The organism is Kitasatospora sp. NPDC051702 (genome assembly GCF_040681575.1).
Taxonomy (GTDB): Bacteria; Actinomycetota; Actinomycetes; order Streptomycetales; family Streptomycetaceae; genus Kitasatospora.
In genome coordinates this window covers 201200-257446 of the sequence record NZ_JBFAZB010000001.1, presented here as the reverse complement: position 1 = coordinate 257446, position 56247 = coordinate 201200, and the positions used below count along the sequence as shown (strand labels likewise).

Annotated in this window: 52 protein-coding genes (2 of these 52 only partly in view); 23 read left to right on the top strand and 29 right to left on the bottom strand. The window is 74.7% G+C overall.

The annotated features are described in order from the left end of the window. The 8 genes from paaE to AB0N04_RS01045 all read right to left on the bottom strand — a co-directional run. Positions 1-345: the 5' end (the start) of a 1,2-phenylacetyl-CoA epoxidase subunit PaaE gene (gene paaE / locus AB0N04_RS01080; RefSeq protein ID WP_360205357.1), read on the bottom strand. The gene continues 819 nt to the left of window position 1, outside the view; only the first 345 of its 1164 coding nucleotides appear in the window; the start codon lies at positions 343-345; the stop codon falls past the left edge of the window. Continuing rightward, positions 346-843 carry a 1,2-phenylacetyl-CoA epoxidase subunit PaaD gene (gene paaD, locus AB0N04_RS01075; protein ID WP_360205470.1) on the bottom strand — a complete coding sequence of 166 codons (498 nt, stop codon included), beginning with the start codon at positions 841-843 and terminating at the stop codon, positions 346-348. It abuts the gene before it with no gap. A gap of 71 nt (positions 844-914) precedes the next feature. Next, on the bottom strand, positions 915-1829 hold the full coding sequence (gene paaC, locus AB0N04_RS01070) for a 1,2-phenylacetyl-CoA epoxidase subunit PaaC (RefSeq protein WP_360205354.1): 915 nt from the start codon (positions 1827-1829) through the stop codon (positions 915-917). Positions 1830-1842: 13 nt separating this feature from the next. Further along, positions 1843-2148: a 1,2-phenylacetyl-CoA epoxidase subunit PaaB gene (gene paaB / locus AB0N04_RS01065; RefSeq protein WP_360205351.1), complete on the bottom strand. Its 306-nt coding sequence runs from the start codon at positions 2146-2148 to the stop codon at positions 1843-1845. Continuing rightward, entirely contained in the window at positions 2145-3182 is a 1038-nt protein-coding gene (gene paaA, locus AB0N04_RS01060) for a 1,2-phenylacetyl-CoA epoxidase subunit PaaA (protein ID WP_360205348.1), read from the bottom strand. The genes paaB and paaA overlap by 4 nt, the downstream gene beginning before the upstream one ends. 426 nt (positions 3183-3608) lie before the next feature. Beyond that, positions 3609-5051, bottom strand: coding sequence for a M20/M25/M40 family metallo-hydrolase (locus AB0N04_RS01055; protein ID WP_360205345.1), 1443 nt, complete (start codon positions 5049-5051; stop codon positions 3609-3611). 952 nt (positions 5052-6003) lie between these two features. Beyond that, positions 6004-6663: a response regulator transcription factor gene (locus AB0N04_RS01050; RefSeq protein ID WP_360205342.1), complete on the bottom strand. Its 660-nt coding sequence runs from the start codon at positions 6661-6663 to the stop codon at positions 6004-6006. Further along, positions 6660-8003 (bottom strand): histidine kinase, encoded by a 1344-nt coding sequence (locus AB0N04_RS01045; protein ID WP_360205339.1) that lies wholly within the window; start codon positions 8001-8003, stop codon positions 6660-6662. Before AB0N04_RS01045 ends, AB0N04_RS01050 begins: the two co-directional genes overlap by 4 nt. Before the next feature lie 254 nt (positions 8004-8257). Here AB0N04_RS01045 and AB0N04_RS01040 point away from each other — a divergent pair, with 254 nt between their 5' ends. The 4 genes from AB0N04_RS01040 (at position 8258) to AB0N04_RS01025 (ending at position 12016) form a co-directional block, all read left to right on the top strand. Then, the gene (locus AB0N04_RS01040) at positions 8258-9178 is read left to right on the top strand and encodes a translation initiation factor IF-2 (protein ID WP_360205336.1); all 921 of its coding nucleotides are present in this window, start codon (positions 8258-8260) and stop codon (positions 9176-9178) included. A 116-nt stretch (positions 9179-9294) separates the two neighbouring features. Then, positions 9295-10308: an aldo/keto reductase gene (locus tag AB0N04_RS01035; RefSeq protein ID WP_360205334.1), complete on the top strand. Its 1014-nt coding sequence runs from the start codon at positions 9295-9297 to the stop codon at positions 10306-10308. A gap of 97 nt (positions 10309-10405) precedes the next feature. Then, positions 10406-10993: a TetR family transcriptional regulator gene (locus tag AB0N04_RS01030; RefSeq protein WP_360205331.1), complete on the top strand. Its 588-nt coding sequence runs from the start codon at positions 10406-10408 to the stop codon at positions 10991-10993. A 105-nt stretch (positions 10994-11098) separates the two neighbouring features. Next, positions 11099-12016, top strand: coding sequence for an ADP-ribosylglycohydrolase family protein (locus AB0N04_RS01025; protein ID WP_360205328.1), 918 nt, complete (start codon positions 11099-11101; stop codon positions 12014-12016). A gap of 175 nt (positions 12017-12191) precedes the next feature. Here AB0N04_RS01025 and AB0N04_RS01020 read toward each other — a convergent pair whose 3' ends face one another. Beyond that, positions 12192-12458: a GlsB/YeaQ/YmgE family stress response membrane protein gene (locus AB0N04_RS01020; protein ID WP_360205325.1), complete on the bottom strand. Its 267-nt coding sequence runs from the start codon at positions 12456-12458 to the stop codon at positions 12192-12194. 309 nt (positions 12459-12767) lie between these two features. Here AB0N04_RS01020 and AB0N04_RS01015 point away from each other — a divergent pair, with 309 nt between their 5' ends. Then, positions 12768-14012 (top strand): glycosyltransferase, encoded by a 1245-nt coding sequence (locus AB0N04_RS01015; RefSeq protein ID WP_360205322.1) that lies wholly within the window; start codon positions 12768-12770, stop codon positions 14010-14012. A gap of 92 nt (positions 14013-14104) precedes the next feature. On the opposite strand, the gene AB0N04_RS01010 is transcribed toward AB0N04_RS01015, so the two are convergent. The 5 genes from AB0N04_RS01010 to AB0N04_RS00990 form a co-directional block, all read right to left on the bottom strand. After that, positions 14105-14482, bottom strand: coding sequence for a hypothetical protein (locus AB0N04_RS01010; RefSeq protein ID WP_360205319.1), 378 nt, complete (start codon positions 14480-14482; stop codon positions 14105-14107). Between the two features lie 482 nt (positions 14483-14964). Continuing rightward, a complete protein-coding gene (locus AB0N04_RS01005) occupies positions 14965-16509 on the bottom strand; it encodes an NCS1 family nucleobase:cation symporter-1 (protein ID WP_360205317.1) in 1545 nt (514 codons plus the stop codon). Between the two features lie 36 nt (positions 16510-16545). Then, positions 16546-17568, bottom strand: a complete 1023-nt coding sequence (locus AB0N04_RS01000) for a TIGR03842 family LLM class F420-dependent oxidoreductase (RefSeq protein ID WP_360205315.1) — start codon at positions 17566-17568, stop codon at positions 16546-16548. A 148-nt stretch (positions 17569-17716) separates the two neighbouring features. Then, positions 17717-19147 carry a dihydropyrimidinase gene (hydA, locus tag AB0N04_RS00995; protein WP_360205313.1) on the bottom strand — a complete coding sequence of 477 codons (1431 nt, stop codon included), beginning with the start codon at positions 19145-19147 and terminating at the stop codon, positions 17717-17719. An 11-nt stretch (positions 19148-19158) separates the two neighbouring features. Continuing rightward, positions 19159-20001 carry a nitrilase-related carbon-nitrogen hydrolase gene (locus tag AB0N04_RS00990; protein ID WP_360205310.1) on the bottom strand — a complete coding sequence of 281 codons (843 nt, stop codon included), beginning with the start codon at positions 19999-20001 and terminating at the stop codon, positions 19159-19161. A gap of 485 nt (positions 20002-20486) precedes the next feature. On the opposite strand from AB0N04_RS00990, the gene AB0N04_RS00985 reads away from it, so the two are divergent. The 10 genes from AB0N04_RS00985 (at position 20487) to AB0N04_RS00940 (ending at position 32431) form a co-directional block, all read left to right on the top strand. Then, positions 20487-23837 carry a hypothetical protein gene (locus AB0N04_RS00985; protein ID WP_360205308.1) on the top strand — a complete coding sequence of 1117 codons (3351 nt, stop codon included), beginning with the start codon at positions 20487-20489 and terminating at the stop codon, positions 23835-23837. A gap of 146 nt (positions 23838-23983) precedes the next feature. Next, positions 23984-24061: a putative leader peptide gene (locus tag AB0N04_RS00980; RefSeq protein WP_107086570.1), complete on the top strand. Its 78-nt coding sequence runs from the start codon at positions 23984-23986 to the stop codon at positions 24059-24061. A gap of 195 nt (positions 24062-24256) precedes the next feature. After that, a complete protein-coding gene (locus AB0N04_RS00975) occupies positions 24257-24910 on the top strand; it encodes a cysteine dioxygenase family protein (protein WP_360205306.1) in 654 nt (217 codons plus the stop codon). Next, complete coding sequence (locus AB0N04_RS00970) at positions 24904-25302, top strand: rhodanese-like domain-containing protein (protein WP_360205304.1); 399 nt, start codon at positions 24904-24906, stop codon at positions 25300-25302. The genes AB0N04_RS00975 and AB0N04_RS00970 overlap by 7 nt, the downstream gene beginning before the upstream one ends. A 303-nt stretch (positions 25303-25605) precedes the next feature. Then, positions 25606-26862, top strand: a complete 1257-nt coding sequence (locus tag AB0N04_RS00965; protein WP_360205302.1) for an ATP-binding cassette domain-containing protein — start codon at positions 25606-25608, stop codon at positions 26860-26862. Continuing rightward, positions 26852-27520 carry an ABC transporter permease gene (locus AB0N04_RS00960; protein ID WP_360205299.1) on the top strand — a complete coding sequence of 223 codons (669 nt, stop codon included), beginning with the start codon at positions 26852-26854 and terminating at the stop codon, positions 27518-27520. The genes AB0N04_RS00965 and AB0N04_RS00960 overlap by 11 nt, the downstream gene beginning before the upstream one ends. Further along, positions 27517-28194, top strand: a complete 678-nt coding sequence (locus AB0N04_RS00955) for an ABC transporter permease (protein ID WP_360205297.1) — start codon at positions 27517-27519, stop codon at positions 28192-28194. The genes AB0N04_RS00960 and AB0N04_RS00955 overlap by 4 nt, the downstream gene beginning before the upstream one ends. A gap of 37 nt (positions 28195-28231) precedes the next feature. Beyond that, positions 28232-29197, top strand: a complete 966-nt coding sequence (locus AB0N04_RS00950; RefSeq protein WP_360205295.1) for an ABC transporter substrate-binding protein — start codon at positions 28232-28234, stop codon at positions 29195-29197. A 132-nt stretch (positions 29198-29329) separates the two neighbouring features. Beyond that, positions 29330-29941, top strand: a complete 612-nt coding sequence (locus AB0N04_RS00945; RefSeq protein ID WP_360205293.1) for a hypothetical protein — start codon at positions 29330-29332, stop codon at positions 29939-29941. Positions 29942-30688: 747 nt separating this feature from the next. Continuing rightward, positions 30689-32431, top strand: a complete 1743-nt coding sequence (locus tag AB0N04_RS00940; RefSeq protein WP_360205290.1) for a glycosyl hydrolase family 18 protein — start codon at positions 30689-30691, stop codon at positions 32429-32431. Between the two features lie 69 nt (positions 32432-32500). Here the strand turns inward: AB0N04_RS00940 and AB0N04_RS00935 are convergent, their stop codons facing one another. The 6 genes from AB0N04_RS00935 to AB0N04_RS00910 form a co-directional block, all read right to left on the bottom strand. After that, positions 32501-33775 (bottom strand): multidrug effflux MFS transporter, encoded by a 1275-nt coding sequence (locus AB0N04_RS00935; protein WP_360205288.1) that lies wholly within the window; start codon positions 33773-33775, stop codon positions 32501-32503. Positions 33776-34103: 328 nt separating this feature from the next. Then, on the bottom strand, positions 34104-34586 hold the full coding sequence (locus tag AB0N04_RS00930) for a hypothetical protein (RefSeq protein ID WP_360205285.1): 483 nt from the start codon (positions 34584-34586) through the stop codon (positions 34104-34106). Between the two features lie 423 nt (positions 34587-35009). Beyond that, on the bottom strand, positions 35010-35933 hold the full coding sequence (locus AB0N04_RS00925; RefSeq protein WP_360205283.1) for an alkaline phosphatase family protein: 924 nt from the start codon (positions 35931-35933) through the stop codon (positions 35010-35012). 127 nt (positions 35934-36060) lie between these two features. Continuing rightward, positions 36061-36765, bottom strand: coding sequence for an ATP-grasp domain-containing protein (locus AB0N04_RS00920; protein WP_360205467.1), 705 nt, complete (start codon positions 36763-36765; stop codon positions 36061-36063). 167 nt (positions 36766-36932) lie between these two features. Next, positions 36933-37313 carry an ADP-ribosylation/crystallin J1 gene (locus tag AB0N04_RS00915; protein WP_360205280.1) on the bottom strand — a complete coding sequence of 127 codons (381 nt, stop codon included), beginning with the start codon at positions 37311-37313 and terminating at the stop codon, positions 36933-36935. A 181-nt stretch (positions 37314-37494) separates the two neighbouring features. Continuing rightward, positions 37495-38673: an acyl-CoA dehydrogenase family protein gene (locus AB0N04_RS00910; protein ID WP_360205278.1), complete on the bottom strand. Its 1179-nt coding sequence runs from the start codon at positions 38671-38673 to the stop codon at positions 37495-37497. A gap of 89 nt (positions 38674-38762) precedes the next feature. Between AB0N04_RS00910 and AB0N04_RS00905 the strand changes: the two genes are divergently transcribed. After that, positions 38763-39413: a GNAT family N-acetyltransferase gene (locus AB0N04_RS00905; RefSeq protein ID WP_360205276.1), complete on the top strand. Its 651-nt coding sequence runs from the start codon at positions 38763-38765 to the stop codon at positions 39411-39413. Between the two features lie 163 nt (positions 39414-39576). Here the strand turns inward: AB0N04_RS00905 and AB0N04_RS00900 are convergent, their stop codons facing one another. Next, positions 39577-39888 (bottom strand): AzlD domain-containing protein, encoded by a 312-nt coding sequence (locus tag AB0N04_RS00900; RefSeq protein WP_360205273.1) that lies wholly within the window; start codon positions 39886-39888, stop codon positions 39577-39579. Beyond that, positions 39885-40715, bottom strand: coding sequence for an AzlC family ABC transporter permease (locus AB0N04_RS00895; RefSeq protein ID WP_360205270.1), 831 nt, complete (start codon positions 40713-40715; stop codon positions 39885-39887). The genes AB0N04_RS00900 and AB0N04_RS00895 overlap by 4 nt, the downstream gene beginning before the upstream one ends. Before the next feature lie 160 nt (positions 40716-40875). Between AB0N04_RS00895 and AB0N04_RS00890 the strand changes: the two genes are divergently transcribed. After that, on the top strand, positions 40876-41457 hold the full coding sequence (locus AB0N04_RS00890; protein ID WP_360205464.1) for an XRE family transcriptional regulator: 582 nt from the start codon (positions 40876-40878) through the stop codon (positions 41455-41457). A gap of 106 nt (positions 41458-41563) precedes the next feature. On the opposite strand, the gene AB0N04_RS00885 is transcribed toward AB0N04_RS00890, so the two are convergent. Next, entirely contained in the window at positions 41564-43561 is a 1998-nt protein-coding gene (locus AB0N04_RS00885) for a cholesterol oxidase substrate-binding domain-containing protein (RefSeq protein ID WP_360205268.1), read from the bottom strand. 452 nt (positions 43562-44013) lie between these two features. On the opposite strand from AB0N04_RS00885, the gene AB0N04_RS00880 reads away from it, so the two are divergent. Then, entirely contained in the window at positions 44014-45444 is a 1431-nt protein-coding gene (locus AB0N04_RS00880; protein ID WP_360205266.1) for a class II fumarate hydratase, read from the top strand. Between the two features lie 105 nt (positions 45445-45549). On the opposite strand, the gene AB0N04_RS00875 is transcribed toward AB0N04_RS00880, so the two are convergent. Then, entirely contained in the window at positions 45550-46020 is a 471-nt protein-coding gene (locus AB0N04_RS00875) for an SPW repeat protein (protein WP_360205264.1), read from the bottom strand. A gap of 185 nt (positions 46021-46205) precedes the next feature. On the opposite strand from AB0N04_RS00875, the gene AB0N04_RS00870 reads away from it, so the two are divergent. Next, on the top strand, positions 46206-46760 hold the full coding sequence (locus tag AB0N04_RS00870) for a PadR family transcriptional regulator (protein ID WP_360205261.1): 555 nt from the start codon (positions 46206-46208) through the stop codon (positions 46758-46760). A 299-nt stretch (positions 46761-47059) separates the two neighbouring features. Continuing rightward, positions 47060-48760, top strand: coding sequence for an acyl-CoA dehydrogenase family protein (locus AB0N04_RS00865; RefSeq protein WP_360205258.1), 1701 nt, complete (start codon positions 47060-47062; stop codon positions 48758-48760). Positions 48761-48887: 127 nt separating this feature from the next. Here the strand turns inward: AB0N04_RS00865 and AB0N04_RS00860 are convergent, their stop codons facing one another. Next, positions 48888-49583 (bottom strand): response regulator transcription factor, encoded by a 696-nt coding sequence (locus AB0N04_RS00860; RefSeq protein WP_360205255.1) that lies wholly within the window; start codon positions 49581-49583, stop codon positions 48888-48890. A gap of 259 nt (positions 49584-49842) precedes the next feature. On the opposite strand from AB0N04_RS00860, the gene AB0N04_RS00855 reads away from it, so the two are divergent. Then, entirely contained in the window at positions 49843-52125 is a 2283-nt protein-coding gene (locus AB0N04_RS00855) for an ATP-binding protein (protein ID WP_360205252.1), read from the top strand. 158 nt (positions 52126-52283) lie between these two features. Here AB0N04_RS00855 and AB0N04_RS00850 read toward each other — a convergent pair whose 3' ends face one another. The 4 genes from AB0N04_RS00850 to AB0N04_RS00835 form a co-directional block, all read right to left on the bottom strand. Next, positions 52284-52469, bottom strand: coding sequence for a hypothetical protein (locus tag AB0N04_RS00850; RefSeq protein ID WP_360205249.1), 186 nt, complete (start codon positions 52467-52469; stop codon positions 52284-52286). A 206-nt stretch (positions 52470-52675) separates the two neighbouring features. Continuing rightward, positions 52676-53326, bottom strand: coding sequence for a hypothetical protein (locus AB0N04_RS00845; RefSeq protein WP_360205247.1), 651 nt, complete (start codon positions 53324-53326; stop codon positions 52676-52678). Positions 53327-53349: 23 nt separating this feature from the next. After that, complete coding sequence (locus AB0N04_RS00840; RefSeq protein ID WP_360205245.1) at positions 53350-53760, bottom strand: hypothetical protein; 411 nt, start codon at positions 53758-53760, stop codon at positions 53350-53352. Beyond that, entirely contained in the window at positions 53757-54263 is a 507-nt protein-coding gene (locus tag AB0N04_RS00835; protein ID WP_360205243.1) for a hypothetical protein, read from the bottom strand. Before AB0N04_RS00835 ends, AB0N04_RS00840 begins: the two co-directional genes overlap by 4 nt. Before the next feature lie 411 nt (positions 54264-54674). Between AB0N04_RS00835 and AB0N04_RS00830 the strand changes: the two genes are divergently transcribed. Both AB0N04_RS00830 and hppD read left to right on the top strand, forming a co-directional pair. Continuing rightward, the gene (locus tag AB0N04_RS00830) at positions 54675-56018 is read left to right on the top strand and encodes a phosphoribosyltransferase family protein (RefSeq protein WP_360205240.1); all 1344 of its coding nucleotides are present in this window, start codon (positions 54675-54677) and stop codon (positions 56016-56018) included. A gap of 208 nt (positions 56019-56226) precedes the next feature. Then, on the top strand, positions 56227-56247 hold the start of the coding sequence (hppD, locus tag AB0N04_RS00825) for a 4-hydroxyphenylpyruvate dioxygenase (protein WP_360205237.1). The gene runs 1194 nt beyond the window's last position; the window shows 21 of its 1215 coding nt (coding positions 1-21); its start codon is at positions 56227-56229; its stop codon lies off the right edge, out of view.

The following is a 56247-nucleotide window of genomic DNA, read 5'->3' as shown; positions in this document are numbered from 1 at the left end:
CAGCCACCGGGAGAACAGCCCGCCGGGCACCTCCCGGACGGCGATCCGCAGCGGGCCCCCGGCCGGGGCGCAGATCGAGTACGAGCGGCGCTCGTCGCCGCCGTCCACCACCTTGCGCAGGGTCAGGGTCTGGCCCGGCCGGAACGCGAACTCCTCCACGAGCCCGTCCGGCACCGCGAAGGTCACCGCCACGGCGTCCTCGCAGAGCCGCTCGATCCGGTCGATCCGCAGCCGGTGGAAGGCCGGGCGACGGGCCGGGCGGGCGGCCGGGCCGAGGTCCTCGACGGGCGTGGCCGCGGTGAGCGAGGCCTCGGCGGAGGAGGCTGCGGGCGAGGCGGCGGGCATTCAGATCTCCTTGACGCGTTCGAAGGGCTCCCGGCAGGCGCGGCAGCGCCAGAGCGCCTTGCAGGCGGTGGAGCCGAAGCGGGACAGCTCCTCCGTGTCCGCGCCGCCGCAGCGCGGGCAGGGCACGGGGAGGGCGGCGGCGGTGCGGGTGGGGCCGAGGGTCAGCGCGACGGGCCCGGGCCCGGCCGCGCCTGCGGCGGCCGCGCTCGGGTGCGGCGGGGCGATCCCCGCCTCGGCGAGCTTGCGGCGGCCCTCGGCGGTGATCAGGTCGGTGGACCACGGCGGGTCCAGCCGCAGCCGGACCCGGACGGCCCGGTACCCGGCCGCGCGCAGCCGGCGGTCCACGTCGGCGGCCATCTCGGCGACGGCCGGGCAGCCGGAGTAGGTCGGCGTCAGCCAGGCCGTCACCTCGGCGCCGTCCGTCTCGACCTCGGCCAGCACGCCCAGATCGGCCAGGGTGAGCATGGGCAGCTCCGGGTCCGGGACGGCCGCGGCGATCTCCCAGGCCGCCCCGGGGACCGCCCTGCCGGCCGCTCCCGGGAGCGCCGCGCCAGCCGCCGTCGTCGCGCTCACCACGTCGCCCCCGGGTGGGCGCGGGCCAGCACCTGGAGTTCGGCGAGCAGCAGGCCCAGCGCCTCGGTGTGCACGCCGTCGCGACCGGCCCGGCCGAGCACGGTGGCCAGCGGCGGCACCTGCGGCACGGTCAGTCCGGCCTCGGCGAGGACGGCGCCGAGCTCGCGCAGCACCGGATCGCGCAGTGCGGCCGGGTCCACGCCCACCCGGAGCTCCACCGGATGGGCGGTGAACAGCTCCTCCAGCAACGGCCAGACCGCGTCCAGACCGGCCTGCATCCGCGCCGACGAGTACGGCGTGCCGTCGCCCAGCCGCAGCGTCCAGGCGGTGGCGTACTCGCGGTGGTACGCCAGCTCCTTGGCGCCCCGGTTGGCGACCGCGGCCAGCACCGGGTCCGGGTGGGTGGCGAGCGCCTCGTAGAGCGCGCCGCGGGCAGTCGCGAACAGCAGCAGCCGGGCGATCGAGTGGGCGAAGTCGCCGTTGGGGAGCTCGACCAGGCGGACGTTGCGGAACTCGTGCTCCTCCCGCCAGTACGCCAGGTCGTCCTCGGTGCGGCCGGAGCCGTCCGCCTGGCCGGCGCGGGTGAGCAGCAGCCTGGCCTGGCCGAGCAGGTCCAGGCCCAGGTTGGCGAGCGCGACCTCCTCCTCCAGCTCGGGCGCCCGGGTGCACCACTCGATCAGCCGCTGGGAGAGGACCAGGGCGTCGTCGCCGAGCATCAGGCAGCAGGCGGCGAGGTCGGCGCCGTCCAGGCCGGCCGGCAGAGTGGTGTCCACACCCAGCAGCGGGTCGGCGAAGCCCGTCCCGTACGCCCAGCGGCCCTCGCCCTCGGGGCCGGGGGCGGCCTCGGTGAGGCTCAGGTACACGTGGTCGTCGACGTCGTGCGCGTCGGTGTGCGTGGTGTGATCCTGCATTGCGGTTCCCCCGTCAGATGTGCGGGACATCCTCGGGGATGTCGTAGAAGGTCGGGTGGCGGTAGACCTTGTCGCCGCTCGGCTCGAAGAACGGGTCCCGCTCGTCCGGGGTGGAGGCGGTGATCGCGTCCGAGCGGACCACCCAGAGGCTGACCCCCTCGTTGCGGCGGGTGTAGAGGTCGCGGGCGGCGAGCAGCGCCATCCGGTCGTCGGCCGCGTGCAGCGAGCCGACGTGGACGTGGTTCAGGCCGCGCCGGGGGCGCACGAACACCTCGTACAGCGGCCAGCCGGCCTTGGACTCGGCCTTGGACTCGGTCACTTTCCGTTCTCCTGTTCGGTATGCGCGTGCTCTCCGGCGGGCCGCGGGCTCTCCGACGGCTCCGCGGCGGCCGGTGCGGACTGCTCGGCCCTGCGCTTGGCCGCGTAGGCGACGGCCGCCTCGCGGACCCAGGCGCCGTCCTCGTGCGCGGCCCGGCGGCGGTCGATCCGCTGGGTGTTGCACGGCCCCTGGCCCTGGATGACCCTGGTCAGCTCGGACCAGTCCGGCTCGCCGAAGTCCCAGCCGCCGCGCTCCTCGTTCCAGCGCAGCTCCGGGTCCGGGAGCGTGACGCCCAGGTGCTCGGCCTGGGGGACGGACATGTCGACGAAGCGCTGGCGCAGGTCGTCGTTGGTGTGGCGCTTGATCCGCCAAGCCATCGAGCGGGCGGTGTTCGGCGAGTCGGCGTCCGAGGGGCCGAACATCATCAGCGACGGCCACCACCAGCGGTCCACCGCGTCCTGGACCATCCGGCGCTGGGCCTCGGTGCCGCGCATCAGCGTCATCAGCAGCTCGTAGCCCTGGCGCTGGTGGAAGGACTCCTCCTTGCAGATCCGCACCATCGCGCGGGCGTAGGGGCCGTAGCTGCAGCGGCAGAGCGGGACCTGGTTGCAGATCGCGGCGCCGTCCACCAGCCAGCCGATCACGCCGACGTCGGCGAAGGTGAGGGTGGGGTAGTTGAAGATCGAGGAGTACTTCTGGCGCCCGGAGATCAGCTTCTCGGTGAGCTCGGCGCGGTCGACGCCGAGCGTCTCGGCGGCGGCGTAGAGGTAGAGGCCGTGGCCGGCCTCGTCCTGGGCCTTGGCGAGCAGGATGGCCTTGCGGCGCAGGGAGGGGGCACGGGTGAGCCAGTTCCCCTCGGGCTGCATGCCGATGATCTCGGAGTGGGCGTGCTGGGCGATCTGGCGGATGAGCGTGGCCCGGTAGGCCTCGGGCATCCAGTCCCTGGGCTCGATCCGCTGCTCGGCGGCGACGACCGCCTCGAACCGGTCTTCCGGCGTCTGCGCCGGGACCGCCTCGGCCACCTCTGCTGTCACCACGGTCCCCTCTCGTGTCCTGCTCCGGCGCCCCCTGGGGCGCCAACCGACTGACCGTTCGGTCGGTACCATTCTGCGCGGCGGGACGGAGGGATGGCAAGGGACACGGGAGGAGCGAAGGGGCGAGGGGCGGCGACGAACAGATCACAGATGACAGCTGACAGATTCTGAAATCTGTCAGCTGTCATCTGTTCGCCGTCACCGGTCACCCGTCAGCCGGCACCGGCCGGTCGTCGGCCGGTCGCGGGCCGGTCGTCGGCCGGTCGCGGGCCGGTCGTCGGCCGACCACCGGAGTACGGGCGGGCGGAGGCGCTGGCGAGCGGCACGCCGGCGGGCGGCACGCGGACGGCCGGGCAGGCCGCGGGCGGACGAGTGGCGGGCGAGCGCCGGCCGACCCAAGCCCTCAGCGGCGGCCGGGCAGGCCCGTCACCCCTCCGTACGGTCCCGCAGCCTCGGCAGCGGAACGGCGAGGAGCGCGGCCAGCAGGGCGATCCGGGGCGCCAGCTGGTCGAGGCGGATGTGCTCGTGCCGGGCGTGGGCACCAGCGCCGACCGCGCCGAAGCCGTCCAGCGTCGGCAACCCGCGCGAACCCGGCAGGTTGGTGTCCCCCGCGCCGCCCGCCGGACCGCCGTCCAGCTGCTGACCGAGCACTGCGGCGAGCGAACGGACGTGCCGCAGCAGCGGGTTGGCCGACCGCTCCGGCCAGGCCGGCCGGCTCGACAGCACCTCCGTCCGTACCCTCGCGCCCGGGCGCAGCGCGGTGAGTCTGGCGAGGTTGTCGAGCGTACGGCGCTGCGCCTCGGCGGTGGCGAACCGCAGACCGAGCTCCGCCTCGGCCCGGCCGGCGATCACGTTGGCACGCGAACCACCACTGATCCGACCGGCGTTGAGCTCGGTGCCGGGCTGGCCGGCGAGGCCCCGGACGACGACGAGCTGGTCGACGAGCTCGTCTACGGCCGACACCCCGTCGCGGGCGTCGTTGCCCGCGTGCGCCTCGCGCCCGGTGACGGTGAGCCGGACCCGGGTGCTGCCGCGCCGGGCGGTCTTCAGCCGGCCGTCGGGATGCGGCGGTTCGAGGCCCAGGACCGCTGCCGCGCCCCGGAGTTGGCGCTCGACAAGCCTCCTGCCGTCCGGGCTGCCGACCTCCTCGTCCGAGACGACGACCAGCCGGACCGTCCGGTGCGGGCGCTGCCCCAGGTCCGCGAGCAGGGCGAACGCGCCCTCCAGGATGGCGAGTCCGCCCTTCATGTCGACGACGCCGGGCCCGCTGAGCCTGCCGTCCTGCTCGGTGACGGGCCAGTCCGCAAGGGTGCCGACCGGCCAGACGGTGTCGTGGTGCCCGACGATCAGCAGGTGCGGAAGGGTCTCGTCCTGCCCTTCCCACTCCAGGACGAGGTGGTCTCCGGCCGGCCCCGGTTCGCGGCGGGCGGTGGCGCCGGTCGCACCGAAACCGGTGGCCAACTCCTCGGCGAGGCCGTCGAGTCGGGGGGCGTCCCCACTCGGAGACTCTATCCGGGCCAGATCGGCGCAGCGGCGCCGGACGGCGCCGGCGAGGGTGCGCGCTCTTGTGCTGAGGGCCTGCGGCAGGCCGGGGAGCGCGGCGGCGGCCGCGGCGGTCGCCAGCGCGGCGGTGGTGGTCGCGGCCATGACGGCGGCCGGGGCACCGGCGGCGGGGGCCTCGCCCTCGGCGGCGGCCTGGGCCGCGGGGACCACCGCGGTGCGAGCGGGCGCGGCAGGGGCGGGCGTGGCAGGGGCGGGCGCGACGGGATCGGCGGGGACGGGCGCGCCCGCTGGGGCGGGGCCGCGGTCCGGGTCGGGTTCGGCGGCGGCACTCGGTGCGGCGGGCGACCCGACGATCTGGGGACTCAACGCTCGCCTCCGCGGCCGCCGCCGGTATTCAGCGGCCGCACCGGCCGACCGCCCCAACCCGGCTGCCGGGCCCGGCCCGACCGTGCCGATCGACCGGGATGGTGCGCGGTCCTTCGGGACGGCCCGTCTGGCCCGGGTGCGGTGGAACGGCTGGTCGGCGTGCTTGGCATTGCGTCCTCCTCGCTCGATCCGGTGGCCCCGGTGCGCCCGGGGCCCCGTGGACGGCGGCCTCCTGGTGACGGGCGCAGTGGCCGGACCGTCGCAGGGAAGCCGAGATGTGAGCCTAGAAGAACCCTTCGACTTCCTGCGAGGTGGCCCTGCTCCCAGCGCGCCGGGACCGGGCCTCAGCCACGGGCACCCGTCGGAGAACGGCGGCGGGCGCTCGGCGCGCGGGCCTGGATCGGCGCGCGGACGCGGTCGCCGGATCGCGCCCATCTCCACCATGGACCCGCCGCCCGCGTTCGGCAGCGCAAACCGCCAAGGCGCGGGATTTCCACGCCGGATGGGTGACAACGGCTCAGCGCGCGGTACCAACCGGGGTCACAGCACCGGCTCAGGGGGAGCCCGGTCCGAAGCGTGGGGAACACCCACGTGAACACCGCCCGACGTAACGCCCCTCGCGGCTTCGGTGGCACCATCGGAGTGCGGAGCCAGCGGGGCCCCGACAGCTTCACCGGGCACCACCGGCCCCGGCGCCCCGCCCTCCCCTGGGCGCAACGTCCGGTCGGTGGATGGGTCGGTGGATGGGTTGGTGGATGGGTTGGTGGATGGTTGGTGGACGGCCGGTTGGCGGCGTCCTCGGTTCCACGCGGCGAGCGGCACGCACCGGACGATGCCCGGCGCGGACCGCACGCGGCTCCCGCCCCACGCGGTTCCCGCGCATCCGCCCACTGCCCCCGCCCGGCCACCGGGCGGGCCGTCGAGGTCGGCCGGCCCGGCCCCGCGGTCGGGTTCAGCCGCCGTCCTCCACCATCCCGGCGTCCCGGGCGAGCAGCGCCGCCTGGACCCGGTTTCCGACCCCGAGCGCGGTCAGGATCCGGCTGACGTGCGCCTTGACGGTGCTCTCCCGCATGCCGAGGGCACCGGCGATCTCCGCGTTGGAGAGCCCGTCGGCGAGTTCGCGCAGCACGTCCGTCTCGCGCGGGGTCAGCCCGGCGATCCGGTTGCGGGCGGCCACGGACCGGGGCGCGCCCGTGCGGTGGTAGCGGTCGATGAGGCGGCGGGCCGCTGCCGGGTGCAGCATCCCCTGGCCGGCGGCGACGACGTGGACGGCCCGGGCGATCTCGGCGGGTTCGGTGTCCTTGAGCAGGAAGCCGTCGGCACCGGCGGCGAGCGCCTGGTAGACGTACTCGTCGAGGTCGAAGGTGGTGAGCGCGATCACCCGCGGGGGCTCCGGCAGTTCGCGCAGCCGCCGGGTGGCGGCGATGCCGTCGAGCCGGGGCATCCGGATGTCCATGAGGGCGACGTCGATCCGCCGGCGGCGGGCGAGTTCGACGGCCTGCAGCCCGTCGGCCGCCTCGGCGACGACGGTCAGGGCCGGGTCCTGGGCCAGGAGGTCGACGAGGCCGAGCCGCACCAGTGCGTCGTCGTCCACGACCATCGTGCGGATCATGAGGCGTCCTCCGGCTTCGGGGCGGGGGGCTGGGCGGGGATCGGAGAGGGGATCGGGGAGGGCCCGCCGACCACGGGCCGTACGGGGGCCGGGGCCAAGGCCGAGGCCGGCGCCGAGACCGAGACTGCGGCCGGAGCCGGGTCGGGCGGACGCTCGGGAGCGGGCAACCGGGCGGAGAGCCGGAAGCCGCCCCCGCCGTCAGGGCCCGCGTCGAGCCGTCCGCCGAGTGCGCCGACCCGTTCGGTGAGCCCGACCAGGCCGTACCCGCCACCGGTGACCGGACCGTTCGCCGAGGCCGCGCCCGGCCCGTTGCGGACCTCGACGGTGGTGGCCGGGGCCCCGTAGCGGACCAGCACGGTGACGGCCGCGGCCGGCGCGTACTTGCGGGCGTTGGTCAACGCCTCCTGCACCAGCCGGTGCACGGCCAGGCGGTGCGTGGTGGGCACCGCCTCCGGATCCCCGGCGAGGGCCAGTTCCACCTGCTGCCCGGCCGAGACCGCCTCGCCGACGAGTTCGGTGAGGTCGCGCAGGGCGGGTGCCGGGACGCGGTCCGATCCGGTGAACTCCGGCGGTCCCTGACCGGCGACCGGTGGCGGCGCGGGGTCGGCGCGCAGGGCGCCGAGCACGTCGCGCAGGTCGTCGAGCGACCGGGCCGCGGTGGTGCGGAGCAGTTCGAGGCGGTGGGCGAGCCGGTCCGGGTCGTCGGCGACGGTACCGGCGAGGGCCTGATCGCGCAGCACCCCGGCGTGCAGCACCAGCAGGCTGAGGCGGTGGGCGAGCACGTCGTGCATCTCCCGTGCGATCCGGGCGCGTTCGGCGGACCGGGCCTGCTCGGCACGCAGTTCGCGCTCGCGGCGCAGCACGTCCACCTGCTCGTGCAGGGTGCGGATCAGCACCCGACGGCCGTGCAGCCACAGCCCGACGGACAAGGTGGCCGACTCGACGAGGAGTTGGGAGCCGGTGGTGCCGGCCCAGCCGATCAGCGAATCGGCACGGGCGGCGCTGACCAGGGCGATGACGGCGCCGCCGGCCGCGGCCGGGCCGGTCCGGCCGAGGGAGGCGAGGTGGTAGACGCTGAACAGGCCGGGGAAGGCGCGGTTGAACAGGCCGCCGGTGAGCACCGGCAGGACGGCGGAGGCCACCGGGTGGCGCCGGGCGAACACCAGGGAGAGCGCGGCGAGCGCGGCCAGTACGGTACGGGCAAGGCGCAACGGTCCTTCGGCGTGGGTCCATTGGAAGAGGGACTCCTCGACGGCGAGGCCGAGGATGCCGAGCAGCAGCACCGTGTCGGCCGACGGCCGACGACCCGGGCCGTACCAGCCCAGCCGGGCTGTGTGCATCGGGCTCCTCCCGTCCTCCGGCTCACGCTCCTGCCCTCCCGCCCCACCCGTGCGTTCCCCGCGTCCTCCCCGGTCCTCTCCCCGCTCTCCCCTGCCCTCCCGCACCCGCTCCGCGGACGTCCGGCTCGATGCTAAGGGCGGGCGACGGCCGCGCGCCCCCTCCTCCCGGGCACCCGCACCCTCGACTTTCGTCGGAGGCCGGCGCGGCTGCCCGGCCGATCCCCGCCCCGGCTCCGCTCCCTAGCGTCGTCGACATGACGACCGATCAGCTCCGCACCCGCCCCGGCTCCTCCGCCCCCTCCGCCCCCTCCGGCTCGCCCGGATCTCCCGGCTCGCCCGACGGATCCGAGGCCGGTGGCTCCGGCATCCCGTCGCACGGTTCACCGTCCGGCGGCGACCGTCTGCTGTTCCTCGTCGAGGCACTGCGCACCTTCCACGACACGGGAGCGCTGGCGCCGAGCGGCGCGGACCTCGTGAACGCCCTGGTGGTGCCGGCCACCAGTCGCCCGGACCGGCCCATCTCGGTCCTGGAGGTCGGTGCCGGGACGGGTGTGGTGACGCGACGCCTGGCCCAGGTGCTGCGCCCGGGCGACCGGCTGCACGTCGTCGAGGCCAACCCCCGGTTCGCCGCCCGGCTGCGGGCGGACCCGGACCTGGCCGAGCCCCGTACAGGGGTCTCGGTGCGACTGTCAGCCTGCCGGGTGGAGGAGCTGGCGCGGTGGCGCCCGTCCGCACCGGAACGACCGGACGGCACGCGCGGGGCGGTCGGCAACGGCACCGCGGACGGCGCCGGGGGCGGAACCGCGGGCGACGGCCGGGCCCCGGCGGCGGCCGAGGGCGAGCGGTACGACGTGATCGTGTCCGGCCTGCCGTTCACCAACTTCGAGCCGGCTCAGGTGCGCCACCTCCTCGACCTCTACCTGCGCCTGTTGCTGCCCGGCGGCGAGCTGACGTACTTCGGGTACCTCGGCACGACCGCGGCCCGGACGCTGGTGGCGGGGCCCCGCCGGGGTGCCCGTCACCGTGCGGTGGTGCGGCTGCTGCGGCAGTTCGAGGAGGCGTACGGGCTGGGCGGGCGGACCGCGTGGCGCAACCTGCCGCCGGCCCGCGCCCACCTGCTGCGCTCGCCCGGCGGGCGGGAGGCCGGGACGGTGCCGACGGGCGCCCCCGGGTGACAGATGACAGACGACAGCGAACAGATTTTGAAATCTGTTCGCCGTCGTGCCATAGTGGGACGCGGGTCACCTCGCCCTCGCCCGCCCCGGCGCCGCACCCACCCCTGGAGCCCCCCGTGTCCACCACCTCCCGCCCCGCACAGCGCACCCTCGGCACCTCCGGCCCCGTCACCTCCGCCCTCGGCCTCGGCTGCATGGGCATGTCCGACCTGTACGGGCCGGCTGACGAGGCCGAGAGCATCGCCACCATCCACGCCGCACTCGACGCCGGGATCACCCTCCTCGACACCGGCGACTTCTACGGCATGGGCCACAACGAGCTGCTGATCCACGAGGCCCTGCGCGGCCGGGACCGCGACAGCGTGCAGATCAGCGTGAAGTTCGGCGCCCAGCGCAGCCCGGACGGCCAGTGGCTCGGCTACGACGCGAGCCCCGCCGCCACCAAGACGGCGCTCGCCTACACGCTCCGCCGCCTGCGCACCGACCACATCGACGTCTACCGCCCGGCCCGGCTGGATCCGAGCGTCCCGGTCGAGGAGACCATCGGCGCCATCGCGGACCTGGTGAAGGCCGGCCACGTCCGTCACATCGGCCTGTCCGAGGTCGGCGCGGACACCCTTCGCCGCGCCGCCGCCGTCCACCCGATCAGCGACCTGCAGATCGAGTACTCGCTGATCTCCCGCTCGATCGAGGCGGCCGTCCTCCCCACCGCCCGCGAGCTCGGCATCGGTGTCACCGCCTACGGCGTCCTCTCCCGCGGTCTGCTCAGCGGCCACTGGAACCAGGACCGCCCGCTGGCCGGCACCGACTTCCGCGGCCACAGCCCGCGCTTCCAGGGCGACAACCTGACCCACAACCTCGCCCTCGTCGAGGCGCTGCGCGGGGTGGCCACCGCGAAGGGGGCGAGCGTCGCACAGGTCGCCATCGCCTGGGTCGCCTCGCGCGGCGAGGACGTCGTCCCGCTGGTCGGCGCGCGGCGCCGCGACCGCCTCACCGAGGCGCTCGGCGCGCTGGACGTCACGCTCACCGCCGCGGACCTGGCCGCCATCGAGGCGGCCGTGCCGGCGGGTGCGGCGGCGGGCGACCGCTACGCTGCCGCCCAGATGGCGCACCTGGACAGCGAACGCTGACCGGTGCTCCCATCGGAGCACACCCGGCCGGACCGGTCCGACCCCGGGCCCGGCACCGCACCGCCCCTGAACGCACGACCCTAAGGACGGCCTCCCCGTGACCACGGACACCACACTCACCGCCGAGCAGATCCTGATCGCGGCGGAGGACGTCCTCCGGCGGTTCGGCCCGGCCAAGGCCACCGTCGTGGACGTCGCCCGGATCCTCGGTGTCAGCCACAGCAGCGTCTACCGCCACTTCCCGAGCAAGGCCGCGCTGCGCGAGGCGGTCACCCAGCGCTGGCTCGACCAGGCGCACCACGAGCTCGCCTTCATCTCGACCGAGCCGGGCCCGGCCGCCGAGCGGCTGCACCGGTGGCTGGTGACGCTCTTCGCGGCCAAGCGGAAGAAGGCGCTGGACGACCCGGAGCTGTTCGCGACGTACATGGTGCTGGTCGAGGAGAACAGCCGCACGGTCGACGCGCACATCGAGACCCTGGTCGGCCAGATCGCCCAGATCGTCCAGGACGGCATGGAGGGCAAGGAGTTCAAGCTCGCCCACATCCTCTCCACGGCCCGCGCCGTCTTCGACGCCACCGCCCCGTTCCACGACCCGGCGTACGCGACCACGTGGTCGGAGCCGACCGTCGAGGACCGTTTCGAGGCGCTCTGGAAGCTCATCCTCGGCGGGCTGCTCGCCAAGTAGGACGCGTCACGGCCCGGTGGGCCGGGCGCCGGAGGGAATCCGGTGGCCGACAAACCGGGCCGTCCGGCAGACTGCCGCGCAGGTTGATCTCACTTGGAGGATGACATGCGCGCGGCCCGGCCGGTTCTGGACAGTCTGGAGGGGCTGGCCCTCGGCGACGCCTTCGGCGACCGGTGGTTCTCCGTCCCGCCCGACGAGGCACCCTCGGCGCTGGCCGCCCGCCGGATCCGGCCCGCCCCCTGGCACTGGACCGACGACACCGCGATGGCCCTGGTGCTCGTGCGACACCTGGTCGACCACGGCGAGGTCCGGCAGGACGCACTGGCGCGGGAGTTCGCGCAGGAGTACGCCCGCGAGTACGGCCGCAAGTACGGCCCGTCGATGCACCGGGTGCTGCGCGGGATCGGCGCCGGCGAGGACTGGCGCACCGTCACCTCCGGCCAGTTCGAGGGCCAGGGCTCGTACGGTAACGGCGCCGCGATGCGGGTCGCCCCGCTGGGCGCCTGGTTCGCCGACGACCTCGACGAGGCCGCCCGGCAGGCCGAACGGCAGGCGCTCACCACGCACTTCCATCCGGAGGCCGTCGCCGGCGCCGTCGCGGTCGCCCTGGCCGCGGCCCTCGCCGTCCGCAGCCGGGGCGAAACCCCGCCCGACCGGGCCGAGTTGCTGACCGAGGTCGCCGAGCGGCTGCCGGACGGCGACGTGCGCTCCGGCCTGCGGATCGCCGCCCGGCTGCCCGCGCACACCAGCGTCCGGCACGCCGCCACGGTGCTCGGCTCGGGCCTGTCGATCTCCGCCCCGGACACCGTCCCGTTCGCCCTCTGGTCCGCCGCGGGCCGGCTCGACTGCCTGCCGGAGGCGGTCTGGCACACCCTCGGGGGCTGGGGGGACATGGACACCACCTGCGCGATCGCGGCCGGGGTGGTCGCCGCCCGCACCGGTCTCGCGCAGGTCCCGGCCGCCTGGTCGGCCGCGCGCGAGGCGCTCCCGGGCTGGGCCGCCGAGTCGGCGGCGCCGAACTGAGCGCAGGCCCGCCGCGGGCCCGCTACGGACCTGCGACGGACCTACGACGGGCCTACGGCGAGCCGACGACTGGCCTGCGCATGCGACCGCGACATGGCCGGGGCCGGGCGGCGGAGCCGGGCGGCGGAGCCGGGCGGCGGGCACGAGTCCGCCGCCGCCCGGCTCACCGCAGGCCCTAACGCCGCGAACTGCCGAACAGCAGCCGGTAGACGATCAGCAGCACCAGGGCGCCACCGATCGCCGACAACCAGGTGGCCATGTCGAAGAAGTGCGCCGTCACCGACCTGTGTAGGAAGTGCGACGCGATCCAACCGCCGACGAAGGAGCCGGCGATGCCGATCAGGGTGGTCACGATCAGGCCGCCCGGGTCCTTCCCGGGCAGCAGCAGCTTGGCCAGGGCCCCCGCCACCAGGCCAAGCACGATCCACGCGACGATGCTCATCTGTCCCTCCCGTTCGCGGCGCGACGGCCCCGTCCCGCCGCTCTGCACCGGAGGACGCCACCCGCCCGGCCCGCGGTTCCGGCGCCACCACCCCCGCGACACCGACCGGCGACACGCACCGGCGACACGCACCGGCGACACGGCAGGCGACGACGCAGGGCGCCCCGCACCGGCCCGACCAGTCCGGAGCCGCCCCTGGCCCGGCTTCGAACCGGCCCCTCCCGGCACACCCGCCCGACGGGCCCCGCGGGCCCCTGCCCCGGGCGTGGCACCCTCCCGCCCGGGCGCCCGCGCCGGGATACTGCCGCCATGCGCATCCTGATCGCCACCGCCGGCTCCCGGGGCGACGTCGCCCCGTTCATCGGGCTCGGTGTCCGCCTGCGAGCGGCCGGCCATCAGGTGGCCGTCGCCACGCACACCACCTTCACCGCGCCGGTGCGCTCCGCCGGGCTCGAGTTCCGCCCGCTGCCGGTCGACCCGCGCGCGGAACTCGCCTCCGACGACGGGCAGCGGCTGCTGCGCGCCGGCAGCGGACCGTACGCGATCCTGCAACTGCTGCGCCTGGGGCGGAGGTTCATGCCGGCCCTCGGCGAGGGCATCGCGGACGCCACCGCGCTGGGCACCGATCTGCTGCTCACCACCAGCACCACCAGCGCGCTGGGCCAGGTGGCCGCGGAGGCCGCCGGCATCCCCAGCATCGGGCTGTACCTCCAACCCCTCTCCCCCACCCGCGAGTTCGCGCCGGCGGTGACCGGCACCCGGTCGCTCGGCCGGCGGGGAAACCTGCTCGCGGGGCACGCCGTCCAGGCCGCCACCGACCGGCTGTTCGCCCCGGCCGTCCGCGCCCTGCGCCGCCGCCTCGGCCTGCCCCCGGTCGGCATCGCCCGGGCCCGGCGCAGGCACCCCGTCCTGCACGGCTTCTCGCCCACGGTCGTGCCGCGCCCGGCCGACTGGCCTCCCGGACTGGACGTCGCCGGCTACTGGTGGCCGGTGCGGGATCCGGACTGGCAGCCCCCGGCCCGGCTGCTCGACTTCCTGGCCGCCGGGCCCGCGCCCGTCTTCGTCGGCTTCGGCAGCCTGGTCGTCCCGGAGCCCGAGCGGCTGACCGCGACCGTCCTCGCGGCGGTGCGCGGCGCGGGGGCGCGGGCCGTCCTGCAGGCGGGGTGGAGCGGCCTCGGCGCCGAGGACTCGGACGACGTCCTGACCATCGGCGACACCCCGCACGAGTGGCTGTTCCCGCGGACGGCGGCCGTGGTCCACCACGCCGGGGCCGGCACCACGGCCGCCACGCTGCGCTGCGGCACGCCCGCCGTCCCGGTGCCCGCCCAGCTCGACGCGCCGTTCTGGTCCGACCGGCTGGCCAGGCTCGGGGTCTCCCCCGGCCCGGTGCCGCTGCACGCCCTCACCGCCCCCCGCCTCGCGGCCGCCCTCCGCCGGGCCGTCGGCGACCCCCGCTACCGCAGCCGCGCCAGATCGGTGGCCGACGTCCTCGCCGGCGAGGACGGCACCGCCAAGGTGCTGGCCGCCGTCGAACGCGCCGGGCCGCGCGGGTGACCGCTCCCGGAGGAGGCCGCTCCGGCCGGGGCCCCGTCACACGGTGGAAACCGCTGCCCGGGCGCCCACGGGGGCGCGCCGGCGCCGCCGCCTCACACGGCGGACTGCAGGGCCTTCGCCTGGTCCGGCGTGAGGTGCTTCGACACCCGGATCAGGACCGCGCCGCGCACGTAGTCGTACTCCAGCAGCGCGGGCATGCCCTTGACGATCGCCTGGATGTACTCGGACCTCTTCCTCGCATCGGCCTCGGTCGCGAACACCTCGACGGCCCCGCCGCGGGCCACCGAGTCCGCGCTCTCGCCCTCCACGTCGGCCGGCTTGATCCGCGAGTCGGAGAACGACACCTTCGACACGTACTGGCCCGGGCGGCCCAGCAGGTGGTTCGGGTCGTCCTCGGCGGTGTACTGCTTGACGATCTTCAGCGACGGCACGGCCGTCGCCAGCTTGCCGAGCGCGGCCGCCGCGTCCACCTCCTTCGGGGGCGCACCGACCGCGGCAGGGCCGCCGGCGGACGGCGCGGCAGCCGACGCGGCGCCACCTGCCGCCGAAGCGGACGGAACGGCGGACGGAGCAGCAGGCGGAACGGTCGGCGAAGCGGTCGACGGAACGGCGGGCGGAGCAGCGGCCGACCGACTGTCGGCGCTGCTGCCGCAGGCCGCGGTGGCGGCGAGGAATCCGCCGGCGACCAGGATCGGGAGGATGGGACGCATGGTGTCCTCTGGTACGTGGTGCGGGTGTTGAGCGGACCGTATCGACGCACCGCCGGCCGTGCAGGCGAGTTGACACCTCCGTGACCGCCTCGGGACCTGGACGCACCTGGGCACCGAGCCGAGGGGGCCGTCAGCGGCGGCCCTTACGACACCGAGCCGCAACGGCCCTCAGCGGCGACCCCTTCGACACCGAGCCGCAACGACCCTCAACGGCCCTCAACGGCAGCCCCCAGCGGCGGCCCTCAACGGCGGCCCTCCTCGGCACCGTCCGTTCCCGCCGGACGGCCGCCCGGGAGCGCGCAGAGCAGCAGGTACAACCCGAAGGCCGCCGCGAAGCCGACCGCCCAGCCGTAGTCGGCCAGCGGTTCGAGCGCGGGCAGCAGCCCGTCCGCCGGGAACGGTCCGCCGTGCGACCCGCCGACCGCGAGGACGGCCCCGACCAGCAGGGCGAGCACCCCCCGCCAGTTCCATCCGCCCGCGTACCAGTACGCCCCGCCCGGCCGGTAGAGCTCGGCCAGCCGCAGCCGGGTGCCGCGCAGCACCCAGTAGTCGGCGATCAGGACCCCGGCCACCGTCCCGAGCATGCCGCCGACCACGCCGAGCCAGGTGAAGATGTACACGTGCGGGTCGGAGATCAGCTTCCACGGGAAGATCGCGATCCCCACGACCCCGGTGATCAGTGCCCCGGTGCGGAAGTCGACGAGCCGGGGCAGCAGGTTGGCGAGGTCGTAGGCCGGCGAGACGACGTTGGCGGCGATGTTCACCGACAGGGTCGCGACCAGGACGGTCAGCAGGGCGAACAGCAGGCCGGCCGGGTTCTCCATCTTCGCGGCGAGCTCGATCGGGTCCCACACGGGTTCGCCGTAGACGGCCTGCGAGCCGGAGGTGACCAGGACGGAGAGCAGCGCGAAGAGGGTCATGGTGGTCGGCAGGCCGAGTGCCTGCCCGCGGATCTGGGCGCGCTGGCTGCCGCCGAAGCGGGTGAAGTCGGGGATGTTGAGCGCGAGGGTCGACCAGAACCCGATCATGCCCATCAGCGCGGGGAAGAAGACCTTCCAGAACTCGCGCCCCCAGCCCAGCTGGGAGGGCTGGTCGAGCAGCGGCCCGAACCCGCCCGCCTTGACCGTCATCCACACCAGCAGCGCCAGCGCGCCGACGATCACGAACGGCGCCGCCCAGTTCTCGAACCGCCGCAGGGTGTCCATCCCGCGGGCGATGATGGCCATCTCCAGGAGCCAGAAGAGGAGGAACGAGAGCCACTGCGTCCACGGGTAGCCGCCGAACTGCGCCGCGGTGCTCCAGGACGAGCCGAGCAGTTTGCCGGCGAGCAGGAAGATCCCCTCGCCGCCGATCCAGGTCTGGATGCCGAACCAGGCGCAGGCCACCGCCGCCCGCAGGAGCGCGGGCAGGTTGGCGCCGCGCAGTCCGAACGCGGCGCGGGCGAACACCGGGAACGGGATCCCGTACTTCGTTCCCACGTGCCCGTTGAGCAGCATCGGAACGAGCACCACGAGGTTGGCGACCGCGATGGTGAGCACGGCCTGTTTCCAGTCCATGCCGAGCGCGACCAGCCCGGAGGCGAGCGTCCAGGAGGGGATGTTGTGGGCCATGCCGACCCAGAGCGCCAGGAAGTTGTAGGTGGTCCAGGTGCGCCGTTCCACCGGGACGGGTCGCAGGTCGTCGTTGGTGAAGCCGTTGGCGGGCAACCGGCCTGCGGCCGGGTCGAGTTCGACCCGGCCGTCGGGGTGCTGCCGCTGCCCACCGCCGCCGATCGCGGTCTCGGCCATGGGCGACTCCCGTCTGCGCGAGCGCGGTTGCGGCGGTCAGGACCGGGCGAGGTGCGGGATCACGTCACTGCCGTAGGCGTCGATGGTGGCCTCGACGGCGTCGTGCATGGCGTAGACGGCGAACTGGTCGACGCCGAGGGAGCGGAGCTGCTCCAGCCGGGCGAGTTGGGCCTGCGGCGGCCCGATGAGGCAGAAGCGGTCGACGATCCCGTCCGGGACGAAGGCGGTGTCCGGGTTCCCGGCCCGGCCGTGGTGGCTGTAGTCGTAGCCCTGGCGGCCCTTGATGTAGTCGGTGAGGGCGTCCGGGACGAGGTCGGAGTGGGCGCCGTAGTGGGTGACCAGGTCGGCGACGTGGTTGCCGACCATCCCGCCGAACCAGCGGCACTGTTCGCGGGCGTGGGCGAGGGCCTCCGGGGAGTCGTCCGCGGTCACGTAGGCGGGGGCGGCGACGCAGATGGTGAGCGCGTCCGGGTCGCGGCCGGCCTCGGCGGCGGCGGAGCGGACCGCCTTGATCATGTACTCGGTGAGGTACGGATCGGCCAACTGGAGGATGAAGCCGTCGGCCTGACGGCCGGTCAGCGCGAGCGCCTTCGGCCCGTAGGCGCCCATCCAGATCGGGAGCTCGGCGCCGGGCCGCACCCAGGGGAGGTGCATGTCGGTGCCGTCCACCTCGACGGTGCGCCCCTCGGCGAGCTCCTTGACGGCGTGCATGGCCTCGGACAGCCGGGCGAGGGTGGCGGGCCGGCGCCCGGCGACGCGCATGGCGGAGTCGCCGCGGCCGATGCCGCAGACGGTGCGGTTGCCGTACATGTCGTTGAGCGTGGCGAACAGGGAGGCGGTGACCTCCCAGGTGCGGGTGGAGGGGTTGGTGACCATCGGGCCGACGGTCAGCCGCTCCGTCTCCGCGAGGATCCGGCTGTAGATGACGAAGGGTTCCTGCCACAGCACGCAGGAGTCGAAGGTCCAGCCGTGGCTGAACCCGGCCCGTTCGGCGCGGATCATCCGGTCGATGAGCAGGCGGGCGGGCGGGTCGGTCTGCAGGACGAGGCCGATGTCCATGGGTGGCTCCGGGGAGAGGGTGGTGCCGCCGGCCGGGCCGTTGGCGCAGGCCCGGCGGGCGGCGGGATCTGGTCGGCGGGGTCTGGTGGGCGACGGCGGGCCGTCGACGGCGGGCTGCCGACAGCGGCCCGGGCCGGGCCGGCTCAGGTCAGGTCAGGTACTGGCAGGTGTCGCGGCGCAGGAAGGTGCCGTGGCCGGCCCGGCCGAGCCACTGCCCGTCGTCGAGCACCACGGTGCCGCGCGAGAGCACCGTGCGGGCGCGGCCGGTGAGCCGGCGCCCCTCGTAGGCCGAGTAGTCCACGTTCATGTGGTGGGTGGCGGCGGAGACGGTCTGCACGGCGGAGGGGTCGTAGACGACGAGGTCGGCGTCGGACCCCGGCGCGATGGTGCCCTTGCGCGGGTGCAGTCCGAACATCCGGGCCGGGGTGGTGCAGGCGATCTCGATCCAGCGGCGGCGGGTGATGTGCCCGTCGACCACGGCCTGGTGGAGCAGGTCCATCCGGTTCTCCACCCCGGGAAGGCCGTTGGGGATCTTCGAGAAGTCGCCGCGGCCGAGTTCCTTCTGCCCGACGAAGCAGAACGGGCAGTGGTCGGTGGAGACCACCTGGAGGTCGTTGGCGCGAAGCCCGCGCCAGAGCGCCTCCTGGTGCTCGCGCGGGCGCAGCGGCGTGCTGCACACGTACTTGGCGCCCTCGAAGCCGTCCGCACCGGCCTCGGCGAGGTTGTCGGTGGAGAGGAACAGGTACTGCGGGCAGGTCTCGCCGAAGACGTTGAGCCCGGCGTCGCGGGCCTGCGCGAGCTCGGCGAGGGCGGAGGCGGCGGAGACGTGGACGACGTAGAGCGGGCTGCCGGCGACCTGGGCGAGCTTGATGGCCCGGTGGGTGGCCTCGGCCTCCAGGAGTTCCCGGCGCACCTCCCCGTGGAAGCGGGGGGCGGTGCGCCCGGCGGCGAGGGCCTGCTCGACCAGCACGTCGATGGCGATGCCGTTCTCGGCGTGCATCATGATCAGCCCGCCGTTGGCGGCCCCGCGCTGCATGGCGCGCAGGATCCGGCCGTCGTCGCTGTAGAACACGCCGGGGTAGGCCATGAACAGCTTGAAGGAGGTGGACTCGCCGGAGTCGACGAGGGCGTCCATCTCCTTGAGGACGCCGTCGTTGACGTCGGAGACGATGGTGTGGAAGGCGTAGTCGACGGCGCAGTTGCCGTCGGCCTTGGCGTGCCAGGTGTCGAGGCCCTCGCGCAGCGAGCCACCGACGGGCTGGACGGCGAAGTCGACGATGGTGGTGGTGCCGCCCCAGGCCGCGGCGCGGGTGCCGGTCTCGAAGGTGTCGGAGGCCGCGGTGCCGCCGAAGGGCAGTTCCATGTGGGTGTGGGCGTCGACGCCGCCCGGGATGACGTAGTGGCCGGTGGCGTCGATGACGGTGTCGGCGGTCCAGGCCCCGGCGGCGGTGCTGCCGGTGGTGGCGAGCGCGACGACGCGTTCGCCCTCGACGAGGACGTCGGCGTGGAGTTCGTCGGTGGCGGTGATGACGAGGCCGCCGCGGACGACGGTGCGCTGGTGCGGGTCGCGGGTGGTCATCGCGGTGCTCCTCACGCCTCGGAGATCGGTCCGTAGGCGTCGGGCCGGCGGTCCCGGTAGAACTGCCACTGCTGGCGGACCTGTTCGATCAGGCCGAGGTCGAGGTCGCGGACCACGAGCTCCTCCTCCTTGTCGGAGGCGACGTCGCCGACGAACTGGCCGCGCGGGTCGACGAAGTAGGACGTGCCGTAGAAGTCGTTGTCGCCGTACTCCTCGGTGCCGACGCGGTTGATGGCGGCGACGAAGTACTCGTTGGCGACGGCGGCGGCGGGCTGCTCCAGCTGCCAGAGGTAGGAGGACAGGCCACGGCTGGTGGCGGAGGGATTGTAGACGATCTGCGCGCCGGCCAGGCCCAGGGCGCGCCAGCCCTCGGGGAAATGGCGGTCGTAGCAGATGTAGACGCCGACCCGGCCGACGGCGGTGTCGAACACGGGCCAGCCGAGGTTGCCGGGCTTGAAGTAGTACTTCTCCCAGAAGCCCTTGACCTGGGGGATGTGGTGCTTGCGGTACTTGCCGAGGTAGCTACCGTCGGCGTCGATGACGGCCGCGGTGTTGTAGTAGACGCCGGTCTGTTCCTCCTCGTAGACCGGGACGACGATCACCAGACCGAGTTCGCGGGCGAGGTCCTGCATCCGGCGGACGGTCGGGCCGTCCGGGACGGCTTCGGCCCAGCGGTAGTGCTCGGGCTCCTGGACCTGACAGAAGTACGGGGAGTTGAAGACCTCCTGGAAGCCGATGATCTTCGCGCCCTGGGCGGCGGCCTCGCGGGCGTACCGCTCGTGGAGGGCGATCATGCTCTCCTGGTCGCCGGTCCAGCGGGTCTGGACGAGCGCGGCACGGACGATCTGCGACATGGGTACCTCCGCAACTCCGCTGCCCGGCCGTGGGGTCGGGCCTGCGGTCTGAGGGTTGACGGGGCGGGTCTCGTCTGCGGGTCCCTGGGGATCCGCAGGGGTCTACGTGCGTAGAAAGCGACCTGTAGACCGTAGGCCGGGCCTCGGTGGCCTGACAATACGTCGGGGGCAATGCGTCTGGGGCGATCCTGTTGTGCGGACACGCGGATGGCCCTGGATGGGATGAAACGATCATCTACCCCGGGAGCGGGCTTCTTACTCATTCGAGCGAAACCGGGCACTCCACGTGCGGGATCAGCCACGGCCGGGTAAAACGCGGCTGGAAGCGGCTGCGCACCGTTATCCTCCGGGCGCGCAGCGCGACTCAGGGGCGGCAGCACAGCGGGGCGGCAGAGCGGCAGCACGGCGGGGCGGCACCCGATCGCGGCCGCACCCGGGCGGGGCGAGGGGATCGACCGGGCGGATCGAGCGCGGGGAAGAGGCAGTTGAACGCAGTCGGGGAGGCGAAGGTGGCGGCCACGGTGGAGCGCGGCCCCGGCAGGCTGCTCCGGTGGGCCCGGCGCGACGGCCACGCGGGGCGGCCGCCCGCCCTGCCCGCCTGGGCCGATCTGCTGCTCTCCCCCGGCGCGCTGCTGCCGCTCGCCCTGGGCGTCCTGCAGTTCCGACTGCGGGCGCCCCGGGTGCGGGACGTCGCCCTCCAACTGGCCGGCTCCCGGGCGGCGGCCGAGTCCGTGGTCGGCGGCCGGACGGCGGAGTACCTGGCCGCGCTGCGCGTCGACGTCTGGCTGATCGCCGGGTACGGCCTGACCTCGACGGCCGTCGCCCTGCTCGGCGGCTACGTGTTCGGGCGGCCGCGCTGGCGGCTCACCGCGCTCGCCGCCGGCGGAGCCGGACTGCTCGCGGCCTGCTGCGACGCCGGCGAGGACGTCCTGCTCGCCCTCGGCCTCGACGGCGGCCGGGCGGGCTCCGACGCCCCCTTCGCCGCCGCCACCGCGCTCGCCACCGTCAAGTGGCTGCTCCTGCTGCCCGCCGGGGTGGCGGCACCGGCCGTCCTGGTGGTGGTCGCCGCCCGGGCCCTGCGCGGGATCGGGCGGCGACGGGCCCGGCGGGGCCCGCCGGCCGAGGCGGGCGCCGCCGAAGCCACCGGGGCCACCAACGCCACCGAAGCGTCCGCGGACGCGTCCGCCGGTGCCGACGCCACCGACCGGCCGCTGCTGATCCCGCCCTGGCCGGTCGCCCCGCCGCACGCCCGGCACGGCGCGGCGCACCCGCCGGGCCCCGAGCCGTCCGGCTCCCCCGCCGCGACCGGGCACCACACGCACTGGCGCGACGGCTCCCGGGTGCCGCCGGGCCGCGAGCCCGCACCGCTCGGCTTCTGCGTCTCGGGCGGCGGGATCCGCTCGGCCTGCGTCACCCTCGGCGCGCTCCAGTCGCTGCGGCCCTGGCTCAAACGGGCCCGCTACCTGGTCTCGGTCTCCGGCGGCGGCTACACCGTCGGCGCGATGCAGCTCGCGCTCACCGACTCCGCTCCCGGCTGCCCGGTGCACGCCGTCTCGGGTCTGACGGCCGACACCGTGCTGGAGCCCGGCTCGCCGGAGGAGGACCACCTGCGCCGCCACGGCAGGTTCATCGCCGACGGCGCCGGCGAGTGGCTGGTCGCGCTCGGCACGCTGCTGCGCGGGGTGATCTCGGCGTTCGCCCTGCTGCTCGCCGCCGTGCTGGTGCTCGGCCTCGGGCTCAGCCGCTTCTACCACCTCGTGCCGCTCACCGACCTGGACGGCCTGGCGGCGGCCGGTCTGCGCAGGGCCGGCGCCGTACCGGGCCCGCTGGAGTTCCGGCCCCCGGCCGTCGCCGCGATGGCCGGGCTGCTCGCGGCCGCGGCCGGGTGCTGGCTGCTCTGGCTGCTCGCCTTCCCGCCGCTGGGCTGGAGCGCGCTGCTGCCGCGCGCACTGCGCTGGCTCTTCCGCACCGCGCTGGCCCTGGCCGGCCTCCTGGCCGTCGGGGTGCTGGCGGTGCCCGGGCTGGCCTGGGGCGCGGTCAGCCTCCAGCAGGCGCTCGCGGCGGGCCCGCAGCTCACCGGTGCCGGGCTCAGCCTGACCGTCGTGCTCAGCTACCTGGCGCTGCTGCTCGGCATCCTCTGGCGCGACCGGCGGACGATCCGCCGGGGCGCGGCCGCGCTCGGCGGGGCGCTGCGCGGCGCCGGGCGGATCGGCGGCGGACTGACCGCCAACCTGCCCCAGTACGTCATGGTCTGGGCTGCGCTGACGGCCCTGTCCGCGGCCGCCCTGCTCGCCCTGGGCTGGGCCGTCGCCACCGGGTACGCGTGGCCGGCGTCCGTCCAGGTGCTGCTGCCGCTGGTCCTCGGCGCCGTCGGGCTCAACCTCGACCAGACCTGGACGAGCTTGCACCCGTTCTACCGGCTGCGGCTCGCCTCGGCGTTCGCGGTGCGCCGGGTGGCGGAGGGCGGCCGGGTGCTGGCCCGCCCGTACGACTTCTTCCGGGAGCAGACGTGGCTCAGCCACTACGCCGCCCGGCACCCCGACTTCCCCCAGGTGATCTTCTCGGCCGCGGCCAACCTGTCCGGCAACTCCCGTACTCCGCCCGGTCGTCGGGCGGTGTCCTTCTCGCTCTCGTACGACTACGTCGGCGGCCCGGACGTCGGGTACGCGCGCACCGACGCGCTGGAGCGGCGCACCCGGCGGCACATCGCCCGGGACCTCACGGTGCAGTCGGCGATGGCGGTCTCCGGTGCGGCCTTCTCCTCCGCGATGGGCCGGCAGTCCCGCGTCTACCAGGGGCTCTTCGCGGCCACCAACGCGCGGCTGGGCACCTGGCTGCCCAATCCGGCGGTGCTCGGTCCGGCGTGGTCCGATCCCCCGGACTGGCGCCGCCCGGCGCAGCCCGCCGTACGCCGCCTCCCCTACCAGCTCCGGGAGTTGACCGGCCGGTTCCCGGCGGACGACCGCTTCCTGCTCACCACCGACGGCGGCCACTACGAGAACCTCGGGCTGGTCGAGCTGCTGCGGCACCGGGTGCGGACGGCGGTGTGCGTCGACGCCAGCGGGGACTCCGGTCACGAGGACAGCCTCGCCGCCGCGATCACCCTGGCCCGCGAGGAGCTCGGCGTCGCCATCACCCTGCACCGGCCGGACCTGCTGGCCCCCGGCAGCGCCGCCGAACAGGCCGGGGACGGCCACGGCGGGCCGGGCGCACCGCCACCGGCCGGCGCGCTCGCGGCGCGCTACTCGGCCCGGGCGGTGATCACCGGGGACATCCTCTACCCCGAGCCGCTCGACGACCGGTCGGCCCCGGGCGGAGCACCGGTCGAGGCGGACGAACGGGCCGGGGCCCGGGCCGGCACCCGGGACGGCGGCCGGCACGGCACGCTGATCGTGCTGCGTGCCGCCCTCACCGCCGACATGCCGTACGAACTGCACGCCCACGCGGCGGTCAACCCGGCCTTCCCCAACGACGGCACCAGCGACCAGTGGTTCGACCACCGGCAGTTCGACGCCTACCAGACGCTGGGGCGCTACCTCGGGGACCGGGCCGCGCCGGTGATCGAGGCGGCGCTGGCCGGGCACGCGGCAGCCGCGCACGGGAGCGGAGCCCGGGGCGGGGGCGCCGCGCGCCCGGGCGGAGCCGGGGCCGTCCACGGGAGCGCGTACGGGGGTGAGGGTTTCGGCGGGCACGAGGGCGGGGCCGGTGAGCGGGCCCCGGCGGAGGCGGACGCCGGGGGCGCGGCCACCACCGGGTCGGTGCCCGCACAGCCGGCGCCACCGGTGCCCGCCGCGCCGGCTCCCCCCTCGGCCGGGGGCCCGACCGTCACCGGGTGACCCGACCGCCGGCCGTACGGCGCCGGAGGGCGGGTGACACGCCTTCCGCCTTCACGATTGCCCTGGCCACCTCCCGGATTGCCCGGGCCGCCTCGGAGATTGCCCTGGCTTGACTTCGTCCGGTTCGCTCGGGAAGGATCCGGCACATGGACTCCGGCGCCACTCTGGTTTGCCGCCTGCACGTCGATCTGCGACGCCAGGCGAGTTCCATCTGTGCCTGTTGACCTTGCTCCTTACCGCCGGTCCCGCCCTGTGACGTCCGCCAGGGTCCGTGCCGCGCAGCCGCACCCGAAGTTCTGATCCCCCGCCCCGCCCGGCGCACCCGTGCGTGCCGTGCCGCTCCGTCGGCCCGCGCCCGCCTCGTCGCCGCCGGAGCAGGGCGCACCCGCCGACGTTCCCGCCGCACCCGAGGACGCCTCATGAGCCTGCACCTCGTACCCGACGACCCGACGACCACCCCCGACACCGGCACCGGGGCCACCGGCACCAGGACCGGCACCGTGACCGGCAGCGGTACCGTGCCGGTCCGCGCGGGCGCCCCCGCCACGGGGGCCCCGGCCTCCCCCGGCACCGCCGGCCCGGCGACCGCCACGGCCACCGCCCTCGAGGAGGCCCGCGCGCCGCTCACCCCGAGCGCGCTACGGGCCGTCGTCCGCGAACTGGCCGAGCAGCCCGACCAGTGGATCCACCTCGTCCGCCTCTCCACGGACGAGCGCTGGTACCAGCGCCTGTTGTCCGACGACGACCACGAGGTGTGGCTGATCAGCTGGCTGCCCGGCCAGTCCACCGGCTTCCACGACCACGGCGGTTCGCGCGGCGCGTTCACCGTCGCCCTCGGAGAGTTGGAGGAGCTGTCCCTGGGCGGGCCGGACCAGGGCCTGCTGATCCGCCGGATCCCGGCCGGAACCGCCCGCGCGTTCGGTCCGGAGTACGTGCACGACGTGCGCAACACCGCCTCGGGCCCGGCCGTCACCCTGCACGCCTACTCGCCCCCGCTGGGCACGATGGCGCACTACGACCTGCGGGCCGGAGGGCTCGTCCGCACCTCGACGGAAGGACCGGAGCAATGGTGACCACGATCGACGACCTGGTGGAGCGGGCCCGCGAGGGAGTCCACCGGCCACGCGCCCGGGAGGCGTACCAGTCGCAGCTGGAGGGCGCGCTGCTGGTCGACATCCGCCCGGCGGCGCAGCGGGCGGCGGAGGGCGAGATCCCCGGCACGCTGATCATCGAGCGGAACGTCCTGGAGTGGCGGCTGGACCCGACGGGCAGTCACCGGATCCCCGAGGCCTCGGGCTACGACGTCGAGGTGATCGTGGTCTGCTCGGAGGGGTACGCCTCCAGCCTGGCCGCGGCCTCGCTGCGGGAGCTGGGGCTGCACCGGGCGACCGACCTGGACGGCGGCTTCGTCGGCTGGGCGGCCGCCGGGCTGCCGACCCGTTCGAGCGGCGGGGCTGCCGGGTAGTCGGGCGGTTTGGGCCCGCCCCGTCGGACGGGCGGGCTCCGTGCCGCCGGCCGGGTGGTAAATGAGAGACAGGAGATGACTCAGGTCATAGGCTGATCGGAGTTTCCGCCGGTCCAAAGCTGGGCAGCCACGCGGGCGGAAGAACGCCCGCACGGACGGTCCGACAGACGCGTCACCGCGGTGGCGGCCGACACGGCCTCCACCGACATCGCCGCCGATTGTCGACAAACCGTCATCAACCGAAAGACCGAACGACCGAACAGGCGCCGCCTCCCCGGGGCGCCCTGACGAGGAAACCTCCCCGTGATCAGATTCGAGGGCGCCGGCAAGCGCCACCCCGACGGCACCATCGCCGTCGAGGGCCTGGACCTGGAAGTCCCGACCGGCCGGATAACCGTCCTGGTCGGACCATCCGGGTGCGGCAAGACCACCCTGCTGCGCATGGTCAACCGGATGGTCGAACCGACCTCGGGCCGGGTGCTGCTGGACGGCACGGACGTCGCCGAGCTGGAACCCGCCGGGCTGCGCCGCGGCATCGGGTACGTGATCCAGCAGGCCGGCCTCTTCCCGCACCGCAAGGTGATCGACAACATCGCCACCGTCCCCTACCTGCTCGGCTGGGACCGCAGGAAGGCCCGCGCCCGGGCCGCCGAACTGCTCGAACTGGTCGGGCTCGCGCCCGAGACCGGCAAGCGGTACCCCTTCCAGCTGTCCGGCGGCCAGCAGCAACGCGTCGGCGTCGCCCGCGCCCTGGCCGCCGACCCGCCGGTCCTGCTGATGGACGAGCCGTTCAGCGCCGTCGACCCGGTCGTGCGCGCCGGGCTCCAGGAGGAACTGCTGCGCCTGCAGTCCGAACTGCACAAGACGGTGCTCTTCGTCACCCACGACATCGAGGAGGCCGTCCGGCTCGGCGACCAGGTGGTGGTCCTGCGCGAGCAGGGCCGGATCGCCCAGCTCGCCGACCCGCACACCCTGCTCACCGCCCCCGCCGACGAGGGCGTCGCCGCCTTCCTCGGCCGCGACCGCGGACTGCGCGGCCTCGGCCTGCGCCCGGCGAGCGCCATCGACGTCCGCCCGGTGGGCGACGGGCTGCACCACGGCGGCTGGGAGCTCGCGCTGGACGACGAGCGCCGCCCGATCGGCTGGATCGACCGCGACGCCGTCACCGCCGAGCTGCACCCGGCGGCCGGGTACCGCCCGGACACCGACACCCTGCGGACCGCCCTGGACGCGGCCGTGCTCTCCCCCGCCGGGGTGGCCGTCGCCCTGGACCCGGACGGCCGGGCCACCGGCACCGCGACGCGCGACGCCATCCTCGCCGCCCTGTCGGCCGCCGGCGCTCCCGGCGCTCCCGGTGGCCTCGGCACCCCCAGCGCTCCCGGTCCCGGTGGCCTCGGCGCTCCCAGCGCTTCCGGTGCCCCCGGCACACCGGGGCCCGGCAGCACGGCGGCCGCCGGGGCGGCGAAGGCCGCCGGAGCTGCGGAGCCGACGGGCCCCGCGGAACCGGCCGAAGGCGCCGAGCCGGCCCGCGCCGCGGACGGAGCCGACGGTGGACGGTGAACCGATCGTCCGCTGGTACTGGATCGGCGACCACCTCGGCTACCTCGGCGACCTGCTCGCCGACCACGCGGTGATCGCGCTCCTCCCGGTGCTCATCGGCCTGCTGCTGGCCGTCCCGCTCGGGCTGGCGTGCAGCCGCTTCCCGCGGCTGTACCAGCCGCTGGCCGCCGTCTTCAACGTCGTCTACGCTCTGCCCTCGCTGGCGGTGTTCGTGGTGCTCATCCCCTACACCGGTCTCGCCACCCAGGCGACCGTGATGATCCCGCTCACCTTCTACGCCGTCGCCGTGCTGCTGCCGACCACCGTGGACGGGCTGCGCGCCGTCCCGGACCCCGTCCGGCAGGCCGCGACCGCGATGGGGTACGGGCCGTGGCACCGGCTGACCGCCGTCGAGCTGCCCGCCGCCGTGCCGTACCTGATCGCCGGGCTGCGGGTCGCGGCGGTGTCCAGCATCTCGCTGGCCAGCGTGGGCGCCCTGGTCGGGCGCGGCGGGCTCGGCTACCTGTTCATCGACGGCTTCCAGCGCACCTTCCCGACCCCGATCGTGGCCGGCATCGCGCTGATCGCCGTCCTCGCCCTGGCCGTCGACCTGCTGCTGGTGGGCGCCCGGCGGCTGCTCGCGCCGTGGGCCGTCCGGGAGAAGGGGGCGGGCTCGTGAACTGGCTGAGCTGGCTGGGCGACTTCTTCTCCGCCCCCGACCACCGCAGTGGTCCGGACTCGATCGCGCACCGGGTCACCGAACACCTGCTGCTCTCCGGCGAGGCCCTGCTGTGGGCGGCGCTGCTCGCCGTCCCGCTCGGACTGCTGATCGGTTACACCGGGCGCGGCGTCACCGTCGTCACCGCCTTCGCGGGTGCCGCGCGCGCCCTGCCGACGCTCGGACTGGTGACGCTGGCCGTCCTGCTGGCCGGGGTCGGCGACACGGCCGTCCTGGTCCCGCTGGTCGCGCTGGCCGCGCCGCCACTGCTGGTCGCCGCCGTCGAGGGGGTCCGCGGCACCGACCCGGACGTCCGGGACGCCGCACGGGGCATCGGACTGACCCACCGCCAGGTGCTGTGGCAGGTCTGCCTGCCTTCGGCGGCGCCGACCCTGCTCGCCGGACTGCGCACCGCGACCGTCCAGGTGATCGCCACCGCCACGGTGGCCGCCTACGTCGGACTGGGCGGCCTCGGCCGCTACGTGATGGACGGGCTGGCCACCCGCAGGTACGCCGTCACCGTCGGCGGGGCGCTGCTGGTGGTGCTGCTCGCCGTCGGCGCCCAGGCCTTCTTCGCACTCCTCGCCCGGTACGCGCTCCCGCCCGGGATCCGCGCCCAGCGCCGGGCCCGCTGAACCCCGTTCCCACCCTTCCGGAAGGACACCTGTCACCATGTCGACACACCACAGAGGCCGACGCGCCGTCGTCCTCGGCACGCTCGCCGCGCTCGCCCTCGGCGCCACCGCCTGCGGCTCCTCCGGCGGCGACCCGCTCGGCGGCGGTTCCGGCGCGACCGCCTCCGGGAGCGGTTCCACCGGCGGGTCCGGGAGTGGCTCCGGGAGCGGCTCCGGGTCGACGGTGGTCGTCGGTTCGGCGAACTTCCCGGAGAACGTCCTGCTCGGCTCCATCTACTCGCAGGCGCTCAAGGCCAAGGGCGTGAAGGTCGAGGAGAAGTTCAACATCGGCAGCCGCGAGGTGCTCTACGGGCAGCTGCAGAGCGGCAACCTGACCGTCCTGCCCGAGTACAACGGTGCACTGCTGTCCTACCTGGACGCCAAGGCCACCGCCGTCACCAAGGAGGACGTGAACGCGGCGCTGACCAAGGCGCTGCCCGGGGCGCTGGCGATACTCGACTCCTCCCCGGCCGAGGACAAGGACTCGCTCAGCGTCACCCAGGCGACCGCCGACAAGTACAACCTCAAGAGCATCGCCGACCTGGCCGCCAAGGCGGGCGAGTTCACCATCGGCGGCCCGCCGGAGTTCAAGACCCGCCGCGAACAGCAGTTCAAGGACGTCTACGGCCTGACGTTCAAGGAGTGGAAGCCCACCGGTGACACCACCGCGAACGCGCTCAAGGACGACAACGTCCAGGTCGGCAACGTCTTCACCACGGACCCCAAGATCGTCCAGCTGAAGCTCGTCCCGCTGGCCGACCCGAAGAACGCCTTCGGTGCACAGAACGTCACCCCGCTGGTCAACAAGGCGGGCGTGGACGCCACGGCGACGGCGGCACTCAACGCGGTGTCGGCCAAGCTGGACACCGCGGGTCTGACCTCGCTGATGAAGCGCGTCGCCATCGACAAGGAGGACCCGTCGGCGGTGGCCAAGGACTGGCTGAAGGCCAACGGGCTCGGCTGAGCCAGGAGTCCGGAGCGACGGGACGGCGGCCCGGCGGCGGACCCGGGGGCGATCCCCGGGCCCGCCTGCCGGGCCGTCGGCCGTCGCACGGGGATCTTCCCTTCGACGCCGCGAACATGACAGTGTGACGCCATGCGCACTCGTCTCCTCGCCGCCACCCTCACGGCATTCGCCGCGGTGAGCCTCGCTGCCTGCTCCAGTTCCGGAACGGGCTCCGGCACGTCCACCGCCGCGGCGGGCTCCCCCTCCACCGCCGCCACCACCACCGCGCCCGACGCCGCCTCGCCCGGCGCCACCACGGCGCCCACGGCCCCCGCGACCACCACGGCGCCCTCGGCCGGCGCCACCGACCCGGCCGCCCCCTCGGCCGGCGCCACCGGGGCTCCCGCGCCCGCCACCCCCTCGGCGCCCGCCACGGACGGCGGCTCCACCGCGGCCCCGGCCAAGCCCGCACCGCCCGCCGACGCCGGCCTGCCCGCCAAGCCGGACGGCGGCCTGACCGACAAGCTGGTGGCGGCACTGAAGGCGATCGACCCGGCCATCGTCGGCGACAAGCCCGACCAGGCCGTGGACCGGGCCCGCAACCAGTGCCAGGCCATGTACCAGTTCCCCAAGGACAAGGCGAAGCTGGTCGAGCTGGCCAACCAGCGCTTCACCTCGCCCGACCACCCGCAGGGCTTCGGGCCGGACACCGCCGCGAAGATCAACGACGCGCTGCGGGCCACCCTCTGCCCGCCGGCGTGACCCGCCGCGGAGCCCGCCGCGCGACCCGTCCCGCGACCCGCCACGTGACCCGTCCCGCGACCCGCCGCCCGACCCGCCGGACCGTGAGGACCACCGGAACCGGCGGGACCGCCCCGGCGACGACACGCCCCGACCGCCCGGCGTCCTGAGCGCCGGGCCGCCGTGGCCGCGCCCCTGCGACGGGTGCGCGGCCACGGCCCCACCCCGCGCGCCCGCCTGCGGCGCAGCGCAGGCCTGCCTGCCCGCGCTCCCGGCTCCCCGCCGCGCCACCCGAGGTGCCGGGACGTCCCCTTGGGCCGCCACGGCCGTGTGCTGACGAACTGTTAGGGCTCTTGACAGACAAGTGGTCTAGTCCAACCATAAGCATGTCGATCCGACCGGGATGCACTGTGGGGGTGTGACCACCGGCGGCTGAGGCACTGCCCTGCCCTGCTCCGCTCCACCCCCGCACCGTCCGGCGCGCACGCCCGCGAACCGCCACCCGCCCCCGCGCGGGCCGGTGGGCCTCCGCGCGCCGAGTTGTCCCCTTGCCCCCGTGTATCCGTGTATCCGTGTCCACGCACCTGCACGTCCACGCACCCGCACGTCCGTACGCCCTTGCGCCTTCCCGCCCGGACCGGCACGCCCGGAGCCGCCCGGCCGACCCCACACGGCCGCCGCGATCCGGCCGGACCGCCCCCGCAGGTCCTGGGCCCGCACCAGTCCGAATCGCCAACGTCCCGCCCCACCACGAATGTTGGAGAACCCATGCGTCTACGCAGAACGATCCAGGCAGCCCTGACCGCCTGCGCCACCCTGGCCGCCTCGGCCGGCCTGGTCGCCGCCGGAACGGGCACCGCCCAGGCCGCGACCCCGCTCCCCAGCCGGGTCTTCGCCCCCTACTTCGAGTCCTGGACCGGGCAGAGCCCCGCCACCCTGGCCGCCCAGTCCGGCGCCAAGTACCTGACGATGGCCTTCCTCCAGGCCGCCACCAAGGGCTCCTGCACCCCGTACTGGAACGGCGACACCTCCAAGCCCGTCTCCAGCTCGACCTTCGGCGCCGACATCGCCACCATCCGCGCCAACGGCGGGGACGTGATCCCCTCCTTCGGCGGCTACACCGCCGACAACACCGGCACCGAACTGGCCGACAGCTGCACCGACGTCAACCAGATCGCGGCCGCCTACGAGAACCTGATCACCACCTACGACATCAGCCGGATCGACCTCGACATCGAGGACAACTCGCTGACCAACACGGCCGGGATCGACCGCCGCAACAAGGCGATCAAGGTCGTGCAGGACTGGGCCGCGGCCAACGGGCGCAACGTCCAGTTCTCGTACACGCTGCCGACCACCACCAGCGGGCTGGCCTCCAGCGGCCTCGCCGTACTGAAGAACGCGGTCACCAACAACGCCCGGATCGACGTCGTCAACATGATGACCTTCGACTACTACGACAACGCCGCCCACGACATGGCGGCCGACACCCAGACCTCGGCGCAGGGCCTCTACAACCAGCTCGCCAAGCTCTACCCGTCCAAGACCCCCGCGCAGCTGTGGGGTTCGATCGGGATCACCGAGATGGTCGGCATCGACGACTTCGGCGCAGCCGAGACCTTCACCGTCGCCAACGCCACCACCGTCTACAACTGGGCGGTGTCGAAGGGCATCAACACGCTGTCCTTCTGGGCGCTCCAGCGCGACAACGGAGGCTGCCCGGGCAAGTCCGGCGACGACTCCTGCTCCGGGATCAACCAGAACACCTGGGACTTCACCCACATCTTCGCGCCGTTCACCAGCGGCTCGACGGTGAACAACGACTTCTCCGTCGCCGTCAACCCCAACTCGGCCACGGTCAGCGCCGGTTCGTCGACCTCTGCGGCCATCGCCACCGCGGTGACGGCGGGTTCGGCCCAGAGCCTCACCCTCTCGGTCAGCGGCGCCCCGACCGGCGTCACCGCCACCGTCACCCCCGGCAGCGTCACCGCCGGCACCGGCGCCACCCTCAACATCGCCACCACCGCGGCGGCCGCCGCGGGCACCTACCCGCTCACGGTGACCGCCAGCGGGCCGTCCGGCAGCCACACCGCCACCTACGCGCTGACCGTCACCGGAACGACCCCGCCGACCGGCCTGGTCAACGGCGGCCTGGAGAGCGGCAGCCTCGCCCCGTGGACCTGCCAGAGCGGCGGCGCCGTGGTCTCCACCCCGGCCCACTCCGGGTCCTACGCGCTGCAGGCGGCGGCCACCGGCGGCCAGACCGGCGAGTGCTCGCAGACCGTCACCCTGAAGCCCAACACCAGCTACACGCTGAGCGGCTGGGTCCAGGGCAACTACGCCTACCTCGGCGTCAGCGGCGGGGCCACCGGCAGCACCTGGGCGAACGCCACCGGCTGGACGAAGCTGACCGTCCCCTTCACCACCGGCGCCTCCGGCACCGTCACCGTGTACCTGCACGGCTGGTACGGCCAGGAGAACGTCTACGGGGACGACTTCGCGATCGCCTGACGATCACCTCACGGGTGACGGATGACGGGTAACAGATTTCAGATGACAGCTGACAGATTTCATCATCTGTCAGCTGTCATCTGTTTGCGCCTTCGACGCCCGGCACAGCGTCAGATAGGTCACCGTGGCCAGCACCCCGCAGGCCAGGACGACCACGGCCAGCAGCACGGCCGACGGCTTCCCGCCGAGGCTGCTCAGCGGCGCGACCACCGCCCCGGACAGGAAGTTCCCGGTGCCGAGCAGCGCCGAGGCCGTCCCCGCGGCCGGCGGCTCCACCAGGCTCAGCGCCTGCGCCGCCGTGTTCGGCAGGAGCACGCCCATGCTGCCCATCATCACGAACAGCGGCGGGCAGAACCCGAGCAGACCGAAGTCCCAGACCGTCGTCGTCAGCACCAGCACGGCCCCCGCGGCCACCGCCGTCCCGAGCCCGGCCAGCATCAGCGCCCGCGCCGTGAAGCGCTTCGCCAGCACCCGCCCGTTCAGCTGGGTCATGACGACGATGGCCAGTGAGTTCGCCCCGAACAGCAGGCTGTAGGTCTGGGGCGAGACCCGGTACACGTGCTGCAGCACCGTCGACGACCCGCTGATGTAGCCGAACAGCGCGCCGTACGCGAAGGCGCTGGTCAGCGCCACCCCGAGGAACGGCAGGTCGCGCAGCAGCCCGCCCATCGTGCGCAGCGCCGCGCCGACGCCGCCCCCGTTGCGGGCGTGCGGCGGCAGCGTCTCGCGCAGCGCGCCGAACGCGACCAGGGTGAGCAGCAGTCCGAGCGCGGTGAGCGCGCCGAAGGTGCCGCGCCAGGACGTGAACCGCATCAGCTGCGCACCCACGATCGGGGCGAGGATCGGTGCCAGCCCGGATATCAGGGCGATCGAGGCCAGGAAGCGCAGCATGGCGACGCCCTGGAAGCGGTCCCGGGCGACGGCCCGGCCGATCACCAGTCCGGCGGATCCGGCCGCGCCCTGGACGAAGCGGGCGACGATCAGCACCGTCAGGCTCGGCGCGATCGCGCACACCACGCTGGCCAGGGTGAAGAGGGCGAGTCCGGCGAGCAGCGGCGGGCGGCGGCCGAAGCGGTCGCTGAGGGGTCCGAAGAGCAGCTGACCGGACGCCACGCCGAACATCGAGAAGGTGAGGGTGAGCTGGACGGCGGCCGGGTCGGCGGCCAGCTCCTGCGCGATGTCGGGGAGCCCGGGCAGGTAGAGGTCCGTGGTGAGCGGGCCGAGCGCGACGAGACCGCCGAGGACGGCGACGGTGGCCCGGCCGGTCCCGCCCCGGTCGGTGGCGGTCGTGGCGGAGGTGGTGGTCGACGTGTCACCGGCGGGGCCGACGGTCGGGCCGGGCATGGGGCTCCTCACGGAACGGGGGGCGGGGCGGGACAGGGGGCGGGACGCGTTCGTCCAGCTCCGTCCTATCGCAGCCCGGGGCGCCTCCGACAGCGGGGGTCCACCAGGTGGTTCAGCGTCGGCCGTGCTCAAGGCCCCCGAGCGGCGTCCGCGCCGCCGCCGTACGGCCTGCGGGGGGCCTGCGGACGGTCTGCACACGACGACGGCCCGCCTCGCACGGGGGTGCGGGACGGGCCGGTCGGGGAAGGACGGTGGGCCGGTCGGGGGACGACCGAGTCCCGGTGGGGCCGTGGAGCCGAGGGGCCGTGGAACCGAGGAGTCCGGCGGGTCAGTGCTTGGTCGGCCGCTCGGCGCGCAGCGCCGCCTGGACCGCCGCGCCGTCCTGCCACGCATAGAGCTGGTTGCCGGTGAGGGTGACGTTGTAGTGCCCGCAGGTCGCGCTGGCCTTGGCCGCGACGCCCTCGGGGAACCAGCCGGCCTTGAGCGTCACGGGCACCGAGTGCGCGGACCTGCCGGGCATGCCCGTGGTGCAGCCGACGGGCAGCCGGCCGTCCGGGAGGGTGGCGCGCAGCAGGCGGTCGTCACCGGTCGTCGACATCAGGTACTGCACCGCGGAGGCGTTGTCGGGCAGCCAGGTGGGCATCGAGCGGCGCTCGGCCTTGGCCTGGCTCCCGCTCGCGAAGGAGGCGTGCTCCTGGTGGCGCCCGTCGTACCACTCGGACACCCGCGGGCCGACTGCCACGGCTGCCACGGCGACGGCCATGCCGGTGCCCGCGACTCCCAGCGCGACCTTGCTCACGATGCCCTTCATGCCCGTCTGCCCTCTCCGTGTCCGTTGCCTTTGCGAGGCCGGTCGCCGTGTCGGTGACCGCCCCCGGCCCGGTCCGCGACGTCCGCCGCCCGGGTGTATCCATCGTGGCGTGCGCCGCCCGGCCGGAGCGTCACCACCAGGTCGAGATCTCGCCTCCATCCCACGGGGTACGGTCTCCACCTTCAGAGGTATGTCCGGCGGCCGGGTCTCAGGGGTAGGCCGCCCTCGCGGTGGTGTCCTGCGGCGGTCGGGCCTTGCCGGGGCCCCGATCGAGCGTCACTCAGGTGCGGCGACGGCGCAGCCCGGTGTGCTGCACCCGGGGGGCGGCGCGGGGTTTCTGAGGTGGCGTCCGGGTCGTTCCGGCGGGCCGGTCTGAGGCTCCGTCCGGGGCGGACGGAGGGGTGGGGCGGGGTGCCGCCCCGCTCAGACCGTCACGGGCTCCGCGGGCGTCACGGGGGCCGCGGGGGCCGCGGGGGCCGCGGACACCGGTCGGGCGAGCGGGAAGGGCCGGCCGTCGAGGGTCCAGTGCGGGTCGATGGGGCGCAGCAGGGAGGCGTACACCTGGGCGGCGACGTCCGGGTGGCGGATCTCCCCGGTGGGCGGACCGGCCGGGACGTCGTGCCCGGCGCAGGCGACCCAGGCGGTGCGCTCCTCGGGGGTGCGGCCGCCGTGCCCGCCTGCGTCGACGTGCCCGTGGTCGGTGACGACGATGACGGTCCACTGCTCGTCGGCGTGGGTCGCCCGGCCGCGGACGGCGTCGAGCAGCCGGCCGAGGCGCTCGTCCGCGGTGCGCATGGCCGCGCGGTACTCCTCGCCGCAGCCGAGGAAGTGGGCGGTCTCGTCGACGGCGCCGAGGTAGACGAAGGACGCCTCCGGGTCGGCGGTGGACAGGACGTGGACGGCCTCCCGGGTGACCTCCTCGTCGACGGTCTCCCATGCCTCGGGGGTGTCCTCCGCCGGGGAGACGTAGGAGAGCCGGCCGGGGGCGCGGAACAGCGGGCCGCCGGACTGGTTGATCACCAGAGGGTCCCAGCCGGCCGCGACGAAGGTGCGGCGGCGGTCACCGCGGGCGAGCCGGGTCGCGAAGTCGGGGAAGACGTCGAGCCGGTTGCCCGCGAGGTGGTTGCCCCAGACGCCGTGCTTGGCGGGCTCGACCCCGGTGACGATGGTGGCCCAGCACGGCCCGGACATGGTGGGCGTGGTGTCCGCGACGGTGACCGGCACCAGGAAACCGGCCTCGGCGACCTCCTGCAGCCGGGGCATCGGCACGTGCTCCAGGTAGTCGTGGCGGACACCGTCGATCCCGACGACGAGCACGCGGGGGCGGGGCCACTGGGCAGCGGACATGGCAGGGCTTCCTTTCGGTCGTGCACACCCGGCCGCGCCCGCCGAGGGCGCCGCCGACCGCGCCATGTTTCACCTCCCGCCGTACCGCCCGGCGTCCGCCCGCCGAACGCCGGGTGTCCGCCAGGTGTCAGGCGGCGGTACGGACGAACCGGCGGTCGGCCGCGGCGAGTTCCGCGGCCGGTCCGGCCGCGCGCAGCACCACGTCCAGGACGCGGTCCGGGTCGGCGGCGTAGCAGTGCGCGAACCACGGCATGTTCGCCTCGACGACGGCCCAGTGCACGGCCGGGTCGTAGGGGTCGGCGATCGGGCCGACGTCCAGGACGACCCCGCTCGGCAGGGTCTCGCCGACGTCGGCGAGCAGGCGCCGGGCGAAGGCGGTCGCCCCGGCGTCCAGCGGTGCCGGGTCGAGCCGTCCGAAGCGGGCGTAGCGGCTGCCGGTGAGCACCTCGCCGTCGCGGACGAACAGCCGGTACTCGGCGGCGAAGGTCACCGGCTCGCTGACCAGGACGGGCGTGTCGGGGCCGATCCGGTCACCGGTGCGCGGCAGCCGGGTGCCGTCCGGGTAGACGGCGGGCGGGATCGACTTGTCGGCAGGTGGCTTGACGAACGCCGGACGGCGCAGCGCCCACGCCTCGGCGAGGGTGGTCAGTTCGATCCGGCGGCGGGTGTACTCCGCGGGCAGGCGGGTGAGCCAGTCGTCCTCGGGTTCGAGCAGGGCGAGGCCGAGCGGGCCGGCTACCCGGGCGGCCGCGAACGGGCCGCCGTACCAGTGGAGGGGTCGCCCGGCGAGGCGCTCGACGGTCGCGGGGCCGTCGAGGACGGCGGTGGCCAGACCCCGCCCGGCGGCGGCCTCGACGAGCAGGGCGGTGGTGCTGGTCCGCTGGGCGGAGGTGAGCAGCACGCGGCCGGGCCCGGCCTGGCCCGCCGTAGCCCGGCCCGTCACCGCCCGGCCCTCCGCCGTTTGGCCCGTCACCGCCCGACTCGTCACGGAGCGGCCCGTCACGGCTGGGGGTGGAACGTGTGGACGACCTCGATGCGGCCGACGATGTTCCGGTTGAACTCGGCCAACTCCTCGGCCGGCACCCAGAGTTCCAGGATCGTCCGGCCGCCCGCCTGCTGCACGGGGTAGCGGGCGAGGAAGGCGGTGTCGACCTCGAAGCGGGTCACGTAGCCGACGCCGGAGGCCGGGACGTTCCAGTCGCGGGCGATGCGGATCGCGTAGTCCTCGTCGAGGACGGGGTAGAAGATCGGCTGCTCGGGCAGCCGGGGCGGCCAGGCACGCCGGCCGGACGCCTCGACCAGGGCCAGTTCCTCGGGGCCGGTCGGGCGCCAGAGGGTGGTGGTCGGGGCGGTGCCGCTCGCGGTGGGCCGGTTCTCCATGGCCGGGACGGTAGCCGGGCCACGGCGGACCCGGCCACCGGATTTCCCGGCGGCCGGGTTCCCAGCGGCCGGGTTCCCCAGCGGCCTTGGCGGACCGCGGACGCCGAGGCGCGCCCCGGAGGCTTACCAGAGCCGCACCGGGTGCCGGAGTACCCCGGCACCCGGGACGGCCGGCGCCGGGTCAGCGGTACGCGGACTCGCCGGTGATGGTCTCGCCCAGCACCAGGGTGTGGATCTCGCTGGTGCCCTCGTAGGTGAGCACCGACTCCAGGTTGTTGGCGTGCCGGAGGACCGGGTACTCGGTGGTGATGCCGTTGGCTCCGAGGACCGTCCGGGCACTGCGGGCGATCTCCAGCGCGGTGCGGACGTTGTTCAGCTTGCCGAAGCTGATGTGCGGCGGGCGGGCGGCGCCCTCCTCCTTGAGCCGGCCGATCCGCAGGGCGACCAGGTAGGCCTTCTCGACCTCCAGCATCATCTCGACGAGCTTCTGCTGGGTGAGCTGGAAGCCGGCGATCGGGCGGTCGAACTGGATCCGGGACTTCGCGTAGTCGAGGGCCGCGGTGTAGCAGTCGCGGGCGGCGCCGACGGTGCCCCAGAGGATGCCGTAGCGGGCCTCGTTGAGGGAGGAGAGCGGCCCGCGCAGACCGGTGACGCCGGGCAGGACGGCGTCGGCCGGCAGGACCACCTCGTCGAAGGCGAGTTCGCTGGTCACCGAGGCGCGCAGGGACAGCTTGCCGTGCACGTCGGTGGCGGTCAGACCACGGGCTCCGCGCTCGACCAGGAAGCCCCGCACACCCTCCTCGGTCTGCGCCCAGACGACGGCGACGTCGGAGATGCTGCCGTTGGTGATCCACATCTTGCTGCCCGACAGCACCCAGTCGCCGCCCTTGCGCACCGCCCGGGTGCGCATGTTGGCCGGGTCCGACCCGAAGTCGGGCTCGGTGAGGCCGAAGCAGCCGATCAGCTCACCGGCGGCCATCCCGGGCAGCCACCGCTGCTTCTGCTCCTCGGAGCCGAACGCGTGGATCGACCGCATGGCGAGCGAGCCCTGGACGGAGACGAAACTGCGCAGCCCCGAGTCCACGGCCTCCAGCTCCATACAGGCGACCCCGTACGCGACCGCCCCGGCGCCGGCGCAGCCGTAACCGTCGAGGTGCATCCCGAGCACGCCGAGGGCGCCGAGCTCGGGGGCCAGCTCGCGGGCCGGGAAGACGCCGCGCTCGAACCAGTCGCCGATGTGCGGGCGGATCCGTTCCTCCGTGAACCGGCGGACGGTGTCGCGGATCAGCCGCTCCTCGTCGGAGAGGAGGTCGCCGACGGCGAGCAGGTCGGACGGGTCGATCCGGGTCGGCTTCGTCATTGAAGCTCCTTGTAGTCTCGGCGGAGTACCGGCGAGTATTCCGCACCCGGGAGGGCGGCGGGCGGGCGCGAACGAGTGAGGAAAGCGACATGGACGGCGGCAGGCCCGCGGGCGCGGAGCACGGCCGGCGGGGCGGCCCCGTCGGTGGCACCGCAGACGGCGACGGCAACGGTTCCGCCGGCGGGGTGGGCGGTGTGCGGTACGCGGTCGGCCGGGTGACGGCGGAGGAACTGCCCGGTGCGGCGGAGGAGCTGGCCGCGCTGCTGGCGGACACCGTCCGCGGCGGCGCCTCGCTCGGGTTCCTCGCACCGCTGGAGCGGGCCGAGGCCGTCGCGTGGTGGCGGGCGCTCGCCCCGGACCTCGAGACCGGACGGCTGCTGCTGTGGACGGTCCGGGCGGTGGACGGCGGGCGGCTCGCCGGGACGGTCCAGCTGCGGCCCGCGGCGACGGCGAACGGCCGGCACCGCGGCGAGGTCGCCAAGCTGATGGTGCATCCGGAGCACCGCGGGCAACGGCTCGCCGGGCGGCTGCTGGCGGCCATGGAGGAGCAGGCGGGCGAGTTGGGGCTGCGACTGCTGGTGCTGGACACCCAGACGGGCAGCCCGGCGGAACGGATGTACGAGGCGGGCGGCTGGACCAGGGTCGGCTCGGTACCGGACTACGCGACCGATCCCGCCGGCGTCCCGCATCCGACGACGATCTTCTTCAAGGCCCTGGGCGGTGGTCCCGCGGTCAGCTGACGGATGACGGATGACGGATGACGGCGAACAGATGACAGATTTCAGATTTCGAAATCTGTCATCTGTCATCTGTTCGCTGTTCGCTGTCATCCGTTCGCCGTCGGGCTCGTCGAAGCCCGCCCGGGCGCGTGCGACCGTCACGCCTCCCGGTCCGCGCAGCCCGTCACGCGACCCCGCACAACCGGAGCAGCGCCGTCGTCACCGCCCCCGCGACGACCACCAGCGGAAACGGAGCCCGGCGAAGCGCGAGCACTCCGGCGACCAGCACACCGGCCGGACGGGCCACGCCCGCGAAGCCGTGCCCCTGCGTCAGGGCCCCGGTCGCCACCAGAGCGACCAGGAGGACGGCCGCCGCCACGGCGAGCAGGTGCCGCAGGCGCTCCGAGAGTGCGAGCCGGTGGCCGAGGAGCGGCCCGGCCAGACGGAAGGCGTACGTCCCGACGGCCAACAGCAGGACGGCGTACAGCGGCATCATCGGACTTCCTCCTTCTCGGCCGCGCCGACGTTCGCCGCCACCGCCGGTACCCCGCCTGACGCCCCACCCGACGCCCCACCCGAAACCCCGCCCGGCGCCGTCGGCACCACCGACTCCGACCCGCCGACCTCCGACACACCGACCTCCGACACACCGGGGGCTCCGGGCCCTCCGGCGAACAGCAGCCCCACCAGGGCGAGCAGGACGGGCAGCCCCGCCGGGACGAACGGCGTGGCGGCGACGGCCACGACGGCGCCCACGACGGCCGCGGTGCGGGTGCGGCGGTCGGTGAGCGAGGGCAGGACGAGTGCGAGCAGGACGGCGGGGAAGGCCGCGTCGAGTCCCAGCGCGTCCGTGTCGCCGATCAGCCCGCCGGCGAGGGCCCCGAGCAGCACCGAGACGTTCCACACCAGGTACAGCGCGACGCCGCAGAGCCAGAACGCGGCCCGGCGCCGGCGCCCGTCGTCCTGGCGCAGGACGAAGGCGGCACTCTCGTCGGTGATCAGCTGGGCCCCGAACAGCCGCCGCCACAGGGGGCCTTCGAGCGCGTCGGCCACGGTGAAGCCGAAGGGCAGGAGCCGGGCGTTGAGCACCAGCCCGGTGGCGACCGCGGCGAGCGCGCCGCCGCCGGAGAGCACCACACCGACGGCCGCGAACTGGGAGCCGCCGGCGAAGACGAGGACGGAGAGGGCGATCGGCACCCACAGTGGCAGGCCGCCGGAGACGCTGATCGCGCCGAAGGAGGCGCCGACGAGGGCGTCGGCCAGGCAGACCAGAGCGATGTCACGGAGGGTGGCATGTTCCAGTGTTCGGAGGAGCGAACGCATGTCCATCAGAGTGAACCCGCCGAGCGGGGTTCGTCAAGCCGAACGAATGAACCGACAGAGCGAACGCAGGTGCCGGAGGCAGCCGCCGTCGACAGTGGCAGCATGAACGGCACCAGCCGGAGCGGCAGAAGGAGCCAGGGAGAATGCGCGAGTGGCAAGCATGAGTGACCGGACCGCCCCGCCCGCGGGCTCGGGCGTGGAGCTGATCAGCCTGATCGCCGCGTCGATCCGGCGCGAACGCGAGCGCAGCGGGCTGTCGATGGCCGAGCTGGCGCGGCGTGCGGGCATCGCCAAGTCGACGCTCTCGCAGCTGGAGTCGGGCGCCGGAAATCCGAGCGTGGAGACGCTCTGGGCGCTCGGCGTCGCCCTGAACGTCCCGTTCAGCCGTCTGGTCGATCCGCCCCGGCCGGCGGTCAAGGTGATCCGGGCCGGCGAGGGTCCGGTGACGCACTCCGAGCGCGCCGACTACGCAGCCACCGTGCTGTCCTCGTGCCCGCCGAACGCCCGCCGCGACATCTACCGGATCGAGGCCCAGCCGGGCGAGACCCGGGCCTCCGACCCGCACATGCCCGGCACCGTCGAACACGTGATGATCGGCTCCGGCCGGGCGCTGGTCGGCCCGACCGAGGCACCCGTCGAACTGGGCCCGGGCGACTACGTGAGCTACCCGGGCGACGCCCCGCACGTCTTCCGCGCACTGGCACCGGACACCCTCGCGGTGATCGTGATGGAGCACATCTGACGATTCGCCACCACTGCCCGTCCGGCCGGGATCCTCGGGAGGAGCCCTTGCGAGGCCCGCCCGCACCGGCCGACCAGCCATCCGGCCAACCTGCCGGCCGGCCAGGTCACTTCAACAGGCCGTCCAGGAACGGGTTCCCGAACACCCGGTGCGGGTCGTGGCGGTCCAGGACGGCGACCGCCTCGTCCCAGCCGGGCCCGCCGCCGTCGCGCAGGCTGGCGGGGATGACCCGGCCGAGCACGTCCGGATCGGACCAGGCCGCCCCGGCCGTGTAGGCCCAGCCCTTGGACCACTCGACCCGCAGACCCGCCCGGGTGCCGTCGAAGGTGCGCAGCAGCCACTGCTCCAGGTCCCGGGCGAAGCGCTCCAGGCCGGGGGTGCCGGGGAAGGCGAGGACGTCGAGCCAGACGGCGGTGTCCCACTCCGGCCGGTCCGGCCGCGGGCGCAGCGCGGACAGCAGCGGCGGGCGCGCCCCCGGCACCCCGACCGCGCCTGGGTCGTCCAGGCCGGTGACCCGGATCTCCACCGCGCCGTTCACCGGGAACTCCCCGCGGGACTGGTACTCGGCGAGCAACTGCCGGTAGTAGGAGGCGAATTCGCTGACAACCCACTGCAGGTCGGCGCGCCGCGCGAGGACGGCGTACCCGTTCGCGGTGACCCGCAGGGTGGTGGGGCGGACGTACTGCAGCAGGGTGCGCGAAGGGCCCCAGAGGTCGGACCGCAGGCCGCCGGCGAGCAGGTGGGTGAGCAGGTCGCCGGAGAGCAGGTCCCGCAGGACTCCGCCGGAGAGCAGGACGTCGGTGAGGTCGCCGGTGAGCGCCACCTTGGCGATCAGGTACTGGAGTTGGCCGAAGAGCGGGGCCGATCCCCAGGCGCCGGCGACGATCTGGCCGGCCAGCCGCGCCACGGGCTCCGGAACGATGTCCGAGAAGGGGTAGTTGTAGGGCTCGTCGACGGCTCGGGAGGCGAGCGGCTTGGCGGGGGTGACGCTCCAGGTCTTGAGCCACGGGTAGTCGGTGTAGGCGAACCAGATCGCCTCGGCGCGGCCGTCGCGTTCGACGAACTCGGCGAAGGTGCGGGGCCCGCCGCCCTCGCCGAGGAGGCCGCCGAGGACACCGCCGAGCAGTCCGCCGCCACTCCCGGAACCGGAGCCGGACCCACCACCGGCACCGGCACCGGCACCGGCACCGCCGGCACCACCGGCGGTTCCGGGTCGGGCGAAGAGTTCGCTCGCCGGGATGTCGAGGCGGCTGACGCAGCGCAGCGGGCGGTCGGCGCCGGCCCGCAGCACGACTTCGGTGAGGAAGGCCCGGCCCAGGTGCACCAGGAAGGCGGCCGTGTCGGCCTCGGCACGGTCGAAGGTGCGCAGCGCGTAGCGGCCGGTGGCCGGGTCGAGGACGACGGCGGTGAGCCGGACGACCTGGTTGCTGACCGATCCGTAACCCTGCCCGTCCGGCCGGAGTTCGCCGGTGGCGGGGACGGCGGTGCCGTGGCCGCCGATGGCGAGCACGCCGCCGACGGTGAGTTCGCCGGGGGCCGGGCAGGCGGTCAGGCCGAGTCCACGGCCGGCCAGGTGGGCCAGCAGGTCCTCCATGGTGGCGCCGGTCTGGGCGCGCACGGTGGTCGGCGAGTCGGCGGTGATCGCGGTGAGGTGGCGGCTGGTGTCCAGCAGCAGGACGCGGGCGCTGCCGGGCGTGCCGTCGGCGACGGTGAGCGGCGCCCAGGTGTGCCGGTAGCCGGTGGCGCGCAGCCGCCAGCCGTTGGCGTGGGCCCAGTCCGCCAGGGCCGGGACCTCCTCGGGGGTGCGCGGCGCGCAGGTCCACAGCTGGTCGGTGCGGATCTCCCCGGACCAGTTCTGGAACACCCGCTGGTACAGCTCGGTGCCGGCGGGCAGTCCGGGCGGAGCCGGGGTCGAGGCCTCGGCGCTGTCCGGGCCGACGGTGCCGCGCAGCAGCCAGGCCGCGCCGCCGAGGGCGGCGGAGGCGCCGAGCAGCTGCCGCCGGGTGAGGCCGGCTCCCCCACCGGCCGCCCGGCCCGCGCCCCGCGCGTCGGCCCGACCCCGGCGGGCCGTGTCCCCGGTCGGGTCCGCGGTCTCCGCGCTCACGCCCGTCCCCGGGTTCACGCCCGTGCCCGGCTTCAGGCCCGTGCCCGGCTTCAGGCCCGTGTTCACGCCTCCGCACGAATCGGCGTTCGCGCCCCCACCCGCGTGCGCCCCCGCAGCCCCGTCGCGCCCCGTCGTCGTCATCCGTCCGCCCCCTCGTCATGGCCAACCGTGTCGTGGTGGCCCGGCAGGAGCGTACGAAGCGGCGCACGGCCGTTTGAAGCGCTCCACGCGAGTATTCATCCGTTCGAGTGATCATGACCCTGCCGGACGACGGCGGGGCCCCCGGGGTCCCGCCCGGCACCCCGCCGGGTCCTGCCCGGGGCGCGCCCTGGCGGATTCGGCCGCCCGGACGGTCCCGGGCACCGTCGGAAATACCCGGGGCCCGCGCGCGGCTGTGGTGATCGAAGACAGCCCGGGGGCCGGACCGGCCCGTTCAGGAGGTGCAGCGCGCGATGGGTGACGAGCAGGTGGAGCGGCAGGACGACCGCCGGCAGGGCGGGTCCGCGTTCCGGATCGAGCACGACTCGATGGGCGAGGTGCGGGTGCCGGCCGCCGCGAAGTGGCAGGCGCAGACCCAGCGGGCCGTGGAGAACTTCCCGGTGTCCGGTCAGCGGCTGGAACGTGCGCACATCGCGGCCCTGGCCCGGATCAAGGCGGCGGCGGCCCGGGTGAACGCCCGCCTCGGCGTCCTCGACGAGGAGACCGCGGCGGCGATCGCGGCGGCGGCCGAGGAGGTCGCCGACGGGCGCTGGGACGGCGAGTTCCCGGTGGACGTGTTCCAGACCGGGTCGGGCACCTCGTCCAACATGAACACCAACGAGGTGATCGCGACCCTGGCGACGGAGCGGCTGGGCCGGCCGGTCCACCCGAACGACCACGTCAACGCCAGTCAGTCGTCCAACGACGTGTTCCCGTCGTCGATCCACATCGCCGCGACCGCCGCCGTCACCCATGACCTGATCCCGGCACTGGAGCACCTGGCGGAGGCCCTGGAGCGCAAGGCCGCCGAGTTCGCGCAGGTGGTCAAGTCCGGCCGGACGCACCTGATGGACGCCACGCCCGTCACCCTCGGCCAGGAGTTCGGCGGCTACGCGGCCCAGGTGCGGCACGGCCGCGAGCGGCTGCTGGCCACGCTCCCCCGGGTGGCCGAACTCCCGCTCGGCGGCACGGCGGTGGGCACGGGCATCAACACCCCGCCCGGTTTCCCGGCCGCGGTCATCGAGGAGGTGGCCCGCGCCACGGAGCTGCCGCTGACCGAGGCCAGGGACCACTTCGAGGCGCAGGGCGCGCGCGACGCCCTGGTCGAGCTGAGCGGCCAACTGCGCACGGTGGCAGTCGGGTTCACGAAGATCGCGAACGACCTGCGGTGGATGGGCTCCGGGCCGCGCACCGGCCTCGGCGAGATCAACCTGCCTGATCTGCAGCCCGGTTCGTCGATCATGCCGGGCAAGGTGAACCCGGTGCTGCCCGAGGTGGTGCTGATGGTCGCCGCGCAGGTGGTCGGCAACGACGCGACGGTGACGCTGGCCGGCGCGAGCGGCAACTTCGAGCTGAACGTGATGCTCCCGGTGATCGCCCGCAACGTGCTGGAGTCGGTGCGACTGCTGGCCAACAGCGCCCGGCTGCTGGCGGACCGGACGGTGGACGGCATCACCGCCAACGTCGAACGGGCCCGCGAGTACGCGGAGTCCTCGCCCTCGGTGGTGACGCCGCTGAACCGGTACATCGGGTACGAGGAGGCCGCCAAGGTCGCCAAGCAGGCCCTCGCGGAGCGCAAGACGATCCGCCAGGTCGTCCTGGAACGCGGCTACCTGGAGCGGGGCGCGCTCACCGCGGAGCAGCTCGACGAGGCCCTGGACGTGCTGCGGATGACCCGCCCCTGACCCGCCCCCGACGCGGCGCGCCGCCCGCCGGTGCGGCGGGCGGCGCATGCCGGGGCGCGGAGGTCGGTTCCGTCCTCCGCGCCCCGGACCCCGACGAGGGGAGGATCAGTCCTTCGCTCGGCCGGCCCGGCCGAGCCGCATCGCAGCTCCGTTCGACGTGATCGTGGCCATCGAGATCGCCGCGAGTCCGAGCAGGAACATCACGGCGCCGACGATGACGCAGGTGACGATGTTCTTGCCGTGCGCGACCGACCCGGAGACGACCCAGGGGGAGATGATCGTCCACGCGCCGAGCGCGGTGGCCGCCCAGGCCCTCGCGTGCGTGCGCTCGTAGGCCGATCCGTAGCCCGCCATCAGCAGGCAGTAGGCCAGGCCGACGATCAGACAGGTGACGGTCAGGGTGCTGAACGCGGTGAAGCCGACGATCCACGGCGACGCGGCCAGGAAGAGACCGGCCAGTACGGCCAGGGCCTCCACGCCCTGGGCCCGGGGGGTCGAGGTGACCCGCTCGTAGTGTTCCCGGAGTTCGACGATGTCCGGGTGGTGTTCCATGCCCATCGGGATCTGGGTAGACACCGATACCACCTCCTACGGTTCGGAACATGGAAGGCGCTTGCCCCGTACCCATTCTGGCCCTTCTCTAACGTTTTGTACCTGATTGTCCGAAATGATCGATAACCATCCGATCACGCCGGTGACCTGCGTCTCACCGGCCCGAGGCCCCATTGCCTATGCAACTCGTTGCATAGCAGGATGCGGGCATGGCACTGGAGCACGCGATCCTCGTATCCCTCCTGGAGCAGCCCGGCTCCGGCTACGAGCTGGCCCGGCGGTTCGACCGCTCCATCGGCCGCTTCTGGACCGCCACCCACCAGCAGATCTACCGGGTGCTGCGACGCATGGAGGCCGACGGCTGGGTCGCCGCCGAGGAGGTCGCCCAGGACGGCAGACCGGACAAGAAGGTCTACTCGGCCGCCGAGCCCGGCCGGGCCGCACTGGCCGGCTGGCTGCGCGAACCGGTCGAACCGGAGACCGTCCGCCACGAGCTCGCGGTCAAGATCCGCGCCGCCGCCTTCGACGACCCGGCCGCGCTGATCTCCGAGGTCGAACGGCACCGCGAGGGACACGCCGCCCTGCTCGCCCGCTACCTGCACGGCGAACAGCGCGACTTCCCCGACCTCACCTCGCTCGACACCCGCCAGGAGCTCCAGCACGTGGTGCTGCGCGGCGGCATCGAGTACGAGCGGATGACCCTCGCCTGGCTCGACGACGTGCTCGAAACGCTCCACCGCCTCGCCGCCGACCGGCAGTCCTGACGACTCCGCCCGGCGCCCCGCCACCGGATCCGACGATCGAACAGCGGACGGCGCACGGCGGGGAACCCGGGCCGGAGGACCGATCGACGAAGGGCGCCGGACGGACGGCCGAAGGCGGGCGCCGGACACCGGACGCCCGCCGACGGATGACGGATGACGAATGACAGATGACAGATGATGAAATCTGAAATCTGTCACCTGTCATCTGAAACCCGTGATCCGTCAGTCGCCCCGCCCGGCCGACAGCCGCCCGACCGACCCACACCCCCCGACACACCCTCGACCCCCGGGAGCCCGTGATGCTCTTCAACCCGCGTACGTACGACCCCGCGCAGTTCGACGAGCCGACCCGCCGGCTGCTGCGCGCGACCGTGGACTGGTTCGAGTCCCGCGGCAAGAAGGCGCTGATCGACACCTACATCGACCGCAGCTGGTACGGCGACTTCCTCGAGTTCGCCGCCAAGGAGGGCCTGTTCGCGGAGTTCCTGACGCCGTCCTCGGCCGACGCCGGCAAGCGCTGGGACACCGCCCGGATCGCCGAGCTGAACGAGATCCTCGGCTTCTACGGCCTCGGCTACTGGTACACCTGGCAGGTCACCATCCTCGGCCTCGGCCCGGTCTGGCAGAGCGGCAACGAGGCCGTCCGGGCCCGTGCTGCCAAGCTCCTGACGGAGGGTCACGTGATGGCGTTCGGGCTCTCCGAGCGCACCCACGGCGCCGACATCTACTCCACCGACATGATCCTCACCCCCGACGGCGAGGGCGGCTTCACCGCGACCGGCTCCAAGTACTACATCGGCAACGGCAACGTGGCCGGCCTGGTCTCGGTCTTCGGCCGCCGCTCGGACGTCGAGGGCCCGGAGGGCTACGTCTTCTTCGCCGCCGACAGCCGCCACGAGGCGTACCACCTGGTCAAGAACGTGGTGAACGCCCAGATGTACGTCAGCGAGTTCCGGCTCGAGGACTACCCGGTGCGCGCCGAGGACGTGCTGCACACCGGCCAGGCGGCCTTCGACGCGGCGCTGAACACCGTCAACGTCGGCAAGTTCAACCTCTGCACGGCCTCCGTCGGCATCTGCGAGCACGCGATGTACGAGGCCGTCACACACGCCCACAACCGGGTGCTGTACGGCCGCAAGGTCACCGACTTCCCGCACGTGCGCCGCGAGTTGACCGACGCGTACGCCCGCCTGGTGGCGATGAAGCTGTTCAGCGCGCGCGCCGTGGACTACTTCCGCACCGCCTCCCCCGAGGACCGCCGCTACCTGCTCTTCAACCCGATGACCAAGATGAAGGTCACCACCGAGGGCGAGAAGGTCATCGACCTGATGTGGGACGTCATCGCGGCCAAGGGCTTCGAGGCGGACACCTACTTCGACAAGGCGGCGAAGGACATCCGCGGCCTGCCGAAGCTGGAGGGCACCGTCCACGTCAACCTAGCGCTGATCCTCAAGTTCATGGGCAACTACCTGTTCGCCCCGACCGAGTACGCGCCGGTGCCGAGCCGCCTGGACGCCGCCGACGACGCCTTCCTGTTCCGCCAGGGCGCGGCCCGCGGCCTGGGCGCGATCCGCTTCCACGACTGGCGCACGGCCTACGACCGCCACGCGCAGGTCCCGAACGTCGCCCGCTTCCGCGAGCAGGCCGACGGCTTCTGCGAGCTGCTGCTCAGCCACGCGCCGAGCAAGGAGCAGCAGGCCGACCTGGACTTCCTGCTGGAGATCGGCCAGCTCTTCGCGCTGATCGTCTACGGCCAGCTGGTGCTGGAGCAGGCCGAGCTGACCGGCCTGGACGAGGACGTGCTGGACCAGATCTTCGACGCGCTGGTCCGCGACTTCTCCGCGCACGCCACCGAGCTGCACGGCAAGTCCTCGACCACCGAGGAGCAGGCCGCCTGGGCGCTGGCGAACGTGCGCCGGCCGGTCGCCAACGCGGTGCGCGCCGACGCGGTGTGGGCGATGGTCGAGGGGCTGTCGGGCGCGTACGAGATGCAGCCGTAGTCACCCGTCGGGAAAGACCACGGAGGGACCCCCGGGGGTGCCGGTCGGCGGACCGGCACCCCCGGTTCCGTCCCGCGGCACCCGCGGCACCCCGGCGCGTCCAGGACCCCCGGCACCCCGGCCCCGTTCAGCCGTCGCCGAGGCCCATGTCCCGGGCCCGGGCGACGGCCTCGGCCCGGGTGGCGACGTGCAGCTTCTCGAAGATGTGGGTGACGTGGTTGCGGACGGTCTTCTCCGCGACCACCAGCTCCCGGGCGATCCGCCGGTTGTCCAGGCCGCGCGCGACCAGGTCCAGCACCTCGGCCTCCCGCGCGGTGAGCTCCGGGAAGAGCTGTTCCGCCTCGCGCATCCGGGCGCCGGCGAGCAGGGCGGTGATCCGCCCGGCGACCTCGCCGCCGAAGACGGCGCCGCCCGCCGCGACGGTGCGCACCGCGTGCAGCACCTCCTCCCGCCCGGCGCCCTTGACCAGGTAGCCGCGCGCACCGGCCTGGAGGGCGGCGAGCAGGTTGCCGTCGTCGTCGGACATGGTCAGCATCAGCACCGGCGGCGCCTGTTCCTGCGCCGAGAGCCGCCGGACGGCTTCCAGGCCCGAGCCGTCGGGCAGCGAGAGGTCCATGATCACGACGTTGGGACGGTGCCGTTCGACGGCCCCGGACACGTCCGCGACCCGCTCGGCCTCGGCCACCACCACGACGCCCTCGGCGCTCTCCAGCGCCACCTTGAGCCCCTCCCGGAAGAGGGGGTGGTCGTCGACGATCAGTACACGGACGGGCGGGGCGTCGGGCGCCCGCCCCGGGGGTGCCACCGGCGGCTGTTCATCCACCCGGCCGACACTACCAGCGATGATCTCGTGACTTTCCGTGACATGCTCGGAGTTGCCCCTCTCCGGGGTGCTCCCGGGCGCGGCGGCCCGCCGGCCCCGACCCGTCCCGTCCCGGCCGGAAAGCGGGACCGCTGCCCCACGCGCCCGGGACACCGGGCAGCCGAGACTGGACCGTGTGCCGGCCGACCAGTACCGGCGCACCACATTCCGGCCGGTGGACCACACCCCCAGTCCATTTCGAGGCGGTTCCATGATCACGGTGACCTCTCCCCGGTCCGGCCGCGCGCCCTCCCGGCGCAGTTCCGGACCGTCCCCCGCCCGACGGCAGCTAGCCGCGGCGGCCACCGTCACCTCGGTCTGCCTGGTCGTGTCGATGCTCTGGACCTGCTACGTGCTCGTCCATCTCGGCGACCCCGCCATCACCTACCCGCGCAACGAGCTCGGCACCCTGATCTACGCGCTGCCCACCGCCGGTGCCGGGATGCTGCTGCACGCCCACCGCCCGGGCAGCCCGCTGGGCTGGGTGATGCTCTGCTACGCGCTGGCCCTGATCCTGCCCAACGCGGCCTCCGCCCCGGTGTGGGTGGAGGTCTCCGACCCGGGCATCGTCGGCGCGACGGTGGCGCTGCGCGCGGTGTGCGACGTGGTCAGCGCGACGCTGTTCTACGTGCTGCCGCTCTGGCTCCCCTCCGGACGGCTGACCAGCCGCCACTGGTGGTGGTACATCGGGGCGGTCGCGCTGTGGCAGCTGCCGGCCAACCTCTGGTTCCTGCACCGCACCAACGCCTTCGGCCACCCCAACCCGCTGGCCGACACCGCCCCCGCGACGTTCTTCGGGCACCTCTCCAACCGGCTCCTCGACCTCTACCAGCCCGTCAACTACCTGCTCATCGGCTTCGCCGCGCTCGTCCTGCTGGTACGCCTGGTCCGGCCCGCGCGGCCGCCGGCGGCGGACCCCCGGAAGGACTGGGCGCTGCGGCACCGGGCGCACGTGGCGGGGCTGCTGGCCGCGTACCTGCTCCTCGCCGGCATGCAGGACTTCTACACGCACAACTACCAGGAGCACTACTGGCTCAGCTACACCGTCTTCGCCGTCGCCGGGGCCGTCTGGGCCGTCGCCATCGGCTACCTGGTGATCCGCGACGGCGGCTGGCGGCTCGACCGGGCGGCCCGCAGCGTGCTGACCGGGCTGCTGCTGGCCACCGGGTTGCTGACGCTGTTCGTGGTGCTGGCGGCCGTGCTGTCGAGCTGGCTGGTGCCCGGGCGGGGCGGGGCCGCGCTGCTGCTGATCGGGCTGGTCTTCGCGCTCGGTGCGGGCCTGCCCCGGGCCACCCGCCGGGCGGTCTCCCTGATCGACCACCTGTACTACGGCGAACGCGCCCACCCCTACCAGGTGTTGCGGACCCTGGCCGGGCGGGTGCGGCAGGTCGGCGAGCCGGAACGGCTGCCGGACGCGCTGTGCGCCGCCGTCGCGGAGCAGCTGCGGCTGCCCGGCGTCGCCCTGACCGTCGCCACCCGGGCCGGGCAGCGCCGGCTGGCCGCCGTCGGCCGCCTGGACGGGCGGAGGCAGGCCTTCCCGCTGGTCCACCGCGGCGCGCCGATCGGCGAGTTGACCGTCGGCCTGCGCGAGGGCGAGCAGGAGCTGGACGCCAGCGACATCGACATCCTGCGCTCGCTGTCCGACCAGGCCTCCCCCGCCGTGGCGTCCCTGCAGCTCCTGGAGGACCTGCAGGCCAGCCGGGAGCAGATCGTCGCCGCGCGCGAGGAGGAGCGGCGCTGGCTGCGCCGGGACATCCACGACGGCCTCGGGCCCGCGCTGGCGGGGCTGCGGCTGAGAGTGGACAACGCCGCCGCCGGTGGTGGCGGGGAGGACCGCCTGGGCGGGACGCTGCACGGCATCTCGGACGGCCTCGCGATGGCGATCAGGGAGGTCCGGCGAATCACCGACCGGCTGGGCCCCGCCCCGCTCGGCGAGTTCGGGCTGGCCCGGGCGATCCGGCAGCTGGCCGCCGGCTTCGACACCGCCGAGCTCACCGTCACGGCCGACCTGCGCCCGGACCCGTTGCCCGAGCTGCCGGCCGCCCTGGAGGTGGCGACCTACCGGATCGTCGCCGAGGCGCTGAACAACGTGCTGCGGCACGCCCGGGCCCGCACCGCCGAGGTGACGGTGCGGGTCGACGACGCGGCGCTCACCCTGACCGTCCGGGACGACGGGGTCGGGGTCGGGACGGAGACCGGAGCCGGGGGCGGGGACGGCGGCGGTGCGGCGGGCCGCGACGGGCTGGAGCAGCGGTCGCCGCAGGGGCCGTACGGGGACGGGCCGGGCGGGGTGGGGCTGCGCTCGATGGCGGACCGCGCCGCGGAGATCGGCGGGCACTGCACCGTGGAGTCGCTGCCGGGCACTCCCGGCACCCGGGTGGTGGCGGTGCTGCCGCGCTCGGCGGCGGCCGGTGCACCCGGCGCCGCCGGTGCTGCTGGTACTGCCGGTGCGGCGGGCGCCACCGGCGCGACGGACGCCCCGGGCGGGACGGGGGCGGGTTAGCCCGTTCGGGTGCCGGGCCCGTACCCGGGACGGCGGGCGCAGGAGCCGGAGGCGACACGGGAAGGGCTCGGGGCACGGGGAGGCCCCCGGCACTGGCGGTGCCGGGGGCCTGGACGGGACGGGGTGGCGGGTGCGCCGCCACGGTCGTCACACCGGAGTCAAGAGGGGTTGCAGTCGCCCTGCCCGAGGGTGCAGATGTCCGCGGGCGGAGGGGTCGTGTTCGGCTTGCTGGGCTTGGCCGGCGCGGCGACGGCGCAGGCGTTCCTGAACGCGATGGCTGAGGCGATCGCTCCGGCCAGGGCCGAGGCCAGGCAGAGCGCCTTGGTCGCGGTGTTCGTAGCCATGGGGTGGTTCTCCTCAATGTTCCGAGCAACCGTTCGGTCGATCGCTCTTGTCTCCACTGTGCGGAGCGCGACGCCCCGGTCGCATGGGCTCGCCGTCCCATTCCGGTCCCGGAATCCGACGGCGGCCGGAGCCGTCGGGGTACCGGAACGGCCGTCGGCCGCGACCCCGGGCGGGGGCCACGGCCGACGGGCCGGAGGGTGCGGGGTCAGGGGAGCGACCGGGCCCGCTCCTCCCGGCGCTCGGCCCGGAGACCGGGGGCGAGCGCCCCGGCACGCCCCAGCACGGCCGTGACGGGCCCGCGCGGGCCGGCCCGGAGGCCGCAGCGCTCCCCCGCCCGCAGGTAGAGCAGGTCGCCGGGGTACAGCGACGCCTCTCCGGCGGTGTCGAGGAAGCCGCCGGTGCCCGAGAGGACCAGCAGGAAGGCGTCCGCCCCCGGGCCGGCCGACACGCCGTGGACCTCGCCCGGGGCGAGTTTCACGGTCTCCACGGTGACCCGCCGGCGGTCGTCGGCGGGGTGAGAGTTCGAGCGCTGGGACGGGATGGCGGCCTCGGACGCGACCGGGCGGACGGTGAGCAGCACGGTCGGCGCGCCGCGGACGGCGGTGAACCGGCAGGCCCGGCCCGACCGGTGGTGCAGGGCCTCGCCGGGCGACAGGATCCGGTCCGCCGCGATCAGCCGGCCGGCGAGCACCACGGTGGCCGACTCTGGCCCGGTGCAGGGGAGTTGCTCGACGTGGACACCGGGGGGCAGGGCCTCGACGGTCAGTCCGGCGAGGACCGCCGGGCGCTGTGCGGGATCGATCAGCCGCCGGAGGGCGGGCGCGGTACGGGGGACGGCGGCGGGGACGAGGATCACGACGGCCTCCTCGGGCGGTGCGGTCAGGGACGGGCTCGGCGGTCGGCGCGGCGCCGGGCCAGGGCTGCCCGGGTGCCGGCGGCGTGCCGGGGGACGGCGAGGGTGAGGCAGAGCAGTTCCACGCCGAGCGGTCCGGCTTCGAGGTGGAGCGCGTTGCCGCGCGGGGCCAGCAGCAGGTCGCCGTCCGAGGCCAGGTGGTCGGTCCCGTCGGGGAGCCGGCCGACGACGGCGGCCCCGCGCAGGACGTGCAGCACGGTCTCGGCGTCGGGGCGGCCCGGGAGCACGTGGTGGGCGCCGGGGCTCAGCCGCAGGTGGTCGAAGGACTCGCAGGCGCTGGTGAGCATCGCGCGGCGGGCGAGCGGGCGGACCCGTACGCGTTCGCCGTCCGGGCCGAGGAGGACCATGGCGGTGCCGGTGTCGGTGGTGACGATCACCTGGGTTCACCTTCGTTCGGGGTGTCGGGGCTGTCGGGAGCGTCGGCGGCGTCAGGGGCGTCGACGTCGTCGGGGGCGCTGGAGGCGTCGGGGGCGTCAGGGATGTCGTCGGAGGTGTCGTCCGCGGCGGTTCCGTCCGCGGAGAAGGCGTCGGCGGTGGCCGTGCTGCCCACCGGGACGGCGAGGACGGCGTGGAAGAACTCGAGCCCGGCGGTGCCGGCGGTGAGGACGGTCCGGGAGCCGAGCGGGAGGACGACCGAGGTGCCCTCCACCAGCGGGACGCCCGCACCGGCCTCCTCCGCCCGGAGGGCCTCCGCGGGAACGGAGGCCAGACCGGAGCCGGCGGTGACGTAGAACGCGTGCTCGACCTCGTCGGCGGCCAGTTCGGTGCTGTGGCCCGGGTCGAGCCACTGGAGTCCGACGCCGCACAGGGGACCCGACAGCAGGCGGCCGGGGTCGACCGCGCCGCGGCGGCGCAGATCGGTGATGACGGTGCCCGGCATTTCGGGGCTCCTTCCGATCGCGGGCGGGCCCGGCGGTCCGCCTCTGTGACCAACCGTGCGCCGCCCGTCGTCCCGGCCACACGGGGGTGTCGTCCCGTCCCGTTCCCGTGCACCGCCCGGGCTTGACCCGGGCCCGGGCCGGGCCAGGCCCGGGTGCGCGCCGGGTCCGCCCAACCGCCCGTCCCGGAAGCGCCCGGCTCCGGCCCGGGCCACCCCGGGTTCGTCCCGGGACCGCCCGGCTCCGGCCTGGGCCACGCCGGGTCCGTCCGGGTCCGCGCCCGGGGCGCCGCCCGCACGCCCGGGGCGCCGGAACCCTCCCGCACGCCCGCGTGTGCGCCCCTCCCCGCGCGGGTCCGCCCGCCCCCTCCACCGGCCACCGCCCGGCGTACGGTGGAACACGGAGGCCGTGTCATGCACGTCACCGGGACGCACTTCACCGACCGCACGGACGCGGGCCGGCGGCTGGCCGCCCGTCTGGGCCACCTGGGCGGCCCCGGCACCGTGGTGGTCGCGCTGCCCAGGGGCGGGGTGCCGGTGGCCGCCGAGGTGGCCCGGGCGCTCGGCGCACCGCTGGACATCTGCGTGATCCGCAAGCTCGGGGCACCCCGGCAGCCCGAGCTCGGCATGGGGGCGATCGGCGAGGACGGCGTCCGGGTGCTCAACCAGCAGGTCATCCGCCTCGCCGGGGCCGGTGAGGCGGAGCTCGCCGAGGTGGAGCGGCGCGAGCGCGCCGAGCTGGAGCGCCGGGCACGCCGCTACCGGGGCGACCGCCCGCCCGCGGACCTACGCGGACGCACGGTGGTCGTGGTGGACGACGGCGTCGCCACCGGCTCCACCGCCCGGGCCGCCTGCCGGATCGTCCGGGCCCGGGGAGCGGCCCGGGTGGTGCTCGCCGTGCCGGTGGCCCCCGTGGACTGGACGGAGCGCCTGGCGGATGTCGCCGACGAGCTGGTCTGCGTGGGCACGCCGTCCCCGTTCTTCGCGATCGGCGAGTTCTACCGCGACTTCTCGCAGACCGGCGACGAGGAGGTGCTGCGGCTGCTGGCCGAGGCCCGGGCCGCGCCGGCAACGGCCGACGGGCCCGTGGACCGCGAACTCGTACTGCCGGCCGCCGGGGTCCGGCTGACCGGCCGGCTGACCGTCCCGGCCGGGGCCCGCGGCATCGTGGTGTTCGCGCACGGCAGCGGCAGCGGTCGGCGCAGCCCGCGCAACCGCCACGTCGCCGGGCACCTGAACCGCTCCGGGCTGGCGACCCTGCTCTTCGACCTGCTCACCGAGGACGAGGAGGCGGACCGCCGCAACGTCTTCGACGTGGGGCTGCTGGGAGCCCGGCTGACCGCCGTCGCGGGACGGCTGGCCGCCCGGCCGGAGACCCGCGGTCTGCCGCTCGGCCTGTTCGGCGCCAGCACGGGGGCGGCCGCCGCGCTGCACACCGCCGCCGCGCTCGGGCCGGCCGTGGGCGCGGTGGTCTCGCGCGGCGGGCGCCCGGACCTGGCCGGGCCGGTCGTCCTGGGCCGGGTGAGCGCCCCGACGCTGCTCCTGGTCGGCGCCCTGGACGGGATGGTGATCGACCTGAACCGACGGGCCAGGGCCGGGCTGCACTGCGAGAGTGAACTGACGGTGGTGCCTGGCGCGGGCCACCTGTTCGAGGAGCCGGGCACGCTGGACCTGGTCGCCGAGCTCGCCGGGGACTGGTTCCTGCGCCACCTGACGGCCTCGGACGCCGCTACGGGGCCGGTGCGGCAGACCCCGTGAATCACCCCCGATCGACAGCACATATTGCGCAGCCGGAGACCGGAATTCCTGATCAGCTTGTACACATTGAACAGTGAAATCCCCACCTGTTGCCCAGCCACCCGGACAGGAGCAAGCTCTCCGCCAACCGCACCGCCCACCCGTTCACGGCGCGGCCGCGATCCAAGCGGAAGCCTCAGAGCCGAGGCCCAAAGTGGAGGAACGACCGATGACCCCGCAGTCCCACGCC

Excerpts from the sequence above, each read along its gene's own strand:
- AB0N04_RS00935 (WP_360205288.1), bottom strand. The coding sequence starts at position 33,775 with ATGCCCGGCCCGACCGTCGGCCCCGCCGGTGACACGTCGACCACCACC.
- AB0N04_RS01015 (WP_360205322.1), top strand. The coding sequence starts at position 12,768 with ATGCGCATCCTGATCGCCACCGCCGGCTCCCGGGGCGACGTCGCCCCG.
- AB0N04_RS00905 (WP_360205276.1), top strand. The coding sequence starts at position 38,763 with ATGGACGGCGGCAGGCCCGCGGGCGCGGAGCACGGCCGGCGGGGCGGC.
- AB0N04_RS00850 (WP_360205249.1), bottom strand. The coding sequence starts at position 52,469 with ATGGCTACGAACACCGCGACCAAGGCGCTCTGCCTGGCCTCGGCCCTG.
- AB0N04_RS01025 (WP_360205328.1), top strand. The coding sequence starts at position 11,099 with ATGCGCGCGGCCCGGCCGGTTCTGGACAGTCTGGAGGGGCTGGCCCTC.
- AB0N04_RS00980 (WP_107086570.1), top strand. The coding sequence starts at position 23,984 with ATGGACTCCGGCGCCACTCTGGTTTGCCGCCTGCACGTCGATCTGCGA.
- AB0N04_RS00890 (WP_360205464.1), top strand. The coding sequence starts at position 40,876 with ATGAGTGACCGGACCGCCCCGCCCGCGGGCTCGGGCGTGGAGCTGATC.
- AB0N04_RS00880 (WP_360205266.1), top strand. The coding sequence starts at position 44,014 with ATGGGTGACGAGCAGGTGGAGCGGCAGGACGACCGCCGGCAGGGCGGG.
- AB0N04_RS00870 (WP_360205261.1), top strand. The coding sequence starts at position 46,206 with ATGGCACTGGAGCACGCGATCCTCGTATCCCTCCTGGAGCAGCCCGGC.
- AB0N04_RS00910 (WP_360205278.1), bottom strand. The coding sequence starts at position 38,673 with ATGACGAAGCCGACCCGGATCGACCCGTCCGACCTGCTCGCCGTCGGC.
- hydA (WP_360205313.1), bottom strand. The coding sequence starts at position 19,147 with ATGACCACCCGCGACCCGCACCAGCGCACCGTCGTCCGCGGCGGCCTC.
- AB0N04_RS00835 (WP_360205243.1), bottom strand. The coding sequence starts at position 54,263 with ATGCCGGGCACCGTCATCACCGATCTGCGCCGCCGCGGCGCGGTCGAC.
- AB0N04_RS01045 (WP_360205339.1), bottom strand. The coding sequence starts at position 8,003 with ATGCACACAGCCCGGCTGGGCTGGTACGGCCCGGGTCGTCGGCCGTCG.
- AB0N04_RS00940 (WP_360205290.1), top strand. The coding sequence starts at position 30,689 with ATGCGTCTACGCAGAACGATCCAGGCAGCCCTGACCGCCTGCGCCACC.
- AB0N04_RS00830 (WP_360205240.1), top strand. The coding sequence starts at position 54,675 with ATGCACGTCACCGGGACGCACTTCACCGACCGCACGGACGCGGGCCGG.
- AB0N04_RS00925 (WP_360205283.1), bottom strand. The coding sequence starts at position 35,933 with ATGTCCGCTGCCCAGTGGCCCCGCCCCCGCGTGCTCGTCGTCGGGATC.
- AB0N04_RS00930 (WP_360205285.1), bottom strand. The coding sequence starts at position 34,586 with ATGAAGGGCATCGTGAGCAAGGTCGCGCTGGGAGTCGCGGGCACCGGC.
- AB0N04_RS00950 (WP_360205295.1), top strand. The coding sequence starts at position 28,232 with ATGTCGACACACCACAGAGGCCGACGCGCCGTCGTCCTCGGCACGCTC.
- AB0N04_RS00900 (WP_360205273.1), bottom strand. The coding sequence starts at position 39,888 with ATGATGCCGCTGTACGCCGTCCTGCTGTTGGCCGTCGGGACGTACGCC.
- AB0N04_RS00945 (WP_360205293.1), top strand. The coding sequence starts at position 29,330 with ATGCGCACTCGTCTCCTCGCCGCCACCCTCACGGCATTCGCCGCGGTG.
- AB0N04_RS00895 (WP_360205270.1), bottom strand. The coding sequence starts at position 40,715 with ATGCGTTCGCTCCTCCGAACACTGGAACATGCCACCCTCCGTGACATC.
- AB0N04_RS01020 (WP_360205325.1), bottom strand. The coding sequence starts at position 12,458 with ATGAGCATCGTCGCGTGGATCGTGCTTGGCCTGGTGGCGGGGGCCCTG.
- AB0N04_RS00915 (WP_360205280.1), bottom strand. The coding sequence starts at position 37,313 with ATGGAGAACCGGCCCACCGCGAGCGGCACCGCCCCGACCACCACCCTC.
- AB0N04_RS01000 (WP_360205315.1), bottom strand. The coding sequence starts at position 17,568 with ATGGACATCGGCCTCGTCCTGCAGACCGACCCGCCCGCCCGCCTGCTC.
- AB0N04_RS00975 (WP_360205306.1), top strand. The coding sequence starts at position 24,257 with ATGAGCCTGCACCTCGTACCCGACGACCCGACGACCACCCCCGACACC.
- AB0N04_RS01005 (WP_360205317.1), bottom strand. The coding sequence starts at position 16,509 with ATGGCCGAGACCGCGATCGGCGGCGGTGGGCAGCGGCAGCACCCCGAC.
- AB0N04_RS00970 (WP_360205304.1), top strand. The coding sequence starts at position 24,904 with ATGGTGACCACGATCGACGACCTGGTGGAGCGGGCCCGCGAGGGAGTC.
- AB0N04_RS00990 (WP_360205310.1), bottom strand. The coding sequence starts at position 20,001 with ATGTCGCAGATCGTCCGTGCCGCGCTCGTCCAGACCCGCTGGACCGGC.
- AB0N04_RS01050 (WP_360205342.1), bottom strand. The coding sequence starts at position 6,663 with ATGATCCGCACGATGGTCGTGGACGACGACGCACTGGTGCGGCTCGGC.
- AB0N04_RS01040 (WP_360205336.1), top strand. The coding sequence starts at position 8,258 with ATGACGACCGATCAGCTCCGCACCCGCCCCGGCTCCTCCGCCCCCTCC.
- AB0N04_RS00865 (WP_360205258.1), top strand. The coding sequence starts at position 47,060 with ATGCTCTTCAACCCGCGTACGTACGACCCCGCGCAGTTCGACGAGCCG.
- paaC (WP_360205354.1), bottom strand. The coding sequence starts at position 1,829 with ATGCAGGATCACACCACGCACACCGACGCGCACGACGTCGACGACCAC.